The organism is Methylobacterium sp. J-077, assembly GCF_022829365.1.
Classification (GTDB): domain Bacteria; phylum Pseudomonadota; class Alphaproteobacteria; order Rhizobiales; family Beijerinckiaceae; genus Methylobacterium.
Window position 1 is genome coordinate 1 of the sequence record NZ_JAKSYJ010000222.1, and the last position, 55651, is coordinate 55651.

Consider the following 55651-nt stretch of genomic DNA (forward strand, 5'->3'; position numbering starts at 1 on the left):
ACGCCCTGGAGGCCGCCGCCTCGGCGGCCCGGGAGGCGGGCTACGAGCCGATCATGCTGGGCGCCGACCTTGAAGGCGAGGCCCGGGAGGTCGCCGCCGTGCATGCCAGCGAGGCCAAGCGCTACAAAGCCGCCGGCCAGCGCGTGGCGCTGATCTCGGGGGGCGAGCTCACCGTGACGATCCGGGGCGAGGGCCATGGCGGCCCCAACCAGGAATACGCCCTGGCGCTCGCCGTGGCGCTCGACGGCGAGCCCGGCATCTTCGGGATCAGCGCCGACACCGACGGCACCGATGGCGGGCGCGGCCTCGCCACCGACCCGGCCGGCGGCCTGGTCGACCCGACCACCCTGGAACGCGCCCGCGCCGCCGGCCTCGACCCGGCCGCGATGCTGGCGCAGAACGATTCGACCGCGTTCTTCGCGGCCCTTGGCGACCTCGTGAACCCCGGCCCGACCCGCACCAATGTCAACGATTGCCGCATCATCCTCGTCGGGTAGGCTTTTGGGGCTGGTGGCCGCGCCGCCGCTCGTACTGTCGGTGGTCCTGGGGATCGGCGTCGCGCTTCTCGGCGCCGGGCCCGCCAAGGCCGACCTGCGCCTGTGCAACCAGACCGCCAGCAAGGTCGGCATCTCGCTGGGTTACCGGGACCCGCAGGGCTGGGTCACGGAGGGCTGGTGGGATCTGGCCCCGAAGGCCTGCGAGACCCTGCTCAAGGGTGCGCTGGCGGCGCGGTTCTACTACGTGTTCGCGGTCGACTACACGCGCGGCGGCGAGTGGAGCGGGCGCTCGCTGATGTGCACCCGCGATTCCGAGTTCACGATCCGCGGCGTCGAGGATTGCCTCGCCCGCGGCTACGACCGGAACGGCTTCTTCGAGGTCGATACCGGCGAGCAGAAGAGCTGGACCATCCAGCTCACCGATCCCAACCGGGCGGACGCGCCGGCCAAGCCGTAGAATGTTCCTCAGGCGGCCTCGGCAGCGTGGTCGAGGCCGATGGCGGCGAGGCGCACGGTCTTGGGAAGCAGGTGCGTGCCGCCCTCATAGTAGCGCCACATCCGGACACTGACGCCAAGTGCGCGTGCGGCTTCGTGCTGCGTCATCCGCGGTACGCGACCGAGCCGCCATGCGTGCAACCACGCGGCCCCCTGTTCCAAGGCGAGCCGCCACAGCGTGTCGGCGGCGATCTCCATATCGTGGGTCCAATGGACATTCCGACCCCATTCCCCGACCGTCACGGTGGCGAACGCATGGGCATCGGCGCGCAGCGGTGCAAACACCGCGAAGGTGTCGAGATGCGCCTCAACATCGACCGGGCTCTCTGCTCCGTTCTTCCAAGTCACGAGCAAGGTCCGCCCCGGCCCGGCGCGAACACCTTTCAGGGTCGGCACATCCATCAGCTCAAGACCTCCGGTTCAGACGGTTCCATGACTCGACGAGCAGCGCGGTGTTATCCTTGGCCCAGGCCATAGCTTCGTCCGCCTGCCGGGCATCCCCCGCCCGTATCCGAAGAGTCTCGATCTCGACGAGCACGCGCCAACCACGACCCTCGATATGAAAATGTGGCGGCTGATGATCGTCGGCGTACATGGCGATCTTGCAATTCGCGAAGCGCATCAGCGTGGGCATGGCACGGCCCTGAGCACCGGACCGAGATGCATTGAAAGGCACTCTATCGACCAGGCCGAAAACGGCAATGATCGCCGCTGACGGGGTCCGTTCGTACGCCCTTGTACAGGGTGTTCCGCTCGAGACTCAGTGCGACCGCTGCGTATGTCGGCAGCCGCAGGCCTTGCCGGGCAATGCGCATCTGCGCCCTTGACGCTGCCCCGGGCGGGATGCCTACACCGCCACCCAACGAACCGAACCGACGCCGCCGCGGGCAGACCGCGCGCGGACGCGGCGGACTACCCGGAGGATCCCGCTTGAAACGCTCGCGCCGCACCAAGATCGTCGCCACCCTCGGGCCGGCCTCGGACTCGCCGGAGATGATCGAACGCCTGTTCCGGGCGGGCGTGGACGTGTTCCGGCTCAACATGAGCCATCTCCCCCGCGAGAAACTGCCCGAGAAGGTCGAGGTGATCCGGGCGATCGAGCGCGAGGCCAAGCACCCGATCGGCATCCTGGTCGATCTGCAGGGGCCGAAGCTCCGGCTCGGCACCTTCGCGGAGGGTGCGGTGATGATCGAGACCGGCGCGACCTTCGTGCTCGACGGCGACCCGACGCCGGGCGATGCCGGCCGCTGCCACCTGCCGCATCCGGAGATCCTGGAGGCGCTGGAGGCCGGCCACGCGATCCTGCTGGACGACGGCAAGCTGCGGCTGACCGTGCTCGAAACCTCCGAAAACCGCGCCGTCACCCGCGTCGAGGTCGGCGGAAAGATCTCGAACCGCAAGGGCGTGTCGCTGCCCCACACGGTGATCCCGGTGCCGGCGATGACCGAGAAGGACCGGGCCGACCTCGATGCCGGCCTGAATGCCGGGGCCGACTGGATCGCCGTCTCCTTCGTCCAGCGGCCCGAGGACGTGGCCGAGGTCAAGAAGGTCTGCGCCGGCCGCGCCCTGGTGATGGCCAAGATCGAGAAGCCACAGGCCCTGACCCGGCTCGACGAGATCATCGAGATCTCGGACGGGCTGATGGTCGCCCGCGGCGATCTCGGCGTGGAGATGCCGCTGGAGCAGGTGCCGGGCGTGCAGAAGCGGATCACCCGCAGCGCACGCCGCTTCGGCAAGCCGGTGGTGGTGGCAACCCAGATGCTCGAATCGATGATCACGGCGCCGGTCCCGACCCGCGCCGAGGTCTCGGACGTGGCGACCGCCGTCTACGAGGGCGCGGACGCCGTGATGCTCTCGGCCGAGAGTGCCTCGGGCGCCTTCCCGGTCGGGGCCGTGGAGACGATGAACCGCATCGCCGAGCAGGTGGAGCGCGATGCGGTCTACTGGTCGATCATCCGGGCGCAGAGCGCGACCCCGGACGAGACCGCCGCCGACGCCATCGCGGCCGCCGCCCACCAGATGGTCGACGCCCTGAACCTCGACGCGATCATGGCCTGGACCAATTCCGGCTCGACCGCCCTGCGCCTGTCGCGCGAGCGCCCCAACGCCACGGTGATCGCCCTCACGCCAAGGCGCGAGACGGCCCGCCGCCTGGCGCTCGCCTGGGGCACGCACCCGATCGTCACCAAGGATGCCAGCGACGTGGACGACATGTCGTTCCGCGCCGCCAAGTTCGCGGTGCGCGAAAAGTTCGCCGCGGTGGGCGACCGGGTGATCGTTGTCGCCGGTCTGCCCTTCGGGACGCCCGGGGCGACGAACCTCGTGCGGCTCACCTTCATCACACGGGAGCATGCCGAGAAGGCGTGAAGTCTATTCCTTGAGAAGAGGAGCGGCCTCGCGCCGCTCCCCGGCGAACCGGGCGATCTCGTCGGTCACGCGCTCTGCGGCCACGAAGTGGAGCATGTGGCCGATACCCGGCAGCAGCACGAGCCGCGCCCCGGGGATCGCCTTCGCCAGGGGGACCGCCTGAGTCTCGCTGCGGACGATCGGATCCGCCTCGCCCGAGATCACCAGGGTCGGGACGCGCAGGTCGCCGTAGCGCGCGCTCTGCGCCGCCAGGGCGGCGGGCAGGCCGACCAGGTCCTGCACGTTGGCGAGCAAGGTTCCGGGCCGCAGCACCAGGGCCGCGCGGACCATCTCCGCATAGCCGGGGACTTCCGGCTGGGGCAGGAACACCCGCTTGGCCGTCTCGGGCAGATAATACTGGGCCAGCGGCGGCCCGATGGTGCGGCTCAGCAGCCAGGCCACGGGCGGCTTCAGCGCGAGGCGCCAGTACCAGGGCAGCACCAGCATCCGGGCCGGCATCGGCATGGCGACCGGGGCCGCGAGGACCAGACCCGAGACACGCTCCGGGTGGTCGAGGGCGAGCGCGAGCGCCAGGGCGCCGGCCCAGGAATGTCCGAACACCACCGCCGGACCGATGCCCATCTTGTCCAGCGTCTCCGCGATGATCCGGGCCTGGACGGCCGGCGCGGCGGCTTCGTCCCCGGCGATCCGGTCGCTCCAGCCGAATCCCGGCCGGTCGAACGCGATCACCCGGAACCCCTGTTCGGCGAGCCTGCGGCCGAATCCCTCCATCGGGTCGGAGGCGTTGGCCGAGGCCCCGTGCAACAGGATGACCGGGGGACCGTCGACCGGCCCGGCCTGGATGGTCGCGAGGCGCCCGCCGGCGATGTCGACGAAGGGACCGGCCGGCGGATACTCCGCACCGACCCGCAGGGCGATGATGAGGCTCGCCACCGCGCCGACCGCGAGAATCAAACCCAGGATCGCGAAGGGCAGGGCGAGGAGCGTGAGGAGCAATCCGGCCACGCGGCTCACAGGTCGCGGCCGTCAACCTCGGGCGCCAGGCGGTCGACCGCCTCGCCGATCTTTTCCATGGTCGGATAGAGCGTCTGCGCCCGGCGGAAGGCCGCCAGCGCCCGGGTCTTGTCGTCGAGGGATTCGTAGATCCGCCCCATGGCGGCCCAGGCCTCGAAATTGCGCGGCTCCAGCACCAGAGCCCGGCGCAGGTCCGCGATCGCGTCGTCCTTGTCGGTCAGGAGCCAGAACACCGTGGCGCGCCGGTTCCACCCCTCGGACCAGTTCGGCTCCAGGGCGGTGACCCGGTCCATCAGCTCGGCCGCCAGGGGAAAGTCGTGGGCCGCGATGGCCTGCCGGGCGCGATCCGTGATCAGGTCCGCGGTCGGGCTGCCGGACACGTCGAGACGGCGCTCGATGAGCTTGGCGATGCCCTTCGCCTCGGCGGGATCCTCGCTGGCGCGCAGGCGCGCGAACAGGTCGTCGAGGCTCACGGGCTTCGGCGCCGGCTTCGCCTCGGGCGCTGCACGACCGGCCCGACCCGCATCCGCGGAGGCCGCTGATACGAGGACCGGCAGGCAGACCAGGGCGGCGAAAAGGCGGATCGGCGTCATCGCTGTAGAGTGTGCGGCGGTGCCGCGCTCGTCAACGTGCCGCGGTGCCGCGCATGCGAAGGCAGCCGCAACCCGGCGGGCGCGGCTGCCTTCGGATAGGATACCCGGCCGAGGCCGGGCGCCGGAGGCTTCAGCCCTGGCGGGCCTTGAAGCGCTTCTGGGTCTTGTTGATCACGTAGACCCGGCCCTTGCGGCGCACGAGCTGGTTGTCGCGGTGGCGGCCGCGCAGGGACTTGAGGGAATTACGGATCTTCATCGGTTTCTCGAGCCCGGGTGGGGCCGTCCATTCACGGGGGATCGGGAACGTGGTCGCGGGGCGGGACGCGACGAACGCGTCCAGCGATCACGGCACACGCATCGCGGGATGGCGCCGCCATATCAGGATTCGCCACCGCAAGGCAAGGCGTCGCAGGTGCGACGCTCAGTGGATGCTGTCGGCGGCCGGCACCGCGGGGCTGCCGACCAATTGCCGCCCGATCTCGTGCAGCAGCGAGTCCATCAGCGGCTTCAGCCGGGCGAAATCGCTCTCCCCGAGGCCTTCGGCCACGGTGAACAGCGCCAGCGCCAGCTCGGCGACCCGGTCGATCCCGCCTCCCGGGGCATCGATCGCGCAGAAGGCGGCCTCATCGATATAGCCATCCCGGCTGCTCTCGGTCACGTCGATGACGATGCCGCGCGCCTCGCTCACGATGCCGTCCGGGCCCATGACGAAACGGCCCCGCGCCAGGACCCAGCGCACGTCGTCGGGCGCCAGCACCGTGCGGTACTGGGCAACGTAGAGCCCGCCGTGGCGCTGCAGATTCTTGACGATCGCCCCGACCCGCGGACGGTCCTGCGGATGGATCCGATCGAAGAACATTGCGTAGGTGGTCCCGCGCCCGGTGGCCGCCCGAGGAATGCCCAGCATCGTGGCGGCGACGGAATCGCAGCGCACGACATCGTCGGCGATCCGCCATTCCCAGGTCCCGACGTTCGAGGCTGCGAGAGCCCGCGCAATGATTTGCGCGTCCCGCCGCCTCGGCTGCGCATCGATACCCACAGATCCCGCCTCCGAAACCGAATGCCCGTAGTTTTCCGCAGAGGCGGTACCAGGTCGATACAGTAGCGTGGCGCGCAACCGCGTTCAACGCGAGCGGCCCGGCCGGCGCGCCTCAATCCCCGCTATCGGAAGACTTCGCGTCAGGCGCGGGTATAGGTGCCGACCAGCCTGCCCCTGCCGATCACCCGTCCACGCATCGCGTCGAGGAGGGCGCCGCGGCCGGGGCTCTCGGGGAGATCGAGGGCGCTTCCGAGGGCATAGAGCTGGAACAGGTAATCGTGGTGCCCGTGGCCGCTCGGCGGATCGGGCGGGAGCCATTCCGGCCGCAGGAAGCTGTTCTTGCCGAGGCTCGTCCCGTTGCCCGGACGATCGGGGCTCGGGAGCGTACCTTCACCGAGGCCGTCGGCGGTGGGCGACAGATTCCACACGATCAGGTGAACGAGCGGTTGCGGCGTCGGGCTGCCGGCATCCTCGACCAGAAGGACCAGCGTGGCGGTGCCGGCCGGTAGGCCGCTCCAGGCGAGCGGCGGCGAGAGGCCGGGCCCGTCCGCAGTGAAGCGGGGAGGGATCTCGCCACCGTCCGGGAAGGCGGGGCTCGTCAGCGTCAGCGTCTCCGGGATATCCGCGAAATCCGCGTGATAGGCGGTCTTGTCGATCCCGGCCTTGAGGCCGGACAGGGCCTCACCGACCGCGTGGGGAATCTTCTCGAGCATGCTCTGGGTCTCCGCTGCGGTCTCAACCACGCAGGGAGGCTCCGGTTCAGCCCCGGCGCTCGGCCGCGACCATATAGTTCACCGCCTTGTCGCGGCTGGTGCGCCAGCCGTCGGTGAGGGGGTTGTAGGCGACGCCGATCGTGTCGGTGACCTCGAGGCCGCCCGCCCGGATGGCGCCGCTGAACTCGTCCGGCGTCACGAACTTCTCCCAGTCATGCGTGCCCCGCGGCAGCCAGCCGAGCACGTACTCGGCGCCAACGATGGCGAGCCCGAAGGAGCGCAGCGTCCGGTTGAGGGTCGCCCCGAACAGCATGCCGCCGGGCTTCACCGCCGCGCAGGCGGTGCGCACGAAGGCCGGCATGTCGGAGACGTGCTCGACCACCTCCATGATCAGCACGGCGTCGAAGCTCCGGCCGGCGGCGACCACGGCCTCGATGGTCTCGCCGCGGTAATCCACCGGCACGCCGGCGGCCTCGGCATGGGCGCGGGCGACCGCGATGTTCTGCTCCGCGGGATCGAGCCCGGTGACTTTCGCGCCGAGCCGGGCGAGCGGCTCCGACAGCACGCCGCCGCCGCAGCCGACATCGCAGAGCGTCAGCCCGTCCAGTGGAAACGGCGTCTGCGGATCCCGGCCGAAGCGCCGGCACAGCGCGTCGCGGATATAGGCCAGCCGCACCGGGTTGAACCGGTGCAGCACCCGCATCGGACCGGCCTCGTCCCACCAGGTGGCGGCGAGGGCGTCGAACCGCGCGACCTCGCCGCGATCGACGAAGCCGTCCGTTCCGGGGTTCGTGGCTACCCTGTCCATGCGCGTTCCGTCCAGAAGAGGCCGTCCGGGCCCGCGCGATGCCCGGCACCCGGCGCTCGACGAGCGATCCGGGTCGGGGCTATCGGCGGGACCTGTCGGGGCCGCCATAGCACGCCTGTCCCGGCCCCGTCGCCGCGGCGCGCCGGCGCCATGCTTGGACGGTTGTTGACACCTCACCGAGCCGCTTGTACCCGCCGGGCACTGTCCGGGACCCGCCAGGGCGGTCCCTCCCCAGGCGCCGGGAACCCGCGAAGAACCATCATGCCCCGTCTGGTGATGAAATTCGGCGGCACCTCCGTCGCCAATGTCGAGCGCATCCGCAACGTGGCCCGCCACGTCGCCCGCGAGGTCGCGGCCGGCTACGAGGTCGCCGTGATCGTGTCGGCGATGTCCGGCAAGACCAACGAGCTGGTCGACTGGGTCAAGGACGCCAACCCGCTCTACGACCCGCGGGAATACGACGCCGTCGTCGCCTCGGGCGAGCTGGTCACCGCCGGCCTGCTGGCGGTCGCCCTGCAGAAGGACGGGATCAAGGCCCGCTCCTGGCAGGGCTGGCAGATCCCCGTGGTCACCTCGGACGCGCACGGCTCGGCCCGCATCGCCGAGATCGACCCGAAGAATCTCGAGGCGGGGTTCGCCAAGGGCGAGGTCGCGGTGATCGCCGGCTTCCAGGGCATCCACCCCGAGACCGGCCGGGTGACCACCCTCGGGCGCGGCGGCTCGGACACCTCGGCGGTGGCCGTGGCGGCCGCGATCCAGGCCGAGCGCTGCGACATCTACACGGACGTGGACGGGGTCTACACCACCGATCCGCGGATCGTGCCGAAGGCGAGGCGCATGGAGCGCGTGACCTTCGAGGAAATGCTGGAGATGGCGTCGCTCGGCGCCAAGGTGCTGCAGGTCCGCTCGGTGGAACTCGCCATGGTCCACCGGGTGCCGACCACGGTCCGATCCTCCTTCGATCCGCCGGACGCAGCGCGCCCGGGCACCCTCATCTGCGACGAGGACGATATCGTGGAACAGCAGATCATCACCGGGATCGCGTTCTCCCGGGACGAGGCGCAGATCACCCTGCGCAGGGTCAAGGACAGCCCCGGCGTGGCCGCCGCCATCTTCGGGCCGCTGGCGGATGCGAACATCAACGTCGACATGATCATCCAGACCGTGTCGGGCGACCAGTCGACCACCGACATGACCTTCACCGTGCCGGCGGCCGAGTACGAGCGCACCCGGGCGATCCTCGACCAGGCCAGCCCGCAGATCGGCTATGCGCAGATCGAGGGCGCCACCGACGTGGTCAAGGTCTCGGCGATCGGCGTCGGGATGCGCAGCCACGCGGGTGTCGCCGCCAAGGCGTTCCGGGCGCTGGCCGAGAAGGGCATCAACATCCGCGCGATCACCACGTCGGAGATCAAGTTCTCCGTGCTGATCGACGCGGCCTATACGGAGCTTGCCGTGCGCACGCTCCACTCGCTATACGGCCTGGATCAGGCCTGAGCCCGGAAGGGTTCAGATTAGCGCGTCGCTCGGCCGGAACGGATGCTGGTCCGGTGACGGGCGCGCCCTGAAACGAGGGCTGGGACAAGGGCCTGGAATCGTGTGCGATCGCAGGGCGATCGGGCGGGGTTTCGGGCGCCGATCGGGTGTCTTGAGCTAGAACAGTCGCGGGCCTTTCCGCAGAACCCGGGGATCGTCCGGGGGCTTGCGGTACGGTCCATCCGGCGCCGGCCGTTTCTCTGTTGGCGCCAAGGTTGCAGGGTGGTCGACGCCAAGGCCGCTCGCCGACGTTGGAACGACGAACCGATGCCCGCTGCGCCCGGAGGCCCGCGCCTGCTGCTGCGCCGCCTCCGCGAAGCGATGGCGGAGCCGGTCAGCCCCCAGGCACGCCTGGACCGCATCGTCGTGCTGATCGCCGCCAACGTGGTGGCCGAGGTCTGCTCGGTCTATGTCCTGCGGGACGACAACACCCTCGAGCTGTTCGCCACCGAGGGCCTCAACCGCGAGGCCGTGCACCAGACGCGCATGCATGCCGACGAGGGCCTCGTCGGCCTGATCGCCCGGACCGCCGAGCCGCTCTCCCTCTCGGACGCGCAGAACCATCCGGCCTTCTCCTACCGGCCGGAGACGGGGGAAGAGGCCTATCACGCCTTCCTGGGCGTGCCGCTGCTGCGGGCCGGCAACACGCTCGGCGTGCTCACCGTCCAGAACAAGACCTACCGGGTCTATTCCGAGGAGGAGATCGAAGCGCTCCAGACCACCGCGATGGTGCTCTCGGAGATGATCGCCTCGGGCGAGCTGGAGGGCCTGGCGCCCGATGCCGGCACCGCCGCCCGCCGCCCCGTCGTCGCCCGCGGTATCGCCCTGGCCGACGGCATCGGACTGGGCCACGTCGTGCTGCACGAACCCCGCGTCGTCGTGAAGACGCTGATCGCCGAGAATGTCGAGCGCGAGGTCGCGCGGCTCGACGCGGCGATCGAGGAGGTCCGGTCGGCCATCGACGCGCTGGTCGAGCGCGGCGACCGGATCGGCACCGCCGAATCGCGCGAGGTGCTGGAGACCGTGCGGATGTTCGCCCACGACAAGGGCTGGCTCCGGCGGATGCGCGAGGCCGTGGCCTCCGGACTGACCGCCGAGGCGGCGGTGGAGCGGGTGCAGTCGGACAACCGCGCTCGGATGATGCGCCAGTCCGACCCGTATCTGCGCGAGCGCCTGCACGATCTCGACGACCTCGCCAACCGGCTGCTGCGCACGTTGACCGGGCCGGAGGCGGGCGGCACCGTCGTCCTGCCCGACAACGCCATCCTGGTGGCGCGCACGATGGGGCCGGCGGCGCTCCTCGACTACGATTCCTCGACGCTGCGCGGCATCGTGCTGGAGGAGGGCGGCCCCACCAGCCACGTCGCGATCGTCGCACGGGCGCTGGGGATCCCGGCGGTGGGCGAGGTCGAGAACGCCTCCGCCCTGTGCGATGCGGGCGATGCCATCATCGTCGATGGCGTCGCCGGCGAGGTCCATGTCCGGCCCGGCCCCGAGGTCGAGGCGGCCTATGCCGAGATGGTGCGGCTGCGCGCGCGCCGGCAGGAGCAGTACCGGGCGCTCCGCGACGTGCCGGCCCAGACGCGGGACGGCGTGCGGGTCGGCATGAACCTCAATGCCGGCCTGCTGGTCGATTTCAGCCACCTGCACGAGACCGGCGCCGAGGGCGTCGGCCTGTTCCGCACCGAATTGCAGTTCATGGTCGCCCAGCGGATGCCCTCGGCCGCAGAGCAGCAGGAACTCTACCGCAAGGTGTTCGCGGCCTCGGCCGGCAAGCCGGTGACGGTCCGTACCCTCGACATCGGCGGCGACAAGATCCTGCCCTACATGGCCAAGCTCGAGGAGGAGAACCCGGCGCTCGGCTGGCGGGCGATCCGGATCGGCCTCGACCGGCCGGCCTTGCTGCGGATGCAGTTGCGCGCCCTGCTGAAGGCCGCCGAGGGCGACCCGCTCAAGATCATGTTCCCGATGGTTGCCACCGTGGACGAGTTCGTCCGTGCCCGCGGCATCGTCGAGCGCGAGAAGGCCTATCTGCGCCGCCACGGCTATCAGCTTCCCACCGAGTGCAAGCTCGGCGCGATGGTCGAGGTGCCGTCGCTGCTGTTCCAGATCGACGAGATCGCGAAAGAGGCCGACTTCCTCTCGGTTGGCTCGAACGACCTGATGCAGTTCCTGTTCGCGGTCGACCGGGAGAACCGCCGGGTCGCCGACCGGTTCGACCCGCTCTGCGTCGCGGCCCTCCGCGCCTTCCGTCTGATCGCCGAGCGGGCCAACGCCGCCGGCTGTCCGGTGACGGTGTGCGGCGAGATCGGCGGCCGGCCCCTCGACGCGATGGCGCTGATCGGGCTGGGCTACCGCAGCCTGTCGATGTCGCCGGCCGCCATCGGCCCGGTCAAGGCGATGGTGCTCAGCCTCGATGCGGGCGCCATCACCGAGCTGATCGACACCGAGATGGCGCGGATGCACGACGGCGATTCCCTGCGCCCGGCGCTCGCCGCCTTCGCGCATGCCCACGGCGTACCTATCTAACCCGCAAGCGACCCTTGCCGAAGGTTCGGCCGGAGTTGTACGGCAGGGCCGCGGCGATTTCGGTCGATGCGCCGCGGCGTCCGCTCTCGAACGAGCGCCGTGTGTCGAATAGGGGGAGCTTTGTTGCCGCGTCGGTCAGCCTTCCGAGTCCGCGCTTCAACCTCTGAGACGAGACCCCGCCCGGCCCGGAACGTCGTGCGCAAAAACCTGCAGAAACACGGGCGATGATCCCCTTTCCCACCGAGCGCCTCGACGCCATCCTGGCGCGGCACGAATTCGTCACCGCGCAGCTCGCCACGGGCGAAGGTGAATCCGAGACCGTGATCCAGCTCTCCCGGGAGCTGTCCGACCTCGACCCCGTGGTGGACGCGATCCGCACCTACCGCGCAGCGCTCGCGAACCTTTCGGATCTCGAGGCGATGATCGACGAGCCGGGCACCGATCCGGAGATGCGCGCGCTGGCCGCCGACGAGAAGCCGGAAGCCCAGGAGCGGCTCGAAGGGGCGCATCGGGCGCTCCAACTCATGCTGCTACCCAAGGATGCCGCCGACGAGAAGAGCGCGATCCTGGAAGTCCGCGCCGGCACTGGCGGCGACGAGGCGGCCCTGTTCGCCGGCGACCTGTTCCGGATGTACGCGAAATACGCCGAGTCGAAGGGCTGGCGGGTCGAGGTGATCTCCGAGAGCGAGGGCACGGTCGGCGGCTTCCGCGAGGTCGTGGCCGAGGTGAAGGGCAAGGGCGTGTTCGCGCGCCTGAAGTTCGAGAGCGGCGCACACCGGGTGCAGCGGGTGCCCGACACCGAGACGCAGGGGCGCATCCACACCTCGGCGGCCACCGTGGCGGTGCTGCCGGAAGCCGAGGAGGTCGACATCACCGTCAACGACGCCGACCTGAAGATCGATACGATGCGCGCCCAGGGCGCGGGCGGACAGCACGTCAACAAGACCGAGTCGGCGATCCGCATCACCCACCTGCCAACCGGCATCGTGGTGTTCGTCCAGGAGGAGCGCTCGCAGCACAAGAACCGCGCCCGCGCCATGTCGCTCTTGCGCGCCCGGCTCTACGACGCCGAGCGGACCGCCAAGGATTCCGCCCGCGCCGCCGACCGGCGGGCGCAGGTCGGGTCCGGCGACCGCAGCGAGCGGATCCGCACCTATAACTTCCCGCAGGGCCGGGTGACCGACCACCGGATCAACCTGACCCTCTACAAGCTGGAGGAGGTCATGGCCGGTACCGCGCTCGACGAGGTGGTCGACGCCCTGATCACCGAGCACCAAGCCGAGCTCCTGGCCGCCGAGGGCATGGCCTGAGCGGATCATGACGGCGGAGACCAGCCAGGGCCTGTCGCGCCGGGCGGCCCTGCGCCGGGGCACAGCCGTGCTGAGCGCGGGCGGCATCGCGGAGGCCGCGGGCGACGCGCGCTTCCTGATGCTGGGCGTCCTCGACTTCGAGACCCGCGACCTCCTGCTCGACGGCGAGAAAACCCTCGGCGCGGACGAGGCGAAAAGCCTCGACGCGGCCCTGGCGCGGCGGCTGTCGGGGGAGCCGGTGGCCCGTATCCTCGGAACCTGGGAGTTTTGGGGGTTGCCGTTCCGGCTGACGCCGGAGACGCTGGTCCCACGCCCCGATACGGAGATTCTCGTCGAAGCGGCTCTGGCGTCCGTGCCGGACCGGACCGCGCCCCTGCGCTGCCTCGATCTCGGCACCGGCTCCGGCTGCATCTTGGTGGCGTTGCTGAGCGAGTGTCCGAACGCCTCCGGAATCGGTCTCGACCGTTCATTGGGCGCCCTGCGCATGGCACGGTACAACGCCACGGTGAACGGGCTCGGCGCCCGGGCGACCTTCGCGGCTGGGGATTGGTGCGACGCCGTCCAAGGCAGTTTCGACCTCGTGGTCTCGAACCCGCCCTACATCGCGCGCGACATCATCCGGCACTTGGACCGCGACGTCCGCCTGCACGATCCGCGCGCGGCCCTCGACGGCGGTCCGGACGGGCTCGACGCCTATCGACGGATCCTCAAGGGCGTTCGGGCCGCCGATCTGCTCGCACCGGGCGGGTCGCTCCTGTTCGAGATCGGCTACGATCAGGCCGATGCCGTGCGCGCCCTCGCGCGAGCCGCGGGCTTCGCGGATCGTGGACTCACGCGGGATCTCGCCGGCCATGACCGGGTGCTGGTGTTCGGCCTTTCATCCGGCCACACGGATGCCTAGATCCGGCACCACGATCGATGCGTTGAGAAAATGCTTGTTGCATCTCTTTGGGAACGCTAGAGTCCGCTTGAAGATCGCGAACGGTTCGTTAAGACGGACTCCTATAGGTCGGCGATGATCTTTGGTCGCTGGTTGGTTCGCTGATCCCCCGTACCGTTGGACTGGAGCGCGCGTGTGAATGCGCGGCGGTCCGACAGCACTCGAACCTGACAATCGACTGGTTTCTGGCGTCTGGCCCGGACGCGCGGTGCGAGGGATGGTCAGGCAGGCGCGCGGACCGCGGAGCGGTCGGATGCGCGGCTTCACCGGGTGCATTTGGCCGGAGCGCGTCTCAAGATCGACGCCGGACGCCCCGAAGAACTGTCGTTTGCGTGAACGAGGGTCACTGAAGACCGATGAGACCAAACCAGAATCGACGGATGCGCGGCCGCAACCGGCCCAAAGGTCCGAACCCGCTGACGCGCTCGTACGAATCCAACGGCCCCGACGTCAAAATCCGCGGCACCGCGCAGCATATCGCCGACAAGTACGCCCAGCTCGCCCGCGACGCGCAGGCGGCCGGCGATCCCGTGGCAGCGGAGAACTATTTCCAGCACGGCGAACACTACTTCCGGATCGTCTCCGGCGCCCAGGAGCAGACCCGCCCGGCCAATACCGGCGGATATGCCAGTCGTTCCTACGAGGACGACATGGACGAGGGGGACGACGAGGGCCAGGGCAACGGTTCCGGCCAGAATGGCCACGCCTATAACGGCTACGACGACAGCGATCTCGGCCAGCAGCCGCAGCCCTACGAGATGCGCCAGGACACGAACCAGGACAGCCGCCAGCAGGGCCGCGACCGGTTCCAGAACCGCGACCAGCGCCGGTTCGACAACAACGGCCGCCAGGATTACCGGCGCCAGGACCAGCCCCGGCAGGATTACCAGCGCCCGGATTCCCAGAGGCAGGATTCCCAGAGGCAGGACTCGCAGCGTCAGGATTATCAGCGTCCGGACTACCGTCAGGATCGCCAGGATAATCGGCAAGAGAACCGCCAAGAGAACCGGCAGGACGGGCGCCAGGATTACGGGCGCCAGGATTACCGGCAGGATCGCCAGGACAACCGGCAAGAGAGCCGCCAAGAGAACCGGCAGGACAATCGCGGCGACCAGAACCGCTACGAGTCCGGCCGTTCCGACACCGGGCGGCCGGATACCCGGCAGCCGGAGAACCGGCAGGACGTTCGGCAGGATGTGCGCTCGGACGAGCGCCAGCCGCGTCGGGCCGAGACCCGGAACGAGGCGGCCCCCCGCAGCGAGACGCCGCGCCAGGCCGAGCCCGCGCCCCGTCGCGAGCGTCGTCGGGAAGCGGTCGCGGCTCCGGTCACCGCCGAGGATCCGGCCAGCCTGCCGGCCTTCCTGATGGCGCCGACCCGTCCGGTAGCGGCGACAACCCCCGTCGAGCAGCCGTCCGTCCCCGCGGTCGAGACCGCCGCCGAGGAAGCACCCGTGAAGCCGCGTCGCCGTCGCCGGCCGCGCTTCGACGGCATCGCTTCGGAAGAGGGCGAGGCGCGGACACCCGCCGAGGACGCACCGACCGAGTAGGCCGGAGCGCCACGGCGGTTTGAAAAGAGCCGCCCCGGGAAACCGGGGCGGCTCTTTTTCGCGCGCCGCGCGGCCCGACAATCAGCCCCCTGAGGCCCGCCAATCCGGATAGGCGTGGACCCGGTGGATCAGGCGGCGACGCCGGCCGATCTCGCCGAACGGGGCGATCTGCCAGTCCCAGGCCTCGGCCGGCTTCGGAAGCGCCACGCCGAACATCAGGTCGTGGCTGTCGGTGACCCCGCCAGCCCGGTCCTCCTCGCGCTGCACCGTATCGGTGATCAGGCAGACCCGTCCGGTCCCGGCGGCCAGCCGGTCGAGGGCGGCGAGATGGGTCTCGACGATCTGCGTTCCGAGCCGCGGCGGCGCCTCCCGTCCGCGGGCCTCATAGGCCTCGATCGGAACGATCGGCAGCTGCGACAGGAGGTTGGCCGAGACGATCAGGTCGGCTTCCGCGCAGATCCTCCACAGGTCGGGATCGGTCAGCCCGGCGCTGATCTCGGCGGTCACGAGCGCGGCGGTGCGGTGCGGCCGCGCCGCCAGCCGCGCCGGCCAGGGATGCACCGCGTCGACCAGGGTCACCCGCTCGAACAGGCCCGCGAGGGCGTCGAGCGGCACGTCGTCGAGGAGCCCTGAGCCCAGCACCACAGCCGAACCCCGTCGTGCCGTCGCCTCGGCGGCCGCGAGGATCACGCCGCGCGCCCGGGTGAGGTGCGGCGCCCAGGCCGCGCGGCAGCGGCGCGACCGGGCGTGGAGCAGGCCGCTCTGGCGAACATAGCCGAGCCGGCGCAGGTGCAGCGGCGCGGGATTGACCAGCGACAGCGCCCACTCGACCAGCATCGGGTCCGGCTCAGGCCTCGTCCGCAGCCGCTGCGGCAGCCCGGGCCGCCGCGCTGCGATAGCCGGTGGCCAGCACGTAGAGCTCGCTCGAATCGGACCGGCTGGCGGCCGGCTTCACGTGGCGCACGGCGGTGAAGTCCCGCTTCAGATCGGCGAGAAGGGCGTTCTCGGTGCCGCCCTGCAGCACCTTGGCGAGATAGGCCCCGCCGGGGCCGAGGATCTCGCGGGCGAACTCGGCCGCGGTCTCGGCGAGCCCGATGATCCGCAGATGGTCCGTCTTCTTGTGGCCGGTGGCGTTGGCGGCCATGTCGGACAGGACGATATCGGCCGGACCGCCGAGCAGAGCGGTGAGCCGGGCCGGCGCCTCGGGATCGAGGAAGTCGAGGGTGATGAACTCGACCCCCGGCATCGGCTCGATCTCCAGCAGATCGATGCCGACGACGCGGCCCGTGGCCCCGACGATCCGCGCCGCGACCTGCGACCAGCCGCCGGGCGCCGCACCGAGATCGACCACCCGCTGGCCGGGCTTGAGCAGCTTGTAGCGCTCGTCGATCTCGATCAGCTTGTAGGCCGCGCGGGAGCGATAGCCCTCGCGCTTGGCCCGGGCGACGTAGGGATCGTTGAGCTGGCGCTCCAGCCACCGCTTCTGCGACAGGGTCCGGCCGCGCCCGGTCTTCACCCGCTGCTTGAGATCGCCGCGCACGCCCCCGGTGGAGCCCGCGCCGCCGCGCCGGTCGCTCATCGAACCGCTTTCCGGTTCCAGACGCCGTCTTCCCGCATCATGTTCATCAACAACCCTTCGCGCAGGCCCCGGTCGGCGATGCGCAGGCGGTCCGACGGGAAGGCTCGCCGGATCGCTTCCAGGATCGCGCAGCCCGCCAGTACCAGATCCGCGCGGTCGCGTCCGATGCAGGGATTGTCGGCCCGCTGCTCCAGCCGTGTGTCGAGCAGATCGTCGATGGCGGTCGAGACCTCGTCGTCGCTCATCCACAGGCCGTCGACCCGCCGCCGCTCGTAGCGCGCTAGGCGCAGATGCATCGCCGCGATGGTCGTCACCGTGCCGGAGGTGCCGAGCAGGTGGAAATGCGGTGCCGTGGCCGCCGCCGCCGCCCGGAGCGCGAAGGCGGAGAGCTTCTCCGCCACTTCCTCGACCATGCCCTCGAACATCCGCCGGGTGACCTCCGCGCCGCCGTGGCGCTCGGCCAGGGTCACCACGCCCACCGGCAGGGAATCCCAGGCGCGGATCCGCAGCGTCGGGTCGGTGGACGGATTGGCGGCCTCGCCGTCGAGCCAGGCGATCTCGGTGGAGCCGCCGCCGATGTCGAAGATCACGACGGATTCGGCGTCCGGGTCGGCCAAAGCCGCGCAGCCGGTCACCGCCAGATACGCCTCGGTCTGCCGGTCGACGATCTCCAGATCGAGGCCGACGCCGCGCCGGACGCGCTCGACGAAGGCGGCGCCGTTCACCGCAAGCCGGCAGGCCTCCGTGGCGATCACCTTGGCCCGCCGCACGCCCCGTGTCTGCATCTTGGTCCGGCAGATGCGCAGGGCCTCGACGGTGCGCTCGATCGCGGCCTCGTTGAGACGGTCGGAGGTGCCCAGGCCCTCGCCCAGGCGGACGATGCGGGAGAAGGCGTCGATCACCCGAAAGCCGCTGAAGGTCGGCTCGGCGATCAGCAGGCGGCAATTGTTCGTGCCGAGGTCCAGCGCCGCGTAGGCGACGCGCCTGCGGTCGCGGCCCGGCATCTGGGCCGTCGGCTGGAGCGGCGCTGCGCCGGTCGAGGTGCGGGACGGCGCGGCCGCAGCGGTCTCGTCCCTCATCGGCGCGGCCGTCGGTCCTTCGGGTCGGCCACGAGCATCGCGCTCGGCCATTCTTAGACACGGACCCTACAGGGTCGGTCGGGAACTGCAACGTCCGATCGTCGCGGGCTCGGACGACGGCCTTCAAGCGACGGCCTTCAAGCGACGGCCTTCATGGCGCTGGCCCGCCGCGGGATCGGCCGCAGCAGGCTCTTGACCTGCGAATAGGGCCGCGGCCGATTGATCACCTCGTCGAGCCGGGACCACAGGGTCTTGGGCGAGAACGGCTTGGCGATGATCTCGTTGACGCCCAGCGCGACCGCCCGGTCGACCACGTTGCGGCGCGGCTGGGCGAGCATCAGGATGATCGGGATGGTGGGGCAGGGGGAGGTCGCCGGCGTGCGCGCCAGCCGGATGAACTCTTCCCCCGACAGAATCGACAGATCCCAGTCGATAATACTGATATCGGGCTTGCTCTCGGCCAGCACGCCCAGGGCCTCGGCGCCGTCCGGCGCCTCCAGCACGCGCTTGATGCCCACTCGCATGAGCATGTCGCGCACGATTCGCCGGATATAGAGGCTCTCGTCGACCACGAGGGCCGAGAGATCGGGGAAGGTCGGAGTCGCGATCATGGCCGGGTGCCGTTGCGGGGCGCGCCGCGAGTCTAGCCGAACAGCCTTTGCGTTTCGCTAACGCCCTTGCCCGAAAGGCGAACGCCCCGATCATCAGCTCCGTCGATCTGCGTTGTTTACCGCAAGAAAGTAACGAAACGGGCGCGTCTTGGCCAAGAAGGTCCTTGCGGTCAAGGCCCGATTGCGTCAGGACTGGGGCGTTATTCTTGGTTACCGCGACCGGGGGTAATGATAGTGCGGGGCGTGGGCTGTCTGGGATGGCGCGCACGCGGTATTCAAGACCAGGGCGGCGGACGGTTTTTGCGAGCTTTCGATGGGACGTGGTCGTGATTTCAGGGGGCCGCAGAAGCGCGGCTTCGACGAGGCTGGCGAGCCGAGATGGCCTGATCAGGCTCCCCCCAGCGGCGGATACGGCGGTGGTGGATTCGGTGGTGGCGGCGGCGGCGGTTTCGGTGGTGGCGGTTTCGACCGTGGCCCGGCCCGCGGCGGTGCGGCACCGGTCGCAACCGGGCCGGAGCGCGATGCGACGGTCAAGTGGTTCAACAAGGAGAAGGGCTTCGGCTTCGTCGAACTCGGTGACGGGTCGGGCGATGCCTTCCTTCACATCCGCGCCGTCGAGGCTGCCGGCCACGCCGATCTGATGCCGGGCACCCGGCTGACGGTCACGACGGCCCAAGGCCAGAAGGGCCCGCAGGTCACGAGCGTCACCAGCGTCGACACCTCCACGGCCGAGGCGCCTGCGCCCCGGCGCGAGCTGCGCCCGCGCACCGGCGGCTTCGGCGGCGACCGCTTCGGCGGCGGCGGTGGCGGCGGCTACGGTGGTGGTGCCGGCGGCGGTTACGGCGGCGGCGGCGGTGGTGGCTATGGTGCCGGTGCTGGCGGCGGTGGCCGCGCGGCTTCCGGCCCCTCGGTCGAGATGAGCGGCACCGTGAAGTGGTACGATCCCGCCAAGGGTTTCGGCTTCGTCTCGGTCAATGACGGCGGCAAGGACGTGTTCGTCCACCGTTCGGCTCTGTCCCGCGCCGGCCTCGAATCGCTGGCCGAAGGCCAGCAGGTCACCCTCGGCGTCGTCGAGGGCCAGAAGGGCCGTGAGGCTTCGAGCATCAACGTCGAAGATTGATCGGTCCCGCGGCCGTCTTGCTGCCGCGATCCGTGAGAATGCTGGAAGGCGGAGATCCCAGGCGGGGTCGCCGCCTTTCACGTTTCGGGACCGCCATGCGCCGCCTGCTGATGCCCACGATCCTGCTCGTTCTCGCGAGCGTCCCCGTTCGGGCCGAGGATTTCAGCGGCTTCTACGCGGGCGTCAACGCCGGCTACGCTGCGGGAAAGGACCGCGACCGCGTCGTGACGGCGCCCACCGCTGGAGCGGGCGCCGGCTCCGACCGTCCCGGCACCGGCACCGATCTGCCGCCGAGCGCACGCAGCGCCGCCGCCGGCGCTCAGCGATCGGGCCGGACCGGTTCCGGCGCCACGGCCGGACACTGACCCACGCCACGGCGAGCCCTCTCAAGCATCGTGCCGCATGTCGATCCCCTGGACGCAGCCTCGGTCAGGCGGACATCGGATGAATGACGCGCGAAGATCGGCCGTGTCCTCCTAAGCGGCTCGCGGAACACTGGAATCGTTCCCAAACATAGCCGTTGCGAGTCCCGGCCCGCCGCTGCTACGCCGCGGCATGGGATCACGAAACCGGCAGGCCGCGCGATGAGCACCCGCTCCATGTCGGGCCTGACCCACCGTCTGGCGGTGGCCGGACGTGTCGTGCTGGCGGCTTTCGGCGGCTACGGAGTCGCGGCGCTGTCGGCGATGCTCCTGGCGCTCGCCCTGCCGATGCCGCGCTCCGAGGCGGTCTCGACCGGGACGCTCGCGAGCTTCGCGATCATGGCCGGGGCGGTGGTCTGGGTCTTTGCGGCCCGGACCCTGGGGCGTGCGGCGCTCGTCCTCGGGCTGGTCGCGGCCTCACTGGCGGCCGGCCTCTGGCTGGCCGGGGCGTTCAGCGCGGCGAACGCCCCATGAGCCGTCCGAAGAAAAGCCTCCGGCAGTCGATGGCGTGGCTGCATACCTGGTCCGGCCTGGTGGTCGGCTGGGTGCTGTTCGCGATCTTCGTGACCGGGACGGCGAGCTACTACCGCACCGAGATCTCGCACTGGATGCGGCCGGAGCTGTCCGAGACGCCGGCCGATCCCGCCGCCGCGGCCAACCGGGCCGCCGCCTATCTGGCGCGGCAGATGCCGGATGCCATCGGCTGGTCGATCCGGCCTCCGACGGCGGAGAACCCCGCGGTCGAGGTCTATTGGTGGAACAACCCGGACGGGCCGTATCACCATGCGCTCCTTGATCCCGCCACCGGCGAGGCGTCGCGGGCGCGTGATACGAAGGGTGGCGATTTCCTCTACCGCTTCCACTTCGAGCTGGCCCTGCCGCCGGTCTGGGGCCGCTGGATCGTCGGGACCTGCGCGATGATCCTGCTGATCTCGCTGATCAGCGGGATCGTCACCCACCGGCGCATCTTCGCCGATTTCTTCACGTTCCGGCGGGACAAGTCGGCCCAGCGCGGCTGGCTCGACGCCCACAACGTCGTCGGCGTGCTGGCGCTGCCGTTCCACCTGATGATCGTCTACACCGGTCTGATCGAGCTCGGGCCGATGCTGATGCCCTGGGGCGTCCAAGCGGCCTATCGGCACGACATCCTGGCCTACTACGCCGAATCCGGGATCATGGCCGCGACCAGAACGCCCGCGGGCCGGCCTGGCACCCTGATTCCGCTCGGCGAGATCGTGGCGCGGGCGATCGACGCCCACGGCGAGTCCCCCGAGGTCGTGTTGGTGACGATGCCGGGCGATGCGGCGTCGAGCGTCACGGCGTTCTTCGAGGAACCGCCCGGCCTCGCGCATCTGCATCCGCAGATCGTCTATGCGGGCGATACCGGCGCCGAACTGTCCCGGACCGGCGATGTCGGCGCGGCGACCCGCACCGGCGCCGTGATGATCGGCCTGCACGAGGCGCATTTTGCCGCCGCGCCCCTGCGCGTGCTGTTGTTTCTCTGCGGCGTGATGGGCGCCGCGACCATCGCCTCCGGCCTCGTGCTCTGGACCGTCGCGCGCGCGCCGAAGGGCGCGGATCCGGCGGGCTTCGGCCTGCGGCTCGTGCGCGTGCTGAATCTCGGCACCATCGCCGGGCTTCCCACCGGCCTGGCCGCCTACTTCCTGGCCAATCGCCTGTTGTCCCTGGACCTTGCCGGCCGGGCGAGCTGGGAGGTGCGCGGCTTCTTCGCCGCCTGGATCCTCGCCGCCCTCGCGGCGATCCTCTACCCGAAGGCCAAGGCCTGGCCCGCCGCCCTCGGGGTGTCGGCACTCGCCTTTCTGGCGATCCCGGTCGTCGACGCGTTCACCATCGGCGAGGCTCGGTTCCTCGGGTTCGATGCGGCGATGCTGGTCGTGGCCATCCTCCTCGCCCTCGGCGCACGCCTCGCGGCCAGGGCGCCGAGCCGGCTGCGGGCGGCCCGGCCGAACCTGTCGCGGACGGTGGAAGCGTGACCGCCTCCGCCCTGGCCCTGAGCCTGTGCCTCAGCTTCTCCAGCTTCGCGGCCCTGGCGCTCAGCCTCGACCGGCACCACCGCGCCGTGTTCCGCGTGGCCGCGCCCCGCAGCCGGGTCCGGAGCCTGCGCGCCGCCGGATGGTCGGGGCTCGCCGTGTCGTTGGCCGCCTCCATCGCTTGCAGCGGCTGGAATTTCGGTCCGGTCCAATGGATCGGCGGTCTCACCGGGGCGGCGCTGCTGGTGGTGGCGGTGATGTCCTACCGGCCGGCCTGGCTGCGGGCCGCGGCGGTCGCGGCGCTGCCGCTGGCGATGATCGCCCTGACATTCGCCCTGGGGGCTTAGGACCCGATCGCCGAGCCTACAGTCAAGGTCAGAGATCCGTCATGGGACGAACACCGCAGTGTTGGTCGAACAATCGCCGATCGCACAGGGCAAAAAATCCGATTCTTGCGGCAGAACGGGCTGCCTCGGGTTGACCGAAGATTGTCCTCTCGCGCTCCTGATCGGGAGGGCGTAGGATCAGCCCACTCGCGCACTGGCCAAAAGTCCACCTTGATTCGGCACGCCAAAAGCCATTGGCTGCCGTCAGAGCCGAACCGGACGCCGCCGATCGAATCGGCCGTCCGCGTCCTAGCTTCAGCCCAAGAGCCGCGGTTCGCGAGGCCGGGGCCTATGGAGGGAATACAGCCATGAACAAGCCGGAATTCCTCGGCGACGCCCGGACCAGGTCGCCGTTCTCGGCCCGCTACGACAACTTCATCGGCGGCCAATGGGTCGCCCCGACGGCCGGCCGCTACTTCGAGAACACCTCGCCGATCACCGGCAAGGTGATCTGCGAGGTCGCCCGCTCCGACGCCTCCGACATCGACAAGGCGCTGGACGCCGCCCACGCGGCCAAGGAATCCTGGGGCCGCACCGCCCCAGCCGAGCGTGCCCGCATCCTGAACAAGATGGCCGACCGGATGGAGGAGAACCTCGATCTGATCGCGCTCGCCGAGACCTGGGACAACGGCAAGCCGATCCGCGAGACCACCAACGCCGACATCCCCCTGGCGATCGACCATTTCCGCTACTTCGCCGGCTGCGTCCGCGCGCAGGAAGGCTCGATCTCCGAGATCGACCACGACACGGTGGCCTACCACTTCCACGAGCCGCTGGGCGTCGTCGGCCAGATCATCCCGTGGAACTTCCCGATCCTGATGGCGGTCTGGAAGCTCGCCCCGGCGATCGCAGCCGGCAATTGCGTGGTGCTCAAGCCCGCCGAGCAGACCCCCGCCTCGATCCTGGTGGTGATGGAGCTGCTGGCCGACCTGCTGCCCCCGGGCGTGATCAACATCGTCAACGGCTTCGGCCTCGAGGCCGGCAAGCCGCTGGCCTCCTCGCCGCGCATCGCCAAGATCGCGTTCACCGGTGAGACCACCACCGGCCGCCTGATCATGCAGTACGCCTCGCAGAACCTGATCCCGGTGACCCTGGAGCTGGGCGGCAAGTCGCCGAACATCTTCTTCGCCGACGTCGCCAACGAGGACGACGACTTCTTCGACAAGGCCCTGGAGGGCCTGACGATGTTCGCCCTCAACCAGGGCGAGGTCTGCACCTGTCCGAGCCGCGCGCTGGTGCACGAGTCGATCTACGACCGCTTCATGGAGCGGGCGGTGAAGCGCGTCGAGGCGATCACCCAGGGCTCGCCGCTCGACCCGGCCACGATGATCGGCGCCCAGGCGTCGGGCGAGCAGATGGAGAAGATCCTCAGCTACATCGATATCGGCCGCCAGGAAGGCGCCGAGCTGCTCACCGGCGGCGCGCGCAACGTCAAGGACGGCGAGCTGGCCGAGGGCTTCTACGTGCAGCCGACGGTGTTCCGCGGCCACAACAAGATGCGGATCTTCCAGGAGGAGATTTTCGGGCCGGTCCTGTCGGTCACGACCTTCAAGGACGATGCCGACGCGCTGGCGATCGCCAACGACACGCTCTACGGCCTCGGCGCCGGCATCTGGACCCGGGACGGCACCCGCGCCTACCGGTTCGGCCGGGCGATCCAGGCCGGCCGGGTCTGGACCAACTGCTACCACGCCTACCCGGCCCACGCGGCCTTCGGCGGCTACAAGCAGTCCGGCATCGGCCGCGAGACCCACAAGATGATGCTCGATCACTACCAGCAGACCAAGAACATGCTGGTCAGCTACTCGGCCAAGAAGCTCGGATTCTTCTGAGCCCTGGTCCGGGTTAATCCCCCGAGCCGACTTCGCCCCGGCCTCACGGCCGGGGTTTTTTCGTTGGGGGGTGCGATCGACCTGTTCGTCCCGGGCCGCGTATGCGAGCGCGACCGCCGGTGCCCCTCGGGATATCCTAACCACCCCCTATCCTGAGGTGCTGCGCGGCAGCCTCGGAGGAGGGCTCCAGGGATCGCGCGGCCGGCTGGCGGGCTCCTTCGAGGCCTCCCCGGCGCCTCCGGCACCTCAGGATGAGGGCGAGGATGGGAATGTCCGATTTGGCAGCAGGTCAGATCCGGTGCGTCATGGAAATCGGGATCCCAGCACGCATATTTAATAATGAGCAGGGGAGGGCAGCATGAGTGCGGTTTCCACGCGAGACGCCACCACCGCGGAGCAGACCGGGGCCGACGGCACGCCGCTGCGGGTCACCGCCACCCCGACGGCGCTCGCGCTGATCGACGAGTTGCGGGGGGAGTACGGCCCGGTGATGTTCCACCAGTCCGGCGGCTGCTGCGACGGGTCCTCGCCGATGTGCTACCCGGTCGGCGACTTTCTCGTGAGCGACGGCGACGTCCATCTCGGCACCGTCGGCGGTGCCGACTTCTTCATCAGCCGGTCGCAGTTCGGGGTCTGGAAGCATACCCACCTGATCCTCGACGTGGTGCCGGGGCGCGGCGGCATGTTCTCTCTGGAAAACGGCCGCGAGAAGCGCTTCCATATCCGCTCGCGCCTGTTCACCGAGGCCGAGAACCGGGCCCTCGACGGGGCGTGCAAGCTCTGAGGCGGGGAGGGGATCGATGGCGACCGTGAAGCTCTGGAGCGATGCCGAGGCGGAGGCCGACCCGCGCGTGCGGGCAGTGTTCGCCGACATCCGGGCGACCCGGGGTTCGGATTTCGTGAACAACTTCTGGCGCGGCCTCGCCAACGATCCGGGCCTGCTGGAGCGGACCTGGACCAGCCTCAAGGTGGTGATGGGGCCGGGCAGCCTCGACCCGCTGACCAAGGAACTGGTCTACATCGCGGTCTCGATCGCCAATGGCTGCCCTTACTGCATCCATTCTCATACCGCCGCGGCCGGCGCCAAGGGCCTGACCCCGGAGCAGCACGGCGAGTTCCTGGCGGTGGTCGGCATGGCGAACCAGACCAACGCCCTGGTCAACGGCCTGCAGATTCCCGTGGATGCCGCGTTCAAGGTGGGCGAGTCATGACCGACGCAGCCGAGACGTCACGGCCGGGCCTGGTGGTCCTGCGCGAGAGCGCGCCGTTCCGCGGTAAGCAGGGGCACATCTATCGCCCGGCGATCTCGGCCGAGGCGGTCGGAGCCAAGGCCCTGCACATGCAGCTCCTTGAGATCCCGCCGGGCGAGCGCGCCCACGCCCACAAGCACCAATCGCACGAGACCGCGATCCACGTCCTGTCCGGAATCTCCGGATGCTTCTGGGGCGAGCGCCTGGAGAACCACGTGATCGCCGGGGCCGGCGAGTTCGTCTACATCGCCGCCGACGTACCGCACTTGCCCTACAACCGCAGCCGGACCGAGCCGGTCACCGCGGTGATCGCCCGGACCGATCCGAACGAGCAGGAGAGCGTGGTCCTGCTGCCGGAGCTCGAGGCCGGGGTCGATTGGTCGATGGCCGAGGGGTAGGTGTCACAGGTTTGAGGCGGCGGTCGATGACGGAGCGCGACATGCCCCCTCTCCCGCACGGGAGAGGGGACCCACGCTTTCTCCTGGTACTTAGGCCTGTCGGTGGCGGAACCTGCGCCCGTCCCATCGTAGGCCGAAGGGCAACAGGTCGATGGATCAACGGCTTCTCGGGATGAGGGCGGGGTGGGAGAGACATGGCCTCGCCGCAGTCTGGCGCCGTCTGTCTCAGAGTTGCCGCTACCGCTGCTCGCTGCGCTCATTGGCCAGCCGCTCGGCGCGGGTGCGCTCGTCGCCGGAGAGCCCCGACAGGGTCTGGTCGAGCCAGGCGTCGGACAGGCCCTGCGCGGCGGCGGCGAGGTTCCAGGCCGCGGCCTCGATCGGGTTCTTGGCGACGCCGCGTCCGACCGCGTAGAGCCGCGCGACCCGGTTCTGCGCGATGGCGTTGCCGCGCGAGGCCGCGTGCAGGAAGTAGCGGGCGGCCGAGCGCTCGTCCTTGGTCACGCCGTTGCCGTTGAACAGCAGGATCGCGTACTCGACCTCGCTGGCGAGGTCGCCGTTATCAGCCCCGCGCCGGAACCACTGGGCCGCCTGGCTGGCATCCTTCGGGACGCCGCGGCCCTGAAGATAGAGCACGCCGAGATCGTGCTGGGCCGGGCCGATCTCGGCATCGGCGGCCTTGCGGAACTGCGCGGCGGCCGCGGCCTCGTCGGCGGAGGCGCCGGTGCCGATCAGGATCAGCCCCAGATTGTAGGCGGCCGTGGCCGAGCCGTTGGCGGTGGCCTGTTCCAGCCAGCGCCGGCCGGCCTTGGGGTCCTTGGCCATGCCACGCCCGTCGAGCGCCATCAGGCCCAGCGACGACATCGCGGCGGCGTCGTTCTGTGCGGCGGCGAGGCGGTACCACTCGGCGGCCTTCACCGGGTTCTGCTTCACGCCGAGACCCTGGTTGTACAGCTCGCCGAGCAGCGTCATCGCCGGCGCATCCTTGGGATTGGCCTCGATCCGCTTGGTCGCCTCCCGGAAGGCGGTGACGTATTGCCCGCGCTGATAGGCACCGTAGGCCAGATCCGCCGGCTGGCCATTGGCGGGCGGGACCGCGCCCCGGGAATAATTCGGCGTGTAGGGGCTCGGAAGCTCCGGCATCGCCTTCTTGTCGGCCGGGGCGGCGGTCTTGGCCGGATCGAGCGGGCTCGACGCCGCCAGCACCGGCACCGGCAGCGCGGCGGCCCAAAATACCGCGAGGCTCAGAACGCGCAGGCTCACGCGGCCTGCCCTTCGAGCAGGCGTTGCGCCTGCGCGACGGCGTCGGGCTGGGTCAGCCACAGGCCGCTCTCCAGACCGACGAACTCCGCGCCCGTGGCCGCCAACGAGGCGATCTCGTCCGCGTTCACGGCGACCGCGACGCAGGGGGTCTCGAAAATCTCGGCCCACCATTCGGCGCGCGCCAGCACCGTCTCGGCCTCGGGGGCGACGCCATCCGGATAGAGCCCACCGAACATCAGGTAATCGATGCCGGCCTCGCCCGCCTCCATGGCGCCGTGCTTGGTCTCGATGCCGCCCGCCCCAAGGATGCGCCCGTCCCGGAGGCGCTCGCGCAGGTCCTTCAGGTCGCGCGGCTTGTCGACGTGGACGCCGTCGGCGCCGCCGCGGGTCGCCACCGACACGAGGTCGCCGGCAAAGCCCGGGCAGGCCACCAGCAGGGCGGCGCCGCACCCTTGCGTGATCGGCGCAATCTGCTTCACCCGGGCGGTGAGCCCGCGCTCGTCGGTTGCGGCAAGGCGCAGGATCACCGCCGCAACCGCGCCCGCCGCGCAGGCCGCGCCGAGCGCGGCCGCGAAGGCGTCGATGCCGTCGGCATCCAGGTTGTGGGGCCCGAGGAGGGCGAGGCGCTGGGTGCTGCTCATCGGGCAGGCCGGCGCGTCAACGCGCACCGATCTTCGGGTCGAGCGAGCCGCTGGCGTAGCGCTTGGCCATCTCGGACACCGAGATCGGCCGGATCGTCGAGCCCTTGCCCGCCGTGCCGAACTCCTCGAAGCGCTGCTTGCACAGCTTGGTCATCGCATCCATGGCAGGCTTCAGGTACTTGCGCGGGTCGAACTCGGACGGGTTCTCGGTGAGCACCTTCCGGATCTGGCCGGTCATCGCCATGCGGTTGTCGGTGTCGATGTTGATCTTGCGCACGCCGTGCTTGATGCCGCGCTGGATCTCCTCCACCGGCACGCCCCAGGTCGGCTTCATCTGGCCGCCATACTGGTTGATGATGTCCTGCAGGTCCTGCGGCACCGACGAGGAACCGTGCATGACCAGGTGGGTGGTCGGCAGGCGGCGGTGGATCTCCTCGATCACGTTCATCGCCAGCACCTCGCCGTCGGGCTGGCGGGTGAACTTGTAGGCGCCATGGCTGGTGCCCATGGCCACCGCCAGCGCGTCGACCTTGGTGGCCTCGACGAACTTCACCGCCTCGTCCGGGTCGGTCAGAAGCTGGTCGTGGCTGAGCGTGCCCTCGGCACCGTGACCGTCCTCGGCCTCGCCCTGGCCGCTCTCCAGGGAGCCGAGCACGCCGAGCTCGCCTTCCACCGAGACCCCGGCCCAATGGGCCATCTTGGTGACGTTGCGGGTGATCTCGACGTTGTAAGTGTAGTCGGCCGGGGTCTTGCCGTCGGCTTTGAGCGATCCGTCCATCATCACCGAGGTGAAGCCGTACTGGATCGCGGTGGCGCACGTCGCCTCGTTGTTCCCGTGGTCGAGATGCATGCAGACCGGGATGTGCGGGTAGATCTCGACCAGGCCGTCGATCAGCTTGGCCAGCACCACGTCGTTGGCGTAGGCGCGGGCGCCGCGGCTCGCCTGCAGGATGACCGGCGCGTCGGTGGCGTCGGCCGCCGCCATGATCGCCAGGCCCTGTTCCATATTGTTCAGGTTGAACGCCGGCACGCCATATTCGTGCTCGGCCGCGTGGTCGAGGAGCTGCCGCAGGGTGATCCGTGCCATGGTCGTCTGTCTTCCCGCTTGCCGTCTGGTGGTCCGCCCGATCGCCCCCGGCGCCGGAATGCTAGTGCCGAGGCTTGAATATCGGATCCACACCCAGGCTCTAGCGTATCAACTGCGCATCATAGCATCCCGTGAACCGGTCACGACCGGTTCGAATGCTGTTGTCTACAGCGCCCGAGCCTCCGGGGCCGTGACGCGCTCCTCGACCTCGCTGACCCGCGCATCGAAATCGCCCGCGGTGGCACGCATCATCACCAGCATGCCGGCGGCGTTGCGCCGATCCTTGCGCAGGCTCGCCTCGAGCTTGTCGAAGCGCGCGAGCGTCTCGGTCCGCAATTGCGCGATGCTGCCCTGAATGCCGTTCAGGATCTCGATCGTCGCGATCTCCACATTGTCACTCATCGACTCAGGCCCCCGCCGTCCGACGCGAGGAGTATAGATAGGTCCGCGGCGGCGCGGGAGGCGCGCACGCGCGCCGCGTCAGTCTCAGCCCTTGGCCCGCAGCGCCTCGACGCCCGGCAGGGCCTTGCCCTCCAGCCATTCGAGGAAGGCGCCGCCGGCCGTCGAGACGTAGGTGAAGTCGCCGGCCACGCCCGCATGGTTGAGCGCCGCCACCGTATCGCCGCCGCCGGCGACCGAGACGAGCTGGCCGGCCTTCGTGCGCGCGGCGGCGTGCTGGGCGGCGGCCACCGTGGCGGCGTCGAAGGGGGCGAGCTCGAAGGCGCCGAGCGGGCCGTTCCAGACCAGGGTCCTGGCACCGTCGATGGCGGCGTTGATTTCGGCGACCGAGCGCGGGCCGGCATCGAGGATCATGCTGCCCTCGGGCACCGCATCCACCGGCACGGTCTCGTGCGGGGCCTGGGCCTTGAATTCCGTCGCCGCCACCGCGTCCACCGGCAGGATGATCCGACAGCCGGCCTTTTCCGCCGCCGCCAGGATGCGCAGGGCGGTCTCGGCCAGATCTTTCTCGCACAGGGACTTGCCGACCGCTTTGCCTTGCGCGTGCAGGAAGGTGTTGGCCATGCCGCCGCCGATCACCAGCGCATCGACCTTGGCGACGAGGTTTTCCAACAGATCGATCTTGGACGACACCTTGGCGCCGCCGACCAGCGCGATCACCGGGCGCTGCGGGGCTTCGAGACCCTTGGTCAGGGCCTCCAGCTCGGCCTGCATCTCGCGACCGGCGAAGGCCGGCAGGCGATGGGCCAGGCCCTCGGTCGAGGCGTGGGCGCGGTGGGCGGCGGAGAACGCCTCGTTGACGTAGACGTCACCGTTGGCCGCGAGGGCGTCGGCGAAGGCCGGGTCGTTCTTCTCCTCGCCCGCGTGGTAGCGGGTGTTCTCCAGAAGCAGGACGTCGCCATCCTTCAGCGCCGCCACCGCCCGGGCCGCATCGTCGCCGACGCAATCGGCCGCGAAGGCGACGGTGCGGCCGAGCGCCTGGCTCAGCGCCGGCACCACCGGCTCCAGAGAGTCCTTCAGCTCGCGCTTGCCCTTGGGCCGACCGAAATGCGCCAGCAGGATCACCCTGGCGCCCGTATCGGCGACCTCCCGGATGGTCGGGGCGACGCGTTCGATGCGGGTCGCGTCGGTGACGCGGCCGTTCTCCATCGGCACGTTGAGATCGACGCGCATCAGCACGCGCTTGCCCGCCAGGGCGCCGGCGTCGTCGAGGGTGAGGAAGGCGCTCATACGGTCCTGTTGCGATTACTGGGCGGTGGTGGCGGCCGGCGCCGGGATCAGACGGTCGAGGTTGAGCCGCTGCACCGCGACCATCAGCACGACGGTGAGGATCGCGGTGATCACCGCGGTCAGCACCAGCGCGCCGGTCCCCGGAAGCCGCCGGGTGCGATCGGCGAGCCCGCGCATCTCGGTGCGCAGGGCCGCGAGGTCGGATTGCCGGGCGGATTCGTTCATCCGGTTGGCGGCGGTCTCGACCTTGTCCTCGACCCGCGACAGCAGAGCTTCCGAGCGCGCGTACTTGTCCTCGATCCGCGAGCACTTGTCCTCGATGCGCGCGAGCTGGTCGATGAGGTGGCTGGCCGGCAGCCCCTGCGACGGCGGCGTGGCGACCGGAGTCGCGGCCACCGGAGGTGCGGCGGGTTTCGGCACGGGCGTCACGACAGCGCCCTGTCCGCTCGACGTGCCCTGCGAAGCGTCGGTCATCCCGGGAGAATCCCTGGTTCGAGGTGAGGTCGTCCGGTCGTCCAAGACATGCCCGCCGTCCGTCTCCGGGCCGGCGGGCGGCAGGCCGTTCAGAGGAGCTTGGCCATCGCCACGGCCGTGTCGGCCATGCGGTTCGAGAAGCCCCACTCGTTGTCGTACCACGCCAGGACGCGCACGAAGGTGCCGTCCATGACCTTGGTCTGGTCGAGGTGGAACGTCGAGGAATGCGGGTCGTGGTTGAAGTCGATCGAGACGTTCGGCTGGTCGGTTACGCCGAGCACGCCCTTGAGCGGGCCAGAGGCGGCGGCGGCCTTGACCGCGTCGTTGATCTCCTGGACCGAGGTGGCGCGCTTGGCCGTGAACACCAGGTCCACCGCCGAGACGTTCGGGGTCGGCACGCGGATCGACGTGCCGTCGAGCTTGCCCTTCAGCTCCGGCAGCACGAGGCCCACCGCCTTGGCGGCGCCGGTGGTGGTCGGGATCATGGAGAGCGCAGCGGCACGGGCCCGGTAGAGGTCCTTGTGCATCTGGTCCAGCGACGGCTGGTCGTTGGTGTAGGAGTGGATCGTGGTCATGAAGCCGCGCTCGATGCCCACCGCCGCGTTGAGCACCTGGGCGATCGGCGCCAGGCAGTTGGTGGTGCAGGAGGCGTTCGACACCACGAGGTGCTCGGCGGTGAGCTTGTCGTGGTTGACGCCGTAGACCACGGTCAGGTCGGCGCCGTCGGCCGGGGCCGACACCAGGACGCGCTTGGCGCCGGCCTCGAGATGGGCCTTGGCCTTGTCCTTGGACGTGAAGATGCCGGTGCATTCCAGCGCGATGTCGACGCCGAGATCCCGGTGCGGCAGCTCGGCCGGGTTGCGCACGGCCGTGACCTTGATGCGCCGGCCGTTGACCACCAGGAACTCGCCGTCCACCGCGACCTCGCCGGGGAACCGGCCGTGCACGGAATCGAAGCGGAGCAGGTGGGCGTTGGTCTCCACCGGGCCGAGATCGTTGATCGCCACGACCTCGATGTCGGTCCGGCCGGCTTCCGCGATGGCGCGCAGGACGTTGCGACCGATGCGTCCGAACCCGTTGATGGCAACCTTCGTCACGGCGTGACTCCTTCCTGATGCGGCTCACCGCGCGCCGGACCGGTGGGGACGATCCTCGGGACGGTCTCGGCTGGCCCGCCTCCAGGCCGACCGGGCCGGGCGGATCTGGGCGGGCGGGTTTGAACCTGCGATGAACCGCGCCGCGCGAGGCCGGGCTCCGCTGCCCTCACGCGTCGGGTCCGACGGTGGCGGCGGGGGCGCCTCGGGATCGTCACGGACCGGCCATCCGGCATGTCTCTTGCGGCCCCTTTCGGGAGCGCGCGGCTGTCTAACATGGCGTCTCCACCTGTCAAACGCACGCGCGTGACAAACATGGGGGTCTCCCACATCCAATAAACAGGCGCGTGCGGCGGCGATTGCTGAGCCGCACGGGTTGCAGCCCGTTCATTCGACGGACGCGCTCGCGCCGAACCGGCATCCGATGCGGAGGCGCGCGCTCCGGCGGACGCGGACCGCCATTTCGGACTGGAATTCGAGGCGCAACCGGCCGAAACTTGCACCCCGGAAGCATCCTCGTATCCCGAGAGCCGGCCACCCGTTCCGGGACGATGCGCGGCGAGCGGAGCCCCATGGCCGACGACAGCACAGAGACGACGCGCCCGATCGACGACGCCTTCGCCCGGCTTGACGCCGCGCTGGCCCGCCTGGACGCCGTGGTGGCCCGACGCCTGGAGGCCGACGCCGCGCCCGACGACCGGGATGCCGAGCTGGCGCTGATGGACGAGGACCGGGCGCGCCTCGCCGCCGCCCTCGACGCGGCCAGCGCGCATCTCGCCGATGTCGAGGCCACGACCGGCGTGGTCGGCCACAGGCTCGACCGCGCGATCGAGACGGTGCAGGGCGTGCTCGGCCGCGCCTGACCGGTTTTTTGTTTCTACGCCCCGCCGCCCCTCGGAGCGCTCCTTGCCCCAGATCAACGTGACCATCGACGGAAAGCTCTACCGCATGGCCTGCGGCGCCGGCGAGGAGGCCCATCTCACCGGGCTGGCCGAGAGCTTCGGGACGCGCATCGGCGAGATGCGCCAGAGTTTTGGCGAGATCGGCGACATGCGCCTGCAGGTGATGGCCGCCCTGACCATCGCCGACGAGCTGGCCGAGCTGCGGACCCGCTTCGCCGCCCTGGAGGCCGAGACCGCCGAACTGCGCAAGACCGCCGAGGCCGCCGAGCGCAGCCGCGCGGAGGACGCCGCCCGCGCCGCCGATGGGATCGGGCGGGCGGCCGAGCGGATCGGGAAGCTGGCGGATTCGCTTGGGGGGAGTGGGGTAGGGAAGGGTGGGGTGGCTCGGGAGGTAGTGTGAGGGTGGACCTTGAACGACCGGGCATAATAAAATCTTTAAAAACAAGATCGGACAATGGAGGTATTCTGTTGAGATGCTATCTCAATTTGATGCTATGAATAGCAAAATTTTATATAATTTTCCTATACTATCTTCGACTGATTTCTTGCGCTGTAGCCGACCGCAGGAGTTCGACGAGCTCAATTCGATTCAGTCGAGCCGATGCAGATCGTATCAAATACTCATATTCAATCATAAGCGCCGAATTTCTGCGTGGATTAAGAAGCAATATTTTCGACCAAATAGGATCATTGTTTTCAACTGATTTGGCATATTTGAGTAGCCAATACATCAGTACCTGCCGGAAATCGCTAGATCTGAAATTATCTTCGGTATGTTTGACTTCTATAAGCACGGAGCCAATTGCAAAGTCACCCCGGCCCGAAGCTATCCACCCAAGGCCCGGAATGAGCGGCCCATGCTCCAAAGGTATGCCGGGACGCTGCATTTGTAAGCTCGTTAGCATCGCAATCAGATTAGATGCAGCATGGTCGGCAGCTGCGATATCGAATTCACTCAGCTTTTCAGGTATTAGAGCATCGTAATGCCGCTTCTGGCGGAATGAAGCCACCTTAAGGCATTCGTCCCAACCATAAGATCCCGTCCCGCGCAACGACGCTTCGGCACGAGCAACAGACAACTCAAACAGCATGGCTTTTCGAATTTGAACGTTGCTGATGAGCTCATCTGAAACAGGATCAATATCGTCAAAGGAAAACATTCTTTTGTTGAGCGATCTGACTAACCCGCCAGTCAACCTTGGAAACAGAACATCGAGAACACCTGGAATATCTCGTGCTACGGTTCGCGGATCTCTCCTGGGAAGACGACTAAACGGCATTGTGAGCCCATTCCTCGTAGCAGGAGGCGAAGCTGAGCTTTTTATCGCTCTCAATGCCAAGTCGCCAAGATTCGATTAGTGAACCGCGCAATTGAGTCCTCATCTTGGAGCCCTCGTCTCCAAATGCTTCGGCTGCAAGCCACAGCATTCGCTGCTCATCTGGCGTCAGATTGAACCATTGGTTACGTAATCGAGTAAAATTTGCTCGGTCTTTCCAATATCTCCAGCAATCGATACATGCGCGCCTGACAGCGGGAGACGATGTCCGATCATAGGTTTGCCTAACGAAGGCCCCTCGAATTTCCGTTCGCGTGAAACGAATAGCACGCAAATAATGCAGAATATTAGCTTCTGGAACCAAAAGATGAGCGGCTTTAGCTGGTATCTGATCAAGCAAATTATCCAAAATCGGAAAAATAGTTTCAAATTCAGACCCGGAGCGAACAGCGTAAACTCCACGCATAATCTTCGACCAAGATGCTCTAAATGCATCTAGATTATTTGGGTCCAAGAGAGTGACGCACAACTGCTTTGCTACCTTGGGTTCTTGAAACTTTAGTGCTCGGCCGATCTGTGCGACAACAAAAGCGTCAGGATGAGATTTTTCGATCTCAAGATCCAACAAAAATGAGATATTTATTGATTCAAATGACATTTTTAATTTGTGATATTCTGCTCTGGCGTTGTCAGAATAGGGGTCGAAGTGTAGATCCAACTCGCGAAGCGCGGAACTCGCGTCATCTCCTTCACCTAGTTGAACTGCGATAAAATCTTTATAATGCTTGGCACTTAAAAAAGTTGTTTTGCTTCGATTTAGCGATAACCCATAATCTGCAAGGGCGTGCGACAATACCGATAGTGCTTTGTAGCCTTCTTGCTGAGAACTACAGATTAGGGTGAAATCATCCACATAGCGATGCCATATAATGCCTGCATCGGAGAGAGATCGATCGATCGGGGTCATCATGACTTCGGCCAGCACGCGAGCGCATTGCCCGCCAACCGGTAGGCCAAACGAACGGCCGGCCGCCAGTTTACTCAAGATGCGGTCGATCTGCATTGCTATTGTCGAATTATCTGGCGCCAAATCTTTTATAATATTCTCAAGCCTATGATGATAGATGTGCTCATAAAAACTTGCGATATCGGTTTGAATGACAATACCGTCTTCTTTTGTTAGTGCATGCTCGTTTATCGTAGCCTCTTTATATGTGCGCCAAGATATTTTGCGATCGAAAAAATCTAGTCCCTCGCCGCCGAGTCGATAGGAGTGTACGCGCGAGCTTCGATTGCGTTCATTAGCCTCGGCGATTGCTAGCCCGAGGCCGTTTAAATAGAGATTCCAAAATGGGTGCATTCTAGCAGTGATGCGAAAGCCATGTGATCCCGAAGGAACTAGGAGTCGTTCGGACGCGACATTTAATCCATTCATGAACGCGACTGGTTTTCCAACAATACCGGCTTCTATTTCTCGAAATAAGGCGATGCAAATACTTGAAAGATTTTCAGCTTTGTCTTTGATAAACGCCGCATCTATATCGTAAGGTAATGTGTCATTCTCGCCGCTTTGTCCAATTTCTAAAGCCGCACGGAAGAAATGATTTTTAGTTACTTCAAACATGCCAATCGTGCGCCCCACCAAAAGTCCGGCCGGCGCTGTTGTACTGCAAGCATTAGTCGAAGCCACTCTTAAAGTTTGACGGTGCGTGATCGGTCGCGAGCGGCGAAGGCACCACTGAAAGAACCCACGGTCAGCGAATAGCAGCCGTGGGGGCGATCAGATCAGGACAATACCGGACACAGACGTCCCACTGTCCCCTCAACCAACCGTCTCCGAAATATACCGCCCCAAAGCCGCCGCCGCCCGCAGCATATGCGCCCGCATCCGCCGGGCGGCCAGCTCGCCGTCGCCCTCGGCGATGGCGGCCAGAATCTCGCCGTGCTCGTCCCAGGACCGGCGGATCCGGTCGGCGTGGCGGAGCTGGGTCCGGCGGAAGGCGGCCAGGCGCTCGCGGATCGCCAGGGCCTGCTCGGCCATGAAGCCGTTATGGGTCGCCGCGTAGAGCGACTCGTGGAAGGCGCGGTTGAGCCGGTCGTAGGCGTCGACGTCCCCGGCCTCCACGACGGCGGCGGAATCCGCGTGGAGGTCCATCAGCCGGCCGCGCTCCAGCGGCGTCATCCGGTAGGTCGCGAGCCGGGCGCAGAGCGCCTCGATCTCCGCGGTGGTCTCGAACATGTCGGCGATGCGCTCCGGCGTCAGCCGGGCCACCACCACGCCCCGGCGGGGCCGGACCTCGACCAGCCCCGAGGCCGCGAGCTGGCGCAGGGCCTCCCGCACCGGGGTACGCGAGGCGCCGTAGCGCTGGGCGAGGTTCTGCTCGTCGAGCGCCGTGCCGGCCGAGAGCTCGCCGGAGGTGATCGCGTCGGTCAGGGCGTTGCGGATCCGGTCCGAGAGCAGCCCGCTGTCGATCGTCTGGATTTCGCCGTGCATCCGCTGGTCCCGCGCCCCTTCAGATCGGGCGCGCTCGCCGACGCCGAACCGGTATCCCCCGCGGCGGCGAGCGCTCCGGAACGCTCAACCGACCAGCGCCCGCACCGTCAAGTAGAAGATCGAGGGACCGACCAGGCAGCCGATCCCGGTGTGGAAGGTCGCGGTGAGCGCCCCGTAGGGCACCAGCTTCGGGTCGGTGGCCGCGAGCCCGCCCGCGACCCCGCTCACCGTCCCCATCAGCCCGCCATAGGCCATGGCCGAGCGCGGGTTGTCGAGGCCGATCAGCTTGGCGACCAGCGGCGTGCCGACCATCACCATCACGGCCTTGGTCACCCCGGTGGCGATGGACAGCGCCATGACGGTGGAATCCGCCCCGATCGCCGCGCCGGTGACCGGGCCGACGATGTAGGTGATCGCCCCCGCCCCGATGGTCGTGATCGAGACCGCATCGTGGTAGCCGAACGCCACCGCGGTGAGCGTGCCGACGATGAACGGGATGATCGTGCCGAGCGCCAGCGCCAGCACGCCGATCAGCCCGGCGCGGCGCGCCTCGGTCACGTCGACCTCGAAGGCGGTGGCGACGATCGCGAAATCGCGCAGCATCGCCCCGCCCATCAGGCCGATCCCGGCCAGCGCCGGGATGTCGGCGATGCCCTTCTTGCCGCCGGTATAGAGCCCGCCGACATAGGCGAGCACCAGGCCCAGCACGATCGCGATGGCCGAGCCGTGAACGCGGCCGTTCGTGAAGCGTTTGGCAGCGAGGTTCGAGACCAGGATCAGGGCGCCGACCACCGCGAAGGCCGCCACCAGGCTCTGCTCGACGAAGACGTGCTCGATGCCGTGCCAGATGTAATGTCCGAGTTCCATGGCGCTCACCCCTGCTTCCCGGCCGGCACCGGATCGGCGTCGCCGCCGATCACCGATCCGCCATGCTCGACCTCCGGGCTCCCCGGGTCGCGCCGGCCGATCCGGCTCAGGAGCGCCACGGCGCCGAAGCACAGGACCAGGGAGCCGGTGGCCGCGATGATCACGATCGGGCCGCCGCTCACCGCCGCGACCACGTTCTGCTGGGCCGCCATGGCGACCACGATCGGGATGTACATGCCGGCCCAGAACTCGACGCCGAACTGGATGCCCTTGGTCAGGCCGCCCCGGCGGGACAGCCAGAGCCGGGCCACGATCAGCAGGATCATGGCGATGCCGACGCCGCCGACATTGGCCTTCACCCCCAGCGCGACGCCGAGGAGATCGCCGAGATACACGCCGATCAGCGTGCACGCGGCCAGGAGGGCGACACCCAGGACGATCATCGGCGTTGCCCTCCCGCGGCACCGGTTGCGGCGCGCTGCGGCGCCCGTCTCGACGCGCTCGACATGGAGCGTTTCCTTCCCGAATCAGCCAGGTGCTGGTTTTCGTCTAGTATGCAGGATATTGACACTTCAGCAATCCCGTATACGAAACCGTGAATAAATACGCTTTGAAAATGCCAAGCGGCGGGCATATCCTGCGTCTTGCATACCATAGGAGACAGTCGGATGACCGAGTGGCGCGGCGAGAGGCAGGCCCGCGATGCCCGCATCCAGGCGGGTCGCGCCCAGGCCGACGGCAAGGTCGTGCCGGCCGCCGCCGTGGTCGACCTCTTGGAGGCGGTGCTCCGCCCCGGCGACCGGGTCTGCCTGGAGGGCGACAACCAGAAGCAGGCGGATTGCCTGGCGCGGGGGCTCGCCGCCTGCGATCCGGGCAAGATCCACGACCTGCACATGGTCCAGTCGGGCATCGTCCTGCCGGAGCATCTCGACGTGTTCGAGACCGGCATCGCCAAGCGGCTCGACTATTCCTATTCCGGCCCGCAGGGCGCCCGCATCGCCAAGATGCTGTACGGCGGCCAGATCCAGCTCGGCGCGGTGCATACCTACCTCGAGCTGTTCGCCCGCTACTTCGTGGATCTCACGCCCCACGTCGCGCTGATCGCCGGCGTCTCGGCCGACCGCGACGGCAACCTCTATACCGGCCCCAACACCGAGGATACGCCCACCGTCGTGGAGGCCACGGCCTTCAAGAACGGCGTGGTCATCGCCCAGGTGAACCAGATCGTCGACAAGGTCCCGCGGGTCGACATCCCGGGCGACCGGGTCGATTTCGTGGTCGAGGCCGACACGCCGTTCTACGTCGAGCCCCTGTTCACCCGCGACCCGGCGGCGATGACCGAGACCCAGATCCTGATAGCCATGATGGCGATCAAGGGCATCTATGCCGAGTACGGCATCCGCCGGCTCAACCACGGGATCGGTTTCGGCACCGCCGCGATCGAGCTGCTGCTGCCGACCTACGGCGAGAAGCTCGGGCTCAAGGGCCAGATCTGCACCCACTGGGCGCTCAACCCGCACCCGACCCTGATCCCGGCGATCGAATCCGGCTGGGTCAAACAGGTCCATTGCTTCGGCTCGGAAGTCGGCATGGACCGCTACATCCGGGAGCGCCCCGACATCTTCTTCACCGGCGCCGACGGCTCCCTGCGCTCGAACCGGGCCTTCTGCCAGACCGCCGGGCTCTACGCCTGCGACATGTTCATCGGCGCGACCCTCCAGATCGACCTGATGGGCCATTCCTCGACCATCACGCAGTCGCGGGTGGCGGGCTTCGGCGGGGCGCCCAACATGGGCTCCGACCCGCATGGCCGCCGCCACCCCTCCGATGCCTGGATGAAGGCCGGCCGGGAAGGCCAGATCGTCGGCGATCCCGCGCTGATGCGCGGTCGCAAGCTGGTGGTGCAACTGGTCGAGACCTTCGGCGAGAAGCTGGTCCCGACCTTCGTAGAGAAGCTGGATGCCCTGGAGCTGGCGAAGAAGATCGGGCTCGAGCTGGCGCCGGTGATGATCTACGCCGACGACGTCACCCACATCGTCACCGAGGAGGGCATCGCCAACCTCCTGCTGTGCCGCGACGCGGACGAGCGCGAGCAGGCGATCCGCGGGGTCGCCGGCTACACCGAGGTCGGCCGCGGCCGGGACCGCGCCAAGGTCGAGGAATTGCGCGCCCGCGGGGTCATCCGCCGGCCCGAGGATCTCGGCATCGAGCCCCTCGACGCCGACCGGTCGCTGCTCGCGGCCAAGTCGATCAAGGATCTCGTGCACTGGTCGGGCGGCCTCTACGAGCCGCCCGCGAAGTTCCGAAACTGGTAGATCGATCACGATATTTCCCCTCCCCCTTGCGGGGAGGGGTCAGGGGTGGGGGTGGTGCAGAGCCAACCGGCCCGGTGCCTCCTGAACCACCCCCACCTCCATCGCCTCCCCGCAAGGGGGAGGAGAGGCGCTCGCAAGGAACAGTCGGATGGAATCCCTGACCTTCCGCCACACCACGAAAAAACCGCTGCCCGGCTCGGTGCCGAACGCCATCACCGGCGTGGTGGCGTCGGGCAATCTGGAGATCCTGCTGGAGCGGGTGCTGCCGCCGGATGCCTGCGAGGTCGCGATCGCGACGCCGGTCGCCGGCTACGGCGCCGTCTGGGAAGCGGTGGTGGCGGATTTCGTCGCCCGCGCCCAGCCCGGCGGCCTGCGCATCAGCATCAATGACGGCGGCGCCCGTCCCGACACCGTATCCCTGCGCCTGCTCCAGGGCGCCCGGCTGATGGAGGCCTGACCATGGCTGGCGCACCCGCCGCGAGCACCGACCCGGACGCCCTGAGCTGGTACGAGGCCACCGCCCGCCAGCGGGTGGTGGCGCTCGCCGATCCCGGCAGCTTTCAGGAATTCCTGCCGCCCACCGAGCGGCGGATGAGCCCGCACCTGCCGCTGTTCGACCTGCCGCGGGCCTTCGACGACGGCATCGTGGTCGGCCGCGCCGCCCTCGACGGCAGGACGGTGCTGATCGCCGCCCAGGAGGGCCGGTTCATGGGCGGCGCCTTCGGGGAGATCCACGGGGCGAAGCTCGTCGGCCTCCTGCGCGCCGCGCTCACCCTGAAGCCGGCGGCGGTGCTGATCCTGTTCGATACCGGCGGCGTCCGGCTGCAGGAGGCCAATGCCGGCGAGACTGCCATCGCCGAGACCATGCGGGCGATCGTCGACGTCCGGGCGGCCGGGATCCCGGTGATCGGGCTGATCGGCGGCCGGGCGGGCTGCTACGGCGGCGGCGGCCTGATCGCCGGCACCTGCTCGCGGCTCGCGGTGTCGGAGGGCGGCCGGATCTCGGTGTCGGGCCCCGAGGTGATCGAGACCAACAAGGGCGCCGAAGAGTTCGATTCGCGCGACCGGGCGCTGGTCTGGCGCACCATGGGCGGCAAGCACCGGCGGCTGATCGGCGGGGCCGATGCCTTCTGCGCCGACACCGTGTCGGCCTTCCGGCAGGCGGCGCTGGACCTGATCGGCCGGGCGCCCGCCTTCGACCTCGCGACCCTGGAGGCCGAGCAGGCCCGGCTCGAATCGCGGATCGAACGCTTCGGCGATTGCCGGGACGCCACCGATGTGTGGGCGCGGCTCGGCGTCAACGATCCGGAGGCGGTGCCCGCCATGGACACGCGCGCCTTCGACGAGACCGTGTCCCGGGTGAGGGAGGCCGATCATGACGCTCGCTGAGATCCTGGCCGGGGTTTTTCCGCAGGGCCATTCCGTCACCGTGCGCGACGGCCTCGTGACCGGGGGCTGCCCGTTCGCGGGCGATAAAACGCTTCACGTCGTCGGGGTCGACGGCGACACGCCCCTCGGGGTCGACGGGGCGCTCGTCCTGTCCCGCGCCGTGCTCGACGCGGTCCGGGCCGGCGACAAGGCGCCGATCCTGGTGGTGGTCGATTCCGACAGCCAGCGCATGAGCCGGCGCGACGAGCTGCTGGGGCTCAACGAGTGCCTGGCCCATCTCGCCAAGGCGCTGCTGCTCGCCGACCGCTCCGGTCACCCGACGATCGGGCTGATCTACGGCCACTCGGCCGCCGGCGCCTTCATCGCCACCGCGCTCGCGACCCGGGTGCTCGCCGCGCTGCCCGGTGCCAACCCGAGCGTGATGGACCTGCCCTCGGTGGCCCGCGTCACCAAGCTGCCCCTGGACAAGCTGCAGGAAATGGCAAAGTCGACGCCGGTCTTCGCCCCCGGGCTCGACAACATGGTGGCGACCGGGGCAGTCCACGTCGTGCTGGATCCGGCCAAGCCGCTCGACGGCCAGATCCGCGACCTGATCGCCGACCTCCAGCCCGGCGACGACCGCGACCGCCTCGGGGAAGAGCGCGGGGGACGGCCGGTGGCGCGCGGGATCGGCGAGGCGGTGATCGCACATGCCGGGCGCTTGTAGGCGCTTTGCCGGCTGATCTCGATGACCCGCGCCGTTATTGCGCGCGCAGCGAAGAAGCCGAGTGTTGCGCTCCTTCGGGGATCGTGCGCCGCCCGAGTGGTTCAGATCTGACGCTGGGTACCCGCGTCAGACGTCTGCTGGGGGTGGTGAGCAGGCAGTGGGTTGCCGCCCAAAGCCGACATCCCGCTTCGCGCCCAGCGCCGCCTGAGCGGCCAACGTGACCCGAAGGCGGGCTGTTCGAGGGCGGGCTGGTTGCCGGTTCGGCGCTCATCCCTTTCGCACGCGGGATCAAATCTTGCTGGATCGGCGAACACCCGCGAGAAACAGTGCGACGGCCGCGCGACGGCGCTTCTCCTGCGCTTCCAGGTCCACCTCAATGCCGTAAAGGGCCTGCTTCGAGCTGCGTCCGAGGACGAGGTTGAGGAACAGGTCGGCGGCGATCTCGACATCGTCGATCTCGACCTGGCCCTGCGTGGCCAACACTTCCAGGAGCCGGGCAACAGCCCGTACGCCACGCAACCAGCCCTCCTCGTAGGCGAGCTTGGCCAGATCCGGGAACTGCAAGGCCTGGGCGGCGATGCAGCGCGTGAGCGCGGCCGCACCGGGATCCTGCGAGCGGGCGAGCAGCGTACGGCTCAACTCGTCGAGCACCATCCCGGCGTCTTTAGGTTCCGTCTGAAGAGCTTGCGCCTCGGCCGCCGCTGAGAGCGGCGCGAGCCACTCGCGGACCCGCGCGTTCAGCACGGCCTCGAACAGCGCGCGCTTGTCACGGTAGCGCGCATAGAGCGTCGGCTTGCTCACGCCGGCAGCCTCGGCCACCGCGTCGATCGAGGTGGCGTCGAAGCCGCGCTCGATGAACAACTGCATGGCGACCTCGACAATGCGGGCCTCCAGCCGTGCCGCCTCCTCCCGGGTTGGGCGCCCACCGGTACCCCGCTTCTGTGCTGCCGGCCGCTCTGCCACCGTTTCCATCCTCTGACTCCTTGCCTGAGCCGCATTCCTCACGTATCCATACTTTACCGTATCGTTTTGATGTTGGCTATTGTCATGGACGCCCGACCCAGCGACCTTCCACAACCGGGTGCCGTTCCCGCTTCGCCGGGTGCCGTCACCTCGTGTTCCTCAGCAGTCGCCATCCCGACGGCTCCAGCACGCAAGCGCCGGAAGGGCCGCGTGATCCTGCCACTTGCCCTTGTGGCTGCCCTCGGGGGTGGTGGGACCTACGGCTGGCACTGGTGGACAGTCGGTCGCTTCCTGGAGACCACCGACGACGCTTACCTCCAGTCCGACAAGGTAACAGTGGCGCCGCGCATCGCCGGCTACGTCGCCGAGGTCATGGTCGGTGATAACCAGCCGATGAAGGCCGGTGACACCATCGCGCGTCTGGACGACCGCGAGTACCAAGTCAGCCTCAAGCAGGCCGAGGCCGATGTCGAGAAGAGCCGCGCCCAGCTCCTCGGCACAGCCGCCGCGATCCTGCAGCAGCAGGCCCAGGTTCAGGCCTCGCAAGCCGAGGTCGAGAACACGGACGCCGCCTTCGACTTCGCCGGCAAAGAGTACGCCCGTTACCAGAACCTGCTGCAGACCGGATCCGGCACGGCGCAGCGCCAGCAGCAAGCGGAGTCCGACCTGCGCCAGAAGCGGGCGGCGCACGACAAGGCCATCGCCTCCCTGGAAGCGGCCAAGAAGCAGGTCGAGAGCCTAAAGGCGCTGGAGGGTAGCGCTCGGGCGACCCTGGAGGGCTCCCAGGCCAAGGTCGAGCAGGCCAAGCTCAACCTGACCTACACGACGGTCACGGCGCCCATCGACGGGGTCGCGGGCGACCGGTCGCTCCGGGTCGGGCAGTTCGTCTCCGCCGGCACGGGGCTCCTGACCGTCGTGCCCATGGGCCGGGACATCTACCTCGTAGCGAACTTCAAGGAGACCCAGACCGGGCAAATGGCCGTGGGCCAGCGGGTCGGCTTCACGGTCGATGCACTCGGGGACCATGAATTCCAGGGCCGGATCGAGAGCTTCTCGCCGGGTACCGGCTCCCAGTTCGCCCTGCTGCCGCCGGAGAACGCCACCGGCAACTTCACCAAGGTGGTGCAGCGCGTGCCCGTGCGCGTCGCCCTGGACGACACAGATCCGCAGCTCGCCCGCCTGCGTCCCGGCCTGTCGGTCGAGGCCACGGTCCACACGCAAGATCCCATCGCGCAGGTCCAGCCGCGCCAGCGCAAGGCTTCGCCCGCGCTCGTCAGCGAGGCGCTGCCGCAATGAGCGCGGCCGCCGCCGCAGGCACCGCTCCCGCGAAGGCGAGCGCCCGGGACTGGCTTGCCGTGTTCGGCGCGATCCTCGGCGCCTTCACGGCAATCCTCGACATCCAAATCACCAATGCGTCGCTCGCCGACATCCAGGGGGCGCTCGGCGCCTCCACGGAGGAGGGGAGCTGGATCTCCACCGCCTACCTGATGGCCGAGATCATCGTGATCCCGCTCACCGGATGGCTGTCCTCGGTGATCGGCCTGCGTCGCTACCTCGCGGTGAACACGATGCTGTTCACCGCCTTCTCGCTGGCCTGCGCGCTCTCGACCACCCTGAGCCAGATGATCCTGTTCCGGGCGGGCCAGGGTTTTACCGGCGGCGTGCTGATCCCCACTGCCATCGTGATTGTGCGCACGCGACTCTCGAAGGCGCAGCAGCCCATCGGCATCGTGCTGTTCGGGCTGACCGCGACCTTCGCGCCCGCCATCGGCCCGACGGTGGGCGGCTGGCTCACCGACAACCTGTCCTGGCACTACATCTTCTATCTCAACCTGATCTTCGGACCCGTGGCGGCGGCGATCCAGCTCGGCGCCTTCGACAGCGTTCCCGCGCGCTGGGGCGAGCTGCTCAAGGGGGATTGGATCGGCATCGGCCTGATGGCGACCGGCCTGCCGGCCCTGACCTACGTGCTGGAGGAGGGGCAGCGCAAGGACTGGTTCGGGTCGCAGATCATCGTGAACATGTCGCTGCTGGCGGCGGCCGGCATCACCGGGTTCATCGTCCGCGAGCTCACGACCGAGCGCCCGTTCATCAACCTGCGGGTGCTGACCAACCGTTCGGTCGGCGGCGCCTGCGTGCTGATGACGGTGCTCGGCGCGGTCTCGTTCGGGTCGATCTACATCATCCCGGTCTACTGCGCGCAGATCCAGGGCTACAACGCCCAGCAGATCGGCTACGTGGTGATGTGGTCGGGCCTGCCGCAGCTCGTCCTGTTCCCGATGATGCCGCTGCTGATGCGGACCTTCGAAGCGCGGCTTCTGGTTGTCACCGGCACACTGTTCTTCATCGCGAGCTGCTGGATCAATGTCGGGCTGACCCACGATGTCGGGGCCGACCAGCTGATCCTGCCGCAACTGATGCGGGCCATCGGCCAGCCGCTGTTCACGATCCCGCTCTCGCAGCTCTCGACGGCGGGTCTGGCGCCCCGGGATACAGCGGACGCTTCAGCGCTGTCGAACATGATGCGTAACCTCGGCGGCTCGATCGGCATCGCCATGCTGTCGACAATGATCGACCGACGCGAGCACATGCACTTCTCGGTTCTAGCCGAGGCGATCACCGTCAACGCGACCCGCACCCAGGACCGGCTGGCGGCTCTGGCGGCCGGGATGCACGCGCGCATCGCCGACCCGCTCGCCGCCAAGGGCGCGGCGCTGGGCATGCTGGCGCAACAGGTCCGCCGCGAGGCCACCGTCATGGCCTACGCGGACGGTTTCTACCTCGTCGGCGTGAGCCTCGTGCTCAGCCTCGCCGTGGTTGCGATCCTCAAGAAGCCGCAGCGGTCCTCGGGTCCCGTCGAGGCTCACTGAGACCGCTGCTTCACCAGATCACCCGACAATTTCGAGCAGACGATAGACAGCCGGTTCGCGCTTCGCCCCCTCGCGCGGATCGGCCGTCGCCGTAATCACTCCACACGCCATGGCATCCCTCGCGGCGATAGCGGCCCGAGTTGCAAGGTCGGCTCCAGCTCACTCATCGTCCGGAGGCCGTCCGTTGCAAAACCACCCGTTCCGTTTGCAGGTCATCGTCTACCGAGCTGCCGAGGAGCGGACCTTCCGAGGATCGGTAAAGCGTCGGCAGCAGCCCCGCCATCCGTGACGTTTCGGACGCGGGCGGAAGATCGTATCTTGCAGTCCAATCACCCGACGCCTCGAAAAACGGTCGCGGATGGGACAGATCTCTCAACCAATGCTCGAAACCCGCCCGCCCGGCACCGTGACCCGTCAGGACCTCGTCCGCGCCGATTCCTACGCCTGGGCGTCCTGGCTCCGCACCCGCGACGACCTCACGGGCGTGCCGCATCTCGCCGGCTGGGCCGAGGCGGGGCGTCCGCTGATCGTCCGCCGCCGAATCCCGGGGGAGGGCCGCGCGGCCGTCCCGCTCGGCCTTCCGCTGCCGCCCGGCGACGGCAAGCGCCGGATCGGCCTCGCCCTGCCGGCCGAACACCTCACCCGCATGGCCGGCCCGAGCCTCGCCGAGGCCGCATCCCATGCCCCCAAGGCTTGGCAGGCGACGATCGCCGCGGCGGTCGCGCTCGGCGAACGCTACGCTCTGAAACCCCGCCCGTTCGGCGGCCTGCTCTGGCAGGCGGTGACGGGGCTTACCTACCTGACCGAGGCCTCCGACCTCGACCTGCTCTGGCCCTGTCAGGCGCCCGTGCCGACCGGCCTGCTCGACGGGCTCGCGTCCATCGCCGATAAGGCGCCGATGCGCCTCGACGGCGAGATCCTGCTGCCCGACGGGACCGGCCTGCACTGGCGCGAGCTGCGCGATGCGCCCGAGGGCGGGACGGTGCTGGCCAAGGGTCTGGACGGTCTGGCGATGCGCCCGGTCGCCGCCTTACGATTCCGGGAGCCCGCATGAGCGTCGCGATCCTTCTGTCCGGCCAGGGCGGCCAGCATCCCGGGATGTTCGACCTCACCGCCGACCATCCTGCCGCGCAAGCGGTTTTTTCCGCCGCCGCGCCGCTCCTCGGCGGCACCGACCCGCGCGACCTCGTCCGGAGCGGCGGCGATGCGCTCCACGCCAACCGAGCCGGGCAGATCCTGTGCTGCACCGCCGCCCTCGCCGCCTGGCGGGCGCTGGGTTTTGCCGGCCGGGCCATCGTGGCCGGCTACAGCATCGGCGACCTCGCCGCCTGGGGGGTCGCCGGACGGATCGCCGAGGCCGAAATCCTGGCGCTCGCCGCAAAGCGGGCCGAGGCCATGGATGCCGCGTCCGGGGATGGGTTCGGGCTCGCCGGGATCCGGGGCCTCGGCCTCGACGCCCTCGACGCCCTGGCCGGCCGGCATCACTGCCACCTCGCCATCCGCAACGCCCCGGACAGCGGTGTGGTCGGAGGCCGGCGCGACGCCCTCGACGCCCTGTGCCGGGAGGCCGCCGGGGCCGGGGCGCAGCGGGCCGTCCTGCTGCCGGTGCACACGCCCTCGCACACGCCGCTGCTGGCGGAGGCCAGCGCTGCGTTCCGGAGCGCCCTCGGCGCCGTCAGCCTGAACCGCCCGCCTGCGGGCGCCCCGCGCCTCGTCAGCGGTCTCGACGGGGCGACGGTGTTCCGCCCGGAAGAGGGTCTCGGCAAGCTGGCGCGCCAGATCTCCCACACCCTCGACTGGGCCGCCTGCCTGGAGGCCTGTCGGGAATACGGGGCCGACCGAGTCCTGGAACTCGGCCCCGGCCACGCCCTGGCCACGATGGCGCGCACGGCGCTGCCCGACGCCCGCGTCCACGCGCTGGAGGAATTCCGGTCGCTCGACGGCGTGACCGCCTGGCTGACCCAACCGTGAGGCGAAGCCTGCAGGCCGCGAAGAATTGGCCCGACGGCGCGCAATTCTTCGCGCAAACGGGCAACATCGCACCGGCACGCGCCACACCGCGAAGACTATGCGCGGTCTGGCCTCACCTTGACGCGCGGGCTACCACGGTCGTAGCAGCCGGGCAGCAACGGGATGGGACGGATTCATGACGGGCAAGCGCGCGCTGATCACCGGGGTGACGGGCCAGGACGGCGCGTATCTGGCGCAGTTGCTGCTGCAGAAGGGCTACACGGTCACCGGCATCGTGCGCCGCTCCAGCCATGCCGGGGTGTTCGACCACCGGTTGAAGTGGCTCGGCATCCTGGACGATGTCGAGCTCGTGGACGGCAACTTGTTGGATCAGTCGGCGCTGCTGCGCATCGTCCAGGCCGCCAAGCCTGACGAGATCTACAACCTCGCCGCGCAGTCGTTCGTGACCTCCTCCTGGCAGCAGCCGCTGCTCACCGGCCAGGTGACCGGCCTGGGCGCCGTGCACATGCTCGAATGCCTGCGCTCGGTCGCCCCCCAGGCCCGGTACTACCAGGCCTCGACCTCGGAGATGTTCGGCCTGATCCAGGAGGCGCAGCAGAGCGAGACGACGCCGTTCTACCCGCGCTCGCCCTACGGCGTGGCCAAGCTCTACGCGCACTGGATGACTATCAACTACCGCGAGAGTTTCGGGCTGCACGCCTCGAACGGCATCCTGTTCAACCACGAGAGCCCGCTGCGGGGCGTCGAGTTCGTCACCCGCAAGGTCACGGACGCGGTGGCGCGGATCAAGCTCGGCAAGCAGAAGGAATTGCGGCTGGGCAACATCGACGCCAAGCGGGACTGGGGCCACGCCCGGGACTACGTCGAGGCGATGTGGCTGATGCTGCAGCAGGACAAGCCGGACGACTACGTCATCGCCACCGGCCGGACCACGACGGTGCGGGACATGTGCGTGATCGCGTTCAAGCATGTCGGGCTGAACATCGATGATCACTTGATCATCGATCCGGCGTTCTTCCGTCCCGCCGAGGTCGAGGTGCTGCTCGGCAACCCGGCCAAGGCCAAGGCAACCTTCGGTTGGGAGGCGCAGACCAGCCTCGAGTCGCTGATCACCGAGATGGTCGACGCCGACATCAAGCGCCTCAGCGCTAACGGATAAGGCGGCGAGCCTCGTCACGGGCCCGCTTCGGGCCCATATCGCGCGCGTCATTCGCGAGAGAGGCGCGCCGTGAAAACCTATCAGCTCTACATCGACGGCCAGGACGTCGATCCGGTCGAGGGCTCGTGGTTCGAGTCCGTCAACCCCTACCGAGGCGAGCCCTGGGCCCGAATCCCGCGCGCCTCCAAGGCCGATGTCGACAGGGCGGTAGCCGCCGCCAAGCGCGCCATGTGGGACGGCCCCTGGGCCGCCATGACCGCCTCGGCCCGAGGCAAGGTGCTGCGCCGGATCGGCGACCTCGTTGAGCGCGAGGCCAAGGCGCTGGCCGAGGTCGAGGTCCGTGACAACGGCAAGCTGTTCGCCGAGATGTACGGCCAGACCCGCTACCAGCCGGAATGGTGGTGGTACTATGCCGGCCTCGCCGACAAGGTCGAAGGCGCTCAAGTGCCGATCGACAAGCCGGAGACCTTCGCGTTCACCCGGCACGAGCCGGTGGGCGTGGTCGGGGCGCTGACCGCCTGGAACTCGCCGCTGCTGTTCGTCGCCTGGAAATGCGCACCCGCCCTCGCGGCCGGCTGCGCCGTCGTGGTCAAGCCGTCGGAATTCGCCTCCGCAAGCACCCTGGAATTCGCCCGCCTGACCAAGGAGGCCGGACTGCCGGACGGGATGTTCAACGTCGTCACGGGCTTCGGCGGCGAGGCCGGCAGTGCCATCGTCGAGCACCCGGACGTGGCCAAGATCACCTTCACGGGCTCGGATGTCACCGGCGCGAAGGTCTACGAGGCGGCCGCGCGCCAGATCAAGCGGGTGTCGCTGGAACTCGGTGGTAAATCGCCCAACATCGTGTTCGCCGATGCCGACCTGAAGGCCGCCGCCGCGGGCGCGATCTCGGGCATCTTCGCGGCGACCGGGCAGACCTGCATCGCCGGCTCGCGGCTGCTGGTGCAGAACAGCATCCGTGAAGCCTTCGTCGAGCGGCTGGTCGAACTGGCCCGCTCGGCTCGGCTCGGCGATCCGATGCGGGCGGAGACCAATATCGGGCCGATCACCACGCCGCCGCAATACGCCAAAGTGCTGGACTACATCGCGCTCGCCAAGAGCGAGGGCGCGCGCTGCGTGCTCGGCGGCAACCCCGCCTCCGGACCGGGCGTGATCGGCGGCCAGTTCGTCGAGCCGACGATCTTCACCGGCGTCACCAACGACATGCGCATCGCCCAGGAGGAGGTGTTCGGCCCGGTCCTGTCGATCATCGGGTTCGAGGACGAGGCCGAGGCACTGCGGCTCGGCAACGACGTGATCTACGGCTTAGCGGCCGGCGTCTGGACCCAGGATATCGGCCGAGCCCTGCGTATGTCGAAGGGCCTGCGCGCCGGCACGATCTGGGTGAACACCTACCGCGCGGTGAGCTACATGATGCCGTTCGGTGGCATGAAGCGCTCCGGGATCGGCCGCGAAAGCGGGATCGAGTCGATCCGCGAGTACTTGGAGACCAAGAGCGTCTGGATCTCCACCAGCCGCGACGCGCCCGAGAACCCGTTCGTGATGCGATAGGGTTTCAAGCCGCGTTGCCCGCCACCGATCCGGCGCAGGGGCGTTTGCCCCCGCAACGGGTCGGTGACAAGTCCGGCGCAAGGGAGGCCTTGATGATCGCAACGCCGTCAATGCAGAGCACGGGCCATTGCGATGATCGCACCCACGATGATCAACGCCTGGTAGCCGATGGCCGATAGCACCCATTTGATGATGTCTGCCTTCGTAGCCTCGATCTTAGCCTCAAGCCGGAGCTCTGCCTCGCGGATGTCCGTCTTCGCGGCGAGGGCTGTCAGGTCGGCGTCGCGACTGTCTCGAATCGCATCGGTGATAGCCTCCGCCTGATCTTCGGGCAGGCCGGAAGCTCGGAGCTTGCGGACGATGGCAAGCGTGTCGAGGGCGACGACCGTCATGCCGAGCGCTCTGGATTCAGCTTCGAGATCCGCCGCGCCCTGTCGCGCAGCTCACGACATCCCGCGTCGCAGGTCAGCACGCTGCTCTTTTCCTGAGACAACATCACCGGTCGCCCATAATCGCAAAACGGCGCCCTACGACATGGCTCCTTTTGCATATCTATTCCTGTAAGTCCGCAGCCGACCAACGCTCTCGCGCGCTGCCACGACTATGAGTTTGGCGAGACGGCAGGGGCAACAGGATATCGCTGAGGGCCGAAACGTCTACTTCGAAAAATGCGTGGTCGACATCTGGTCCGTGACGAGTTCGAATGGCACCCAATCGTATTGCTGCACGGTCTCGCGCCGGATCAGCTTCAGCGTATCGTCCACCGCCCGGCGCGCCTGCAGGCCTGCATCCTGAAAGACCGTCACGGCCATGCGCTTGTGCTGCATCGCCTTCAGGCCGTCGGGCGTCGCGTCGACACCGCCGATCAGGATCCGATCGGATGGGATCCCGGCCGCCTTGACGGCATCGGCCGCCCCGATCGCCATCTCGTCGTTGTTGGCGACGATCGCGTCGATCGCGGTCCCCTTCGCCAGCTATGCGGCAACGAGCGCCGCCGCCTTCTTGCGATCCCAGTCCGCAGTCCCTTCCTCCACGACATGGAGTTCCGGGAACGCGGCGGCCACCTCTTTGACGCCCTGCGTGCGCAACGCGGTCGCCAAGTGGCTTGGATGCCCGTTGATGATTGCGACCCGCCCTTTGCCCTTCAGCATCTGCGCGAGCTTCCGCATCTGGAGCCGCCCCGCCACGAGATCGTTCGGCAGGACAAACGCCACGCGCCCGTCGAACCAGTCCTCGCGGGGACCGTTGTTGGCGTAGACCAGCGGGATGTCGACCTCCTGGGCGAGCCGAGTGATCGTCGCGTTTGCCACTGGGTCGACTGGAAGGACCACCAAGGCATCGACCTTCGCGGCGATGAACTGGCGGACCTGCTCGATCTGTTTCTCGCCCGCCCCCTCCGGGGCGTAGGCGAATTGCACGGCGAGGTCGGGAAGGGACCTTGCGTAGGTTTCGAGGCGATCGTGAAGCAGCTGCGTGAAGCCGTTCGGCTGGACCATCGCGACGCCGATCGTGGTCGACAAAGCCGGCGTTGCCAGGCTGGCGAGCACAGCTGCACAGGCTGCCGGCCGTCTGCCTCTGGCGACGATCGAACCCCGAACTCGAACGTGACACGATTGGAGTGCCTCTCGGGCGGCATTGAACCTCTGGACGAGGGTCCTTCCGCGGAGGGTTCGGATCATGGCACTTCCACCTGCTTGCAGCGCTCTCCACCGCGGTCGATGCCGCCTCGGCGCGAGCGAGCGCGTGAAGTCAATGGGTTCGCGTTGGACGCGATAGCGAAGATCTTCGCCGATGAGGACGCCAAGCAGCCGCCTGACTTGCCCCAGCTTGGTGACAGGACCGCGTCAGGCGGCACGGATGCTCTTCAGAAACCGCTGGACCTCTTCGCCCAGGCGCTCGGCATCGCGCGACAGCGCACTTGCCGAGGTGAGCATCCGATCCGCCGCAACGCCGGTATGCTCCGCCGCGCCGGCGACATTGGTGATGTTCGCCGTCACCTCGCCGGTGCCATTGGCAGCCTGCGAGATGTTGACCACGATCTCCTGGGTGGCGGCGCCCTGTTCCTCGACGGCCGCGGCGATCGAGGCGGCAGCCCCGCTCATGTTCTTGACCCGCGTGGCGATCCCCTCAATCGCCGCGACGGCGTCGGAGGTGGACGCCTTGATGACTGAGACATGGCTGGCGATATCGTCGGTTGCGCGCTTCGCTTCGCCCGCCAATTGCTTGACCTCTGCGGCCACCACTGCGAAGCCCCGGCCGGCGTCGCCGGCCCGAGCAGCCTCGATGGCGGCGTTAAGGGCGAGCAGATTGGTCTGCGCCGCGATCTTGGCGATCAGCCGGACTACGTGGCCGATCCGGTCCGCCGCGCCGCTGAGCACCTGCACGAACGCGATGGTCTGGGCAGCCTCCGTGGCGGCACCGTCGGCCATGGCGGCGGAGTGCTGGGCCCGGCGGCCGATCTCCTGGACCGACGCGCCGAGTTCGTCGGCGGCGGCCGCGATCATCCGCACATTGGATTGGGCCTGTTCGGCCGCGGCCGCCACCGTCGTGGACTGGCTTGCCGTCTGCCCGGCGGCCTCGCTCGTCTGTCGGGCCGTTCCCTGAAGCTGCGTCACCGCGGATGCGACGGTGCCGACGATCCCGCCCACCGTCTCCTCGAGCCGCTCCGCCATGTCGCGCAGCACGACCTTGCGCCGCTGCTCCGCTTCCTGGCGGATCCTGGCGGCCGCCTCGTCCAGGGCCTTGGCGTGAATCATGTTCTCCTTGAACACCTGCATGGCCCCCGCGATAGCGCCGATCTCGTCGCCTCTTTCGCCGCCGGGGATCGCGACGGCGAGATCGTTCTCAGCGAGGCAGGCCATCACCCGCGTGATCGTCGCGATCGGTGCGACCACGCGACGAATGATGAACCAACTGATCCCCAGGCTCAGAACCGCCGCGATGGCCAACGCCGCGATCACCGCAAGCCGGGACATGGCACCGATCGCATCGGCCGCCGCCGTCTGCTCGAAGGCTCGCCCCTGCCGGTGGACCAAGACGGAATCCACCGCCTGGGTGAAGGCGACGGCGTCGTTCTGGAACGGATCGGCGAACACCGCATCGGCCAGCTCACGCTCACCGGCGCGGTCCAGCGCGGTCGCCTCGGCCTCCACGGTCAGGAAGTGCTGCCAGGCCTGGCGCAACCGATGCGCCAATCGTTGCTCATCGGCCCCAGAGATGGTCGGCGCGTAGGCGCTCCAGGCCGCGGAGAACGTCTCCTGGGCTTTGGCGGCTTCCGCGAGATAGCGGCGGCGCTCGTCGTCCGAGCGGGCGTTGTGGGCCAGGACATCCAGGGCCCGCAGTCCCTGGCTCAATTCCTTCATGCGCCCGAGGATCGTGACCGCCTTGATCTCCTCGGAGATCGATCGGCTGACCTCGTTGATCATACCGATGCGGAATACAGAAAATATTCCAATCGTCGCTGATATCACGAACAGGGTTATCGAAGACCCGATGATGATCGAACGCAAATTGAGAGATAATTTTTTTCTAGGCTGCAATAAACCGACGTCCATATCTCAAACCGGGAAATGAGTTCAGCGTATTTCTATCAGATTTTCATTAAATAGGCAATAACTTATAGCGACTCGTTCGACGTAACTAGCAAGTTATTTTCATTTCTCGCATAATTTTATAAACATTGAGAAGAAATATTCGTATTTTCCGTTCTATTTTTCATCTTATCAAAGCAGTCGATGACGTCGGCAGGTCGGTACAAACCATCATTCTCGTCGCAGGTGAGATCAATGCAGCCCGATCTGCCAAACAGGCGGGGACGAAGCCCAGATTGCCCACACTGTGGGTCATCCGATCAGGCTGCCCGGACGGAGATCGCCGAATCGCGATAGCGATTACGGATGAAGGTCGTGACCCCCGCGGATGTGAGCAGGGCGACAAGCCGCAGGATTTCGCCTGAGGGGGTTTTGGGCCGCAGCTGAAGTTCGTGACGTTATTCGGCAGGGCGACGCTCGCTTCCTGCGGAACCTCGGCCAGGGTCTTCACGCGCCAGGAATAGATCTCGATCAGTTTAATAGGCACCCACGCCGCAACCGCGAATGTTACCCCGAGCTGCGCCTCTTGAGAGTGCAGGAAAGATACGTGCTGGAAGAAATTGGCGTCGGCATCGCCGTCATGGAGGAGGGCGTCCGGTCGGATATCGCCGCTCGTCTCGATGACCGTCAGGGAAAACCCTGGTGCCAGCGTGCGCGTGATGAATTCAAGGATCTCTGCATGCCGCACCGAGGAGGCGACGACCCGCAGGGCACTCGCCGCTCCGGCCCCGCTGACGGCTAAGGCCAGCGCTCCGGCCAGAACGGTGCGGCGCCTCGTCGATATCATCGGTGTCCCGCAGGCAGGATTGTGGGAAAGGCGTAGGACCGTTCAGTCGCCAGGAGCACTCGCGCGTGCTCAAAAGGTGACGGGTTCGATCACGGAATGGCAGCGCTGACAATCGTTGCCAGCGAATCACCCAGCAGGATCTTCCTCAGCGCCAGCGCCGCCTCGTGCGGCGGGCGTGCAAGGGCGTGCCGTACGGCCTCAATCGGCCCCGCGCAGACGGGTGGAACGAAGGCATGTTCCGGCCTCACCATGCGACTCTGCTTCACGCCAACCTTCGCGGCGCTCCCACCTTCGGACGAGCGCTGTGCGAGGAGCGCGGCAAGCCCAGGGCGACCCGGCTGCGCGCCCCTGAGCGTCTCGTCCAGCCTGACGAAGTCCGCTGCGGCGAGGGCGGCGCAGACTTCGGCTGCGGCCGCATTCGCCAAAACGAACTGTCCCAAAGCGCGGACGGTCGCGTCGTCGGCCGCCCGGAACTTCCGCCGCAATGCGGCCGATGCCCGCTGACGCAG

At 68.3% G+C, this 55651-nt stretch carries 58 protein-coding genes and 1 pseudogene (1 of these 59 cut by a window edge); 29 read left to right on the forward strand and 30 right to left on the reverse strand.

Annotated elements, in window-relative coordinates; genetic code table 11:
- Both MKL11_RS27695 and MKL11_RS27700 read left to right on the forward strand, forming a co-directional pair.
- The coding region (locus tag MKL11_RS27695; protein WP_279600758.1) for an MOFRL family protein at positions 1-497 on the forward strand (497 nt) is incomplete at its 5' end.
- Positions 463-954 carry a DUF1036 domain-containing protein gene (locus MKL11_RS27700; protein WP_243949417.1) on the forward strand — a complete coding sequence of 164 codons (492 nt, stop codon included), beginning with the start codon at positions 463-465 and terminating at the stop codon, positions 952-954. The genes MKL11_RS27695 and MKL11_RS27700, both read left to right, overlap by 35 nt.
- Before the next feature lie 8 nt (positions 955-962).
- On the opposite strand, the gene MKL11_RS27705 is transcribed toward MKL11_RS27700, so the two are convergent.
- Together MKL11_RS27705 and MKL11_RS27710 are read right to left on the reverse strand one after the other, a co-directional pair.
- Complete coding sequence (locus MKL11_RS27705; RefSeq protein ID WP_243949419.1) at positions 963-1394, reverse strand: DUF2442 domain-containing protein; 432 nt, start codon at positions 1392-1394, stop codon at positions 963-965.
- A gap of 4 nt (positions 1395-1398) precedes the next feature.
- Entirely contained in the window at positions 1399-1626 is a 228-nt protein-coding gene (locus MKL11_RS27710) for a DUF4160 domain-containing protein (protein ID WP_243949421.1), read from the reverse strand.
- A gap of 296 nt (positions 1627-1922) precedes the next feature.
- Here MKL11_RS27710 and pyk point away from each other — a divergent pair, with 296 nt between their 5' ends.
- The gene (gene pyk / locus MKL11_RS27715) at positions 1923-3359 is read left to right on the forward strand and encodes a pyruvate kinase (RefSeq protein WP_243949423.1); all 1437 of its coding nucleotides are present in this window, start codon (positions 1923-1925) and stop codon (positions 3357-3359) included.
- A gap of 3 nt (positions 3360-3362) precedes the next feature.
- On the opposite strand, the gene MKL11_RS27720 is transcribed toward pyk, so the two are convergent.
- The 6 genes from MKL11_RS27720 to ubiG form a co-directional block, all read right to left on the reverse strand.
- Positions 3363-4373, reverse strand: coding sequence for an alpha/beta fold hydrolase (locus MKL11_RS27720; protein ID WP_243949426.1), 1011 nt, complete (start codon positions 4371-4373; stop codon positions 3363-3365).
- Entirely contained in the window at positions 4370-4966 is a 597-nt protein-coding gene (locus tag MKL11_RS27725) for a tetratricopeptide repeat protein (protein ID WP_243949429.1), read from the reverse strand. The genes MKL11_RS27720 and MKL11_RS27725 overlap by 4 nt, the downstream gene beginning before the upstream one ends.
- A gap of 130 nt (positions 4967-5096) precedes the next feature.
- The gene (gene ykgO, locus MKL11_RS27730; protein ID WP_003601867.1) at positions 5097-5222 is read right to left on the reverse strand and encodes a type B 50S ribosomal protein L36; all 126 of its coding nucleotides are present in this window, start codon (positions 5220-5222) and stop codon (positions 5097-5099) included.
- Positions 5223-5387: 165 nt separating this feature from the next.
- The gene (locus tag MKL11_RS27735; protein WP_243949431.1) at positions 5388-6005 is read right to left on the reverse strand and encodes a PAS domain-containing protein; all 618 of its coding nucleotides are present in this window, start codon (positions 6003-6005) and stop codon (positions 5388-5390) included.
- A 140-nt stretch (positions 6006-6145) separates the two neighbouring features.
- Positions 6146-6718, reverse strand: a complete 573-nt coding sequence (locus MKL11_RS27740) for a YbhB/YbcL family Raf kinase inhibitor-like protein (RefSeq protein ID WP_243949433.1) — start codon at positions 6716-6718, stop codon at positions 6146-6148.
- A 46-nt stretch (positions 6719-6764) separates the two neighbouring features.
- Positions 6765-7526, reverse strand: coding sequence for a bifunctional 2-polyprenyl-6-hydroxyphenol methylase/3-demethylubiquinol 3-O-methyltransferase UbiG (ubiG, locus tag MKL11_RS27745; RefSeq protein WP_243949477.1), 762 nt, complete (start codon positions 7524-7526; stop codon positions 6765-6767).
- A gap of 261 nt (positions 7527-7787) precedes the next feature.
- On the opposite strand from ubiG, the gene MKL11_RS27750 reads away from it, so the two are divergent.
- The 5 genes from MKL11_RS27750 to MKL11_RS27770 all read left to right on the forward strand — a co-directional run bounded on the left by MKL11_RS27750 (position 7788) and on the right by MKL11_RS27770 (position 15388).
- Complete coding sequence (locus tag MKL11_RS27750; RefSeq protein ID WP_243949481.1) at positions 7788-9023, forward strand: aspartate kinase; 1236 nt, start codon at positions 7788-7790, stop codon at positions 9021-9023.
- Between the two features lie 306 nt (positions 9024-9329).
- Positions 9330-11591 carry a phosphoenolpyruvate--protein phosphotransferase gene (gene ptsP / locus MKL11_RS27755; protein WP_243949490.1) on the forward strand — a complete coding sequence of 754 codons (2262 nt, stop codon included), beginning with the start codon at positions 9330-9332 and terminating at the stop codon, positions 11589-11591.
- 224 nt (positions 11592-11815) lie between these two features.
- Positions 11816-12901, forward strand: coding sequence for a peptide chain release factor 1 (gene prfA / locus MKL11_RS27760; protein ID WP_243949492.1), 1086 nt, complete (start codon positions 11816-11818; stop codon positions 12899-12901).
- 7 nt (positions 12902-12908) lie between these two features.
- The gene (gene prmC / locus MKL11_RS27765; protein WP_243949494.1) at positions 12909-13802 is read left to right on the forward strand and encodes a peptide chain release factor N(5)-glutamine methyltransferase; all 894 of its coding nucleotides are present in this window, start codon (positions 12909-12911) and stop codon (positions 13800-13802) included.
- A gap of 419 nt (positions 13803-14221) precedes the next feature.
- Complete coding sequence (locus tag MKL11_RS27770; protein ID WP_243949498.1) at positions 14222-15388, forward strand: DUF4167 domain-containing protein; 1167 nt, start codon at positions 14222-14224, stop codon at positions 15386-15388.
- A gap of 81 nt (positions 15389-15469) precedes the next feature.
- Here MKL11_RS27770 and MKL11_RS27775 read toward each other — a convergent pair whose 3' ends face one another.
- The 4 genes from MKL11_RS27775 to MKL11_RS27790 form a co-directional block, all read right to left on the reverse strand.
- Complete coding sequence (locus tag MKL11_RS27775) at positions 15470-16225, reverse strand: hypothetical protein (protein ID WP_243949500.1); 756 nt, start codon at positions 16223-16225, stop codon at positions 15470-15472.
- 10 nt (positions 16226-16235) lie between these two features.
- Positions 16236-16967: an RlmE family RNA methyltransferase gene (locus MKL11_RS27780; protein ID WP_243949502.1), complete on the reverse strand. Its 732-nt coding sequence runs from the start codon at positions 16965-16967 to the stop codon at positions 16236-16238.
- Positions 16964-18046 carry a Ppx/GppA phosphatase family protein gene (locus MKL11_RS27785; protein WP_243949504.1) on the reverse strand — a complete coding sequence of 361 codons (1083 nt, stop codon included), beginning with the start codon at positions 18044-18046 and terminating at the stop codon, positions 16964-16966. The genes MKL11_RS27780 and MKL11_RS27785 overlap by 4 nt, the downstream gene beginning before the upstream one ends.
- A 137-nt stretch (positions 18047-18183) precedes the next feature.
- Positions 18184-18657 carry a response regulator gene (locus MKL11_RS27790; RefSeq protein ID WP_243949506.1) on the reverse strand — a complete coding sequence of 158 codons (474 nt, stop codon included), beginning with the start codon at positions 18655-18657 and terminating at the stop codon, positions 18184-18186.
- Between the two features lie 313 nt (positions 18658-18970).
- On the opposite strand from MKL11_RS27790, the gene MKL11_RS33230 reads away from it, so the two are divergent.
- The 9 genes from MKL11_RS33230 (at position 18971) to MKL11_RS27840 (ending at position 26056) form a co-directional block, all read left to right on the forward strand.
- The gene (locus tag MKL11_RS33230; protein WP_279600760.1) at positions 18971-19777 is read left to right on the forward strand and encodes a cold-shock protein; all 807 of its coding nucleotides are present in this window, start codon (positions 18971-18973) and stop codon (positions 19775-19777) included.
- Between the two features lie 95 nt (positions 19778-19872).
- The gene (locus MKL11_RS27805) at positions 19873-20142 is read left to right on the forward strand and encodes a hypothetical protein (RefSeq protein WP_243949508.1); all 270 of its coding nucleotides are present in this window, start codon (positions 19873-19875) and stop codon (positions 20140-20142) included.
- Positions 20143-20361: 219 nt separating this feature from the next.
- Positions 20362-20673, forward strand: coding sequence for an iron transporter (locus MKL11_RS27810; protein WP_243949510.1), 312 nt, complete (start codon positions 20362-20364; stop codon positions 20671-20673).
- Positions 20670-22193, forward strand: a complete 1524-nt coding sequence (locus MKL11_RS27815; RefSeq protein WP_243949512.1) for a PepSY-associated TM helix domain-containing protein — start codon at positions 20670-20672, stop codon at positions 22191-22193. Before MKL11_RS27810 ends, MKL11_RS27815 begins: the two co-directional genes overlap by 4 nt.
- A complete protein-coding gene (locus MKL11_RS27820; protein ID WP_243949514.1) occupies positions 22190-22537 on the forward strand; it encodes a DUF3325 domain-containing protein in 348 nt (115 codons plus the stop codon). Before MKL11_RS27815 ends, MKL11_RS27820 begins: the two co-directional genes overlap by 4 nt.
- Before the next feature lie 347 nt (positions 22538-22884).
- On the forward strand, positions 22885-24408 hold the full coding sequence (gene adh / locus MKL11_RS27825; RefSeq protein ID WP_243949516.1) for an aldehyde dehydrogenase: 1524 nt from the start codon (positions 22885-22887) through the stop codon (positions 24406-24408).
- Positions 24409-24766: 358 nt separating this feature from the next.
- On the forward strand, positions 24767-25192 hold the full coding sequence (locus tag MKL11_RS27830) for a DUF779 domain-containing protein (protein ID WP_243949518.1): 426 nt from the start codon (positions 24767-24769) through the stop codon (positions 25190-25192).
- Between the two features lie 16 nt (positions 25193-25208).
- Entirely contained in the window at positions 25209-25619 is a 411-nt protein-coding gene (locus tag MKL11_RS27835) for a carboxymuconolactone decarboxylase family protein (RefSeq protein WP_243949520.1), read from the forward strand.
- Positions 25616-26056 (forward strand): cupin domain-containing protein, encoded by a 441-nt coding sequence (locus MKL11_RS27840; RefSeq protein ID WP_243949522.1) that lies wholly within the window; start codon positions 25616-25618, stop codon positions 26054-26056. The genes MKL11_RS27835 and MKL11_RS27840 overlap by 4 nt, the downstream gene beginning before the upstream one ends.
- Positions 26057-26293: 237 nt before the next feature.
- Here the strand turns inward: MKL11_RS27840 and MKL11_RS27845 are convergent, their stop codons facing one another.
- From MKL11_RS27845 to gap, 7 genes are all read right to left on the reverse strand, one after another.
- On the reverse strand, positions 26294-27316 hold the full coding sequence (locus MKL11_RS27845; protein ID WP_243949524.1) for a tetratricopeptide repeat protein: 1023 nt from the start codon (positions 27314-27316) through the stop codon (positions 26294-26296).
- Positions 27313-27957 (reverse strand): thiamine phosphate synthase, encoded by a 645-nt coding sequence (locus tag MKL11_RS27850; RefSeq protein ID WP_243949528.1) that lies wholly within the window; start codon positions 27955-27957, stop codon positions 27313-27315. Before MKL11_RS27850 ends, MKL11_RS27845 begins: the two co-directional genes overlap by 4 nt.
- Before the next feature lie 16 nt (positions 27958-27973).
- Entirely contained in the window at positions 27974-29044 is a 1071-nt protein-coding gene (fba, locus tag MKL11_RS27855) for a class II fructose-bisphosphate aldolase (protein ID WP_243949532.1), read from the reverse strand.
- Positions 29045-29209: 165 nt separating this feature from the next.
- Positions 29210-29446 (reverse strand): hypothetical protein, encoded by a 237-nt coding sequence (locus MKL11_RS27860; protein WP_243949534.1) that lies wholly within the window; start codon positions 29444-29446, stop codon positions 29210-29212.
- Positions 29447-29530: 84 nt separating this feature from the next.
- On the reverse strand, positions 29531-30733 hold the full coding sequence (locus MKL11_RS27865) for a phosphoglycerate kinase (protein ID WP_243949536.1): 1203 nt from the start codon (positions 30731-30733) through the stop codon (positions 29531-29533).
- A 15-nt stretch (positions 30734-30748) separates the two neighbouring features.
- Positions 30749-31207 (reverse strand): hypothetical protein, encoded by a 459-nt coding sequence (locus tag MKL11_RS27870; protein WP_243949544.1) that lies wholly within the window; start codon positions 31205-31207, stop codon positions 30749-30751.
- Between the two features lie 89 nt (positions 31208-31296).
- On the reverse strand, positions 31297-32304 hold the full coding sequence (gene gap, locus MKL11_RS27875; protein ID WP_243949546.1) for a type I glyceraldehyde-3-phosphate dehydrogenase: 1008 nt from the start codon (positions 32302-32304) through the stop codon (positions 31297-31299).
- A 569-nt stretch (positions 32305-32873) separates the two neighbouring features.
- Between gap and MKL11_RS27880 the strand changes: the two genes are divergently transcribed.
- Both MKL11_RS27880 and MKL11_RS27885 read left to right on the forward strand, forming a co-directional pair.
- Entirely contained in the window at positions 32874-33164 is a 291-nt protein-coding gene (locus MKL11_RS27880; RefSeq protein WP_243949548.1) for a DUF4164 family protein, read from the forward strand.
- A gap of 43 nt (positions 33165-33207) precedes the next feature.
- Entirely contained in the window at positions 33208-33603 is a 396-nt protein-coding gene (locus tag MKL11_RS27885) for a cell division protein ZapA (protein WP_243949550.1), read from the forward strand.
- A 127-nt stretch (positions 33604-33730) separates the two neighbouring features.
- Here the strand turns inward: MKL11_RS27885 and MKL11_RS27890 are convergent, their stop codons facing one another.
- From MKL11_RS27890 to madL, 5 genes are all read right to left on the reverse strand, one after another.
- Positions 33731-34483 (reverse strand): hypothetical protein, encoded by a 753-nt coding sequence (locus tag MKL11_RS27890; RefSeq protein ID WP_243949552.1) that lies wholly within the window; start codon positions 34481-34483, stop codon positions 33731-33733.
- Positions 34473-36104, reverse strand: coding sequence for an RNA-directed DNA polymerase (locus MKL11_RS27895; protein WP_243949555.1), 1632 nt, complete (start codon positions 36102-36104; stop codon positions 34473-34475). The genes MKL11_RS27890 and MKL11_RS27895 overlap by 11 nt, the downstream gene beginning before the upstream one ends.
- Before the next feature lie 198 nt (positions 36105-36302).
- Positions 36303-36974 (reverse strand): GntR family transcriptional regulator, encoded by a 672-nt coding sequence (locus MKL11_RS27900; RefSeq protein WP_243949557.1) that lies wholly within the window; start codon positions 36972-36974, stop codon positions 36303-36305.
- An 84-nt stretch (positions 36975-37058) separates the two neighbouring features.
- The gene (gene madM / locus MKL11_RS27905; RefSeq protein WP_243949609.1) at positions 37059-37823 is read right to left on the reverse strand and encodes a malonate transporter subunit MadM; all 765 of its coding nucleotides are present in this window, start codon (positions 37821-37823) and stop codon (positions 37059-37061) included.
- A 23-nt stretch (positions 37824-37846) separates the two neighbouring features.
- Positions 37847-38284 carry a malonate transporter subunit MadL gene (gene madL / locus MKL11_RS27910; RefSeq protein ID WP_243949559.1) on the reverse strand — a complete coding sequence of 146 codons (438 nt, stop codon included), beginning with the start codon at positions 38282-38284 and terminating at the stop codon, positions 37847-37849.
- 225 nt (positions 38285-38509) lie between these two features.
- Here madL and mdcA point away from each other — a divergent pair, with 225 nt between their 5' ends.
- The 4 genes from mdcA (at position 38510) to mdcE (ending at position 42251) form a co-directional block, all read left to right on the forward strand.
- Positions 38510-40156, forward strand: coding sequence for a malonate decarboxylase subunit alpha (mdcA, locus tag MKL11_RS27915; protein WP_243949561.1), 1647 nt, complete (start codon positions 38510-38512; stop codon positions 40154-40156).
- A 148-nt stretch (positions 40157-40304) separates the two neighbouring features.
- Positions 40305-40613: a malonate decarboxylase acyl carrier protein gene (mdcC, locus tag MKL11_RS27920; RefSeq protein ID WP_243949563.1), complete on the forward strand. Its 309-nt coding sequence runs from the start codon at positions 40305-40307 to the stop codon at positions 40611-40613.
- A gap of 2 nt (positions 40614-40615) precedes the next feature.
- The gene (locus MKL11_RS27925; RefSeq protein ID WP_243949565.1) at positions 40616-41545 is read left to right on the forward strand and encodes a biotin-independent malonate decarboxylase subunit beta; all 930 of its coding nucleotides are present in this window, start codon (positions 40616-40618) and stop codon (positions 41543-41545) included.
- Complete coding sequence (mdcE, locus tag MKL11_RS27930; protein ID WP_243949567.1) at positions 41532-42251, forward strand: biotin-independent malonate decarboxylase subunit gamma; 720 nt, start codon at positions 41532-41534, stop codon at positions 42249-42251. Before MKL11_RS27925 ends, mdcE begins: the two co-directional genes overlap by 14 nt.
- 288 nt (positions 42252-42539) lie before the next feature.
- Here mdcE and MKL11_RS27935 read toward each other — a convergent pair whose 3' ends face one another.
- A complete protein-coding gene (locus MKL11_RS27935) occupies positions 42540-43223 on the reverse strand; it encodes a TetR/AcrR family transcriptional regulator (RefSeq protein WP_243949569.1) in 684 nt (227 codons plus the stop codon).
- Between the two features lie 201 nt (positions 43224-43424).
- On the opposite strand from MKL11_RS27935, the gene MKL11_RS27940 reads away from it, so the two are divergent.
- From MKL11_RS27940 to MKL11_RS27965, 6 genes are all read left to right on the forward strand, one after another.
- A complete protein-coding gene (locus tag MKL11_RS27940; RefSeq protein ID WP_243949571.1) occupies positions 43425-44510 on the forward strand; it encodes an HlyD family secretion protein in 1086 nt (361 codons plus the stop codon).
- Positions 44507-46084, forward strand: a complete 1578-nt coding sequence (locus tag MKL11_RS27945) for a DHA2 family efflux MFS transporter permease subunit (protein WP_243949573.1) — start codon at positions 44507-44509, stop codon at positions 46082-46084. Before MKL11_RS27940 ends, MKL11_RS27945 begins: the two co-directional genes overlap by 4 nt.
- Positions 46085-46463: 379 nt before the next feature.
- A complete protein-coding gene (mdcG, locus tag MKL11_RS27950) occupies positions 46464-47138 on the forward strand; it encodes a malonate decarboxylase holo-[acyl-carrier-protein] synthase (protein ID WP_243949580.1) in 675 nt (224 codons plus the stop codon).
- Positions 47135-48055, forward strand: a complete 921-nt coding sequence (locus MKL11_RS27955) for an acyltransferase domain-containing protein (RefSeq protein ID WP_243949582.1) — start codon at positions 47135-47137, stop codon at positions 48053-48055. Before mdcG ends, MKL11_RS27955 begins: the two co-directional genes overlap by 4 nt.
- A 175-nt stretch (positions 48056-48230) precedes the next feature.
- Positions 48231-49214, forward strand: coding sequence for a GDP-mannose 4,6-dehydratase (gmd, locus tag MKL11_RS27960; RefSeq protein ID WP_243949585.1), 984 nt, complete (start codon positions 48231-48233; stop codon positions 49212-49214).
- Positions 49215-49283: 69 nt separating this feature from the next.
- Positions 49284-50765 (forward strand): aldehyde dehydrogenase, encoded by a 1482-nt coding sequence (locus tag MKL11_RS27965; RefSeq protein ID WP_243949587.1) that lies wholly within the window; start codon positions 49284-49286, stop codon positions 50763-50765.
- Between the two features lie 107 nt (positions 50766-50872).
- Here the strand turns inward: MKL11_RS27965 and MKL11_RS27970 are convergent, their stop codons facing one another.
- The 5 genes and pseudogenes from MKL11_RS27970 to MKL11_RS27990 form a co-directional block, all read right to left on the reverse strand.
- Positions 50873-51157 carry a CCDC90 family protein gene (locus tag MKL11_RS27970; RefSeq protein WP_243949589.1) on the reverse strand — a complete coding sequence of 95 codons (285 nt, stop codon included), beginning with the start codon at positions 51155-51157 and terminating at the stop codon, positions 50873-50875.
- A 264-nt stretch (positions 51158-51421) separates the two neighbouring features.
- Positions 51422-52444, reverse strand: a pseudogene (locus tag MKL11_RS27975) (substrate-binding domain-containing protein).
- 165 nt (positions 52445-52609) lie between these two features.
- Complete coding sequence (locus MKL11_RS27980) at positions 52610-54319, reverse strand: methyl-accepting chemotaxis protein (protein ID WP_243949591.1); 1710 nt, start codon at positions 54317-54319, stop codon at positions 52610-52612.
- A 160-nt stretch (positions 54320-54479) separates the two neighbouring features.
- Positions 54480-55142 (reverse strand): MetQ/NlpA family ABC transporter substrate-binding protein, encoded by a 663-nt coding sequence (locus tag MKL11_RS27985; RefSeq protein WP_243949594.1) that lies wholly within the window; start codon positions 55140-55142, stop codon positions 54480-54482.
- Between the two features lie 89 nt (positions 55143-55231).
- Positions 55232-55651, reverse strand: the 3' end of a protein-coding gene (locus MKL11_RS27990; RefSeq protein ID WP_243949596.1) for a hypothetical protein. 789 nt of this gene lie beyond the right edge of the window; only the last 420 of its 1209 coding nucleotides appear in the window; the start codon falls outside the window, past its right edge; it ends in the stop codon at positions 55232-55234.

Coding starts and splice junctions, on each gene's coding strand:
- MKL11_RS27700 (WP_243949417.1), top strand. CDS start 463: ATGTCAACGATTGCCGCATCATCCTCGTCGGGTAGGCTTTTGGGGCTG.
- MKL11_RS27705 (WP_243949419.1), bottom strand. CDS start 1,394: ATGGATGTGCCGACCCTGAAAGGTGTTCGCGCCGGGCCGGGGCGGACC.
- MKL11_RS27710 (WP_243949421.1), bottom strand. CDS start 1,626: ATGCCCACGCTGATGCGCTTCGCGAATTGCAAGATCGCCATGTACGCC.
- MKL11_RS27725 (WP_243949429.1), bottom strand. CDS start 4,966: ATGACGCCGATCCGCCTTTTCGCCGCCCTGGTCTGCCTGCCGGTCCTC.
- ykgO (WP_003601867.1), bottom strand. CDS start 5,222: ATGAAGATCCGTAATTCCCTCAAGTCCCTGCGCGGCCGCCACCGCGAC.
- MKL11_RS27740 (WP_243949433.1), bottom strand. CDS start 6,718: ATGCTCGAGAAGATTCCCCACGCGGTCGGTGAGGCCCTGTCCGGCCTC.
- ubiG (WP_243949477.1), bottom strand. CDS start 7,526: ATGGACAGGGTAGCCACGAACCCCGGAACGGACGGCTTCGTCGATCGC.
- MKL11_RS27750 (WP_243949481.1), top strand. CDS start 7,788: ATGCCCCGTCTGGTGATGAAATTCGGCGGCACCTCCGTCGCCAATGTC.
- ptsP (WP_243949490.1), top strand. CDS start 9,330: ATGCCCGCTGCGCCCGGAGGCCCGCGCCTGCTGCTGCGCCGCCTCCGC.
- prfA (WP_243949492.1), top strand. CDS start 11,816: ATGATCCCCTTTCCCACCGAGCGCCTCGACGCCATCCTGGCGCGGCAC.
- prmC (WP_243949494.1), top strand. CDS start 12,909: ATGACGGCGGAGACCAGCCAGGGCCTGTCGCGCCGGGCGGCCCTGCGC.
- MKL11_RS27770 (WP_243949498.1), top strand. CDS start 14,222: ATGCGCGGCCGCAACCGGCCCAAAGGTCCGAACCCGCTGACGCGCTCG.
- MKL11_RS27775 (WP_243949500.1), bottom strand. CDS start 16,225: ATGCTGGTCGAGTGGGCGCTGTCGCTGGTCAATCCCGCGCCGCTGCAC.
- MKL11_RS27780 (WP_243949502.1), bottom strand. CDS start 16,967: ATGAGCGACCGGCGCGGCGGCGCGGGCTCCACCGGGGGCGTGCGCGGC.
- MKL11_RS27785 (WP_243949504.1), bottom strand. CDS start 18,046: ATGAGGGACGAGACCGCTGCGGCCGCGCCGTCCCGCACCTCGACCGGC.
- MKL11_RS27790 (WP_243949506.1), bottom strand. CDS start 18,657: ATGATCGCGACTCCGACCTTCCCCGATCTCTCGGCCCTCGTGGTCGAC.
- MKL11_RS33230 (WP_279600760.1), top strand. CDS start 18,971: ATGGGACGTGGTCGTGATTTCAGGGGGCCGCAGAAGCGCGGCTTCGAC.
- MKL11_RS27805 (WP_243949508.1), top strand. CDS start 19,873: ATGCGCCGCCTGCTGATGCCCACGATCCTGCTCGTTCTCGCGAGCGTC.
- MKL11_RS27810 (WP_243949510.1), top strand. CDS start 20,362: ATGAGCACCCGCTCCATGTCGGGCCTGACCCACCGTCTGGCGGTGGCC.
- MKL11_RS27815 (WP_243949512.1), top strand. CDS start 20,670: ATGAGCCGTCCGAAGAAAAGCCTCCGGCAGTCGATGGCGTGGCTGCAT.
- adh (WP_243949516.1), top strand. CDS start 22,885: ATGAACAAGCCGGAATTCCTCGGCGACGCCCGGACCAGGTCGCCGTTC.
- MKL11_RS27830 (WP_243949518.1), top strand. CDS start 24,767: ATGAGTGCGGTTTCCACGCGAGACGCCACCACCGCGGAGCAGACCGGG.
- MKL11_RS27835 (WP_243949520.1), top strand. CDS start 25,209: ATGGCGACCGTGAAGCTCTGGAGCGATGCCGAGGCGGAGGCCGACCCG.
- MKL11_RS27840 (WP_243949522.1), top strand. CDS start 25,616: ATGACCGACGCAGCCGAGACGTCACGGCCGGGCCTGGTGGTCCTGCGC.
- MKL11_RS27850 (WP_243949528.1), bottom strand. CDS start 27,957: ATGAGCAGCACCCAGCGCCTCGCCCTCCTCGGGCCCCACAACCTGGAT.
- fba (WP_243949532.1), bottom strand. CDS start 29,044: ATGGCACGGATCACCCTGCGGCAGCTCCTCGACCACGCGGCCGAGCAC.
- MKL11_RS27860 (WP_243949534.1), bottom strand. CDS start 29,446: ATGAGTGACAATGTGGAGATCGCGACGATCGAGATCCTGAACGGCATT.
- MKL11_RS27865 (WP_243949536.1), bottom strand. CDS start 30,733: ATGAGCGCCTTCCTCACCCTCGACGACGCCGGCGCCCTGGCGGGCAAG.
- MKL11_RS27870 (WP_243949544.1), bottom strand. CDS start 31,207: ATGACCGACGCTTCGCAGGGCACGTCGAGCGGACAGGGCGCTGTCGTG.
- MKL11_RS27880 (WP_243949548.1), top strand. CDS start 32,874: ATGGCCGACGACAGCACAGAGACGACGCGCCCGATCGACGACGCCTTC.
- MKL11_RS27890 (WP_243949552.1), bottom strand. CDS start 34,483: ATGCCGTTTAGTCGTCTTCCCAGGAGAGATCCGCGAACCGTAGCACGA.
- MKL11_RS27895 (WP_243949555.1), bottom strand. CDS start 36,104: ATGTTTGAAGTAACTAAAAATCATTTCTTCCGTGCGGCTTTAGAAATT.
- MKL11_RS27900 (WP_243949557.1), bottom strand. CDS start 36,974: ATGCACGGCGAAATCCAGACGATCGACAGCGGGCTGCTCTCGGACCGG.
- madL (WP_243949559.1), bottom strand. CDS start 38,284: ATGATCGTCCTGGGTGTCGCCCTCCTGGCCGCGTGCACGCTGATCGGC.
- mdcA (WP_243949561.1), top strand. CDS start 38,510: ATGACCGAGTGGCGCGGCGAGAGGCAGGCCCGCGATGCCCGCATCCAG.
- mdcC (WP_243949563.1), top strand. CDS start 40,305: ATGGAATCCCTGACCTTCCGCCACACCACGAAAAAACCGCTGCCCGGC.
- MKL11_RS27925 (WP_243949565.1), top strand. CDS start 40,616: ATGGCTGGCGCACCCGCCGCGAGCACCGACCCGGACGCCCTGAGCTGG.
- mdcE (WP_243949567.1), top strand. CDS start 41,532: ATGACGCTCGCTGAGATCCTGGCCGGGGTTTTTCCGCAGGGCCATTCC.
- MKL11_RS27935 (WP_243949569.1), bottom strand. CDS start 43,223: ATGGAAACGGTGGCAGAGCGGCCGGCAGCACAGAAGCGGGGTACCGGT.
- MKL11_RS27945 (WP_243949573.1), top strand. CDS start 44,507: ATGAGCGCGGCCGCCGCCGCAGGCACCGCTCCCGCGAAGGCGAGCGCC.
- mdcG (WP_243949580.1), top strand. CDS start 46,464: ATGCTCGAAACCCGCCCGCCCGGCACCGTGACCCGTCAGGACCTCGTC.
- MKL11_RS27955 (WP_243949582.1), top strand. CDS start 47,135: ATGAGCGTCGCGATCCTTCTGTCCGGCCAGGGCGGCCAGCATCCCGGG.
- gmd (WP_243949585.1), top strand. CDS start 48,231: ATGACGGGCAAGCGCGCGCTGATCACCGGGGTGACGGGCCAGGACGGC.
- MKL11_RS27970 (WP_243949589.1), bottom strand. CDS start 51,157: ATGACGGTCGTCGCCCTCGACACGCTTGCCATCGTCCGCAAGCTCCGA.
- MKL11_RS27980 (WP_243949591.1), bottom strand. CDS start 54,319: ATGGACGTCGGTTTATTGCAGCCTAGAAAAAAATTATCTCTCAATTTG.
- MKL11_RS27985 (WP_243949594.1), bottom strand. CDS start 55,142: ATGATATCGACGAGGCGCCGCACCGTTCTGGCCGGAGCGCTGGCCTTA.